This window comes from Kitasatospora sp. NPDC093550, from assembly GCF_044764985.1.
In the GTDB taxonomy this organism is placed as follows: domain Bacteria; phylum Actinomycetota; class Actinomycetes; order Streptomycetales; family Streptomycetaceae; genus Kitasatospora.
In genome coordinates this window covers 41,681-92,711 of sequence record NZ_JBIWJF010000030.1, presented here as the reverse complement: position 1 = coordinate 92,711, position 51,031 = coordinate 41,681, and the positions used below count along the sequence as shown (strand labels likewise).

Here is a 51,031-nt window from a genome sequence, read left to right as displayed (position 1 = left end):
AAGGAACGGACGCTTCCTTCGGACCGCCTTCCAGCGGGCCCTCCGGGCTTCGTTCTTTCGTGTTTCCAGCTTATCAGATGTTTTCCGCTCCGTTTACCGGGGCTTTTCGCATCTGAAACCTGGTGTTAACCGCCGAGTTGCGGCGACTCGACCAACCATAGCGGGTCGGTGGCCGGAGTGCGAATCGAGCCGCGCCCGGTGTCGCTCGGTCGGCGGCATGATTTGTTGCTCTCGCGAGCATATACAGCAATGGTCCCGGTTCGCCAAGATGCCTGTAGAGTGCGGCGAACCGGCCGAGAGGACTAGACCACTCGCGGGCCGGTGGGACGCCGGCCGGCAGGTGGGCGCGGGCCGGGGATTCGCCCGGGAATGTCGACAGATGTCCGAAGTTGACATGATTTAGGCTTCAGCTGATTGTCGTGCCGCTCCTCGCGGCCGCTCGCTGTACTGCGCACTTGGGAGGCACAACCATGACCACTGTGACGTCGCCGCTGACCGGCAAGGTCGTCGGGCTCGCCGGCGTGCCGGACCCGGTGTTCTCGGGCGCGATGGTCGGCCCCGGCACCGCGATCGACCCGGTGCGTCGGCCCACCGAGGCGGTCGCTCCGGTGGACGGCGTCGTGGTCTCCATGCACCCGCACGCGTTCGTCGTCGTGGACGACGAGGGTCACGGTGTCCTGACCCACCTCGGGATCGACACCGTCCAGCTCAACGGCGAGGGCTTCGAGCTGCTCGTCAACAAGGGCGACAAGGTGACCCGCGGCCAGGCCGTCATCAAGTGGGACCCGGCCGCCGTCGAGGCCGCCGGCAAGTCGCCGATCTCGCCGATCGTGGCGCTGGAGGCCAACGCCGACTCGCTCGGCGACCTCCGGGAGGACGGCGAGGCGGTCTCCGGCGAGCCGCTGTTCAGCTGGAGCTGACCCCCTCTCTATCCCCCACACAGACAGACTCAGCGGAGACAGGTACATGGAGAAGACACTGCGCGGCGTGGGTGTCAGCCACGGGGTCGCGATCGGCCAGGTCCGGCACATGGGCACGGCGGTGCTGGAGCCGCCGGCCACCCGGATCCCGACCGAGGACGCCCCGCGGGAGCAGGCGCGTGCCCAGGCCGCCGTCGAGGCGGTCGCCGCGGACCTGATCGCGCGCGGCAACCTGGCGGGCGGCGAGGCGCAGGCCGTCCTGGAGGCCCAGGCGCTGATGGCGCAGGACCCGGAGCTGATGGCCGACGTGTCCCGCCGGATCGCCGTCGGGAGCAGCGCCGAGCGCGGTGTGTACGACGCCTTCGCCGCGTACCGTGCGCTGCTGGCCTCCGCCGGGGACTACCTGGCCGGGCGGGTCGCCGACCTGGACGACGTGCGGAACCGCATCGTGGCCCGGCTGCTCGGGGTGCCGATGCCGGGTGTGCCGGACAGCGACGAGCCGTACGTGCTGTTCGCGCGTGACCTGGCGCCGGCGGACACCGCGCTGCTCGACCCGACGCTGGTGCTCGGCTTCGTGACCGAGGAGGGCGGGCCGACCAGCCACAGCGCCATTCTGGCGCGGGCGCTGGGCGTGCCCGCCGTGGTGGCGCTGCCCGGGGCGACCGACGTCGCCGAGGGCACCGTCGTCGCGGTGGACGGCAGCTCGGGCGACGTGCTGCTGGAGCCGTCGCAGCAGAAGCAGGAGGAGCTGCGGGCGGTCGCCGCCGAGCGCAAGGCCGCGCTGGCCGCCTCCTCCGGCCCGGGACAGACCTCGGACGGGCACCGCGTGCCGCTGCTGGCCAACGTGGGTGGTCCGGCGGACGTGCCGGCGGCGCTGGAGAACGGTGCCGAGGGCGTCGGCCTGTTCCGTACCGAGTTCCTGTTCCTGGACGACTCGGCGAAGGCGCCGAGTGAGGAGAAGCAGGTCGAGGCGTACCGCAAGGTGCTGGAGGCCTTCCCGGAGGGCCGGGTCGTGGTGCGCGTGCTCGACGCGGGCGCGGACAAGCCGCTGGACTTCCTGACGCCGGCCGACGAGCCGAACCCGGCGCTCGGTGTGCGGGGTCTGCGCACCCTGCTGGAGCACCCCGAGGTGCTGCGCACCCAGCTGCGGGCGCTGGCCACGGCGGCCGAGGGCCTGCCGGTGCACCTCGAGGTGATGGCCCCGATGGTGGCCGACCGCAAGGACGCCAAGGACTTCGCGACCGCGTGCCGCGAGGCCGGGCTGGACGCCAAGTTCGGTGCGATGGTGGAGATCCCCTCGGCCGCGCTGCGGGCCAGGGCGATCCTGCAGGAGGTCGAGTTCCTGTCGCTGGGGACCAACGACCTCGCGCAGTACGCCTTCGCGGCCGACCGGCAGGTCGGTGCGCTGGCGCGGCTGCAGGACCCGTGGCAGCCGGCGCTGCTGGACCTGATCGCCGCGGCGGCCGACGCCGCGCGGGTGACCGGCAAGAGCTGCGGCGTCTGCGGCGAGGCGGCCTCCGACCCGCTGCTGGCCGTGGTGCTGACCGGTCTGGGCGTCACCAGCCTGTCGATGGGCTCGGCGTCGATCCCGTACGTGCGGTCCACGCTGGCCAAGTACACGCTGGCGCAGTGCCGGCGGGCGGCCGAGGCGGCCCGGGCGGCGGACAGTGCCGAGGAGGCGCGGGCCGCGGCGCAGCAGGTGCTGTCCGGCGAGTAGCGCCGGAGAACGACGGGAAGGGGCGCCCCCCACCACGGCGGTGGGGGGCGCCCCTTTCGCGTGTGCCGGCCGGTCAGGCCCGGCGGTCGACCCGGAGCCGCTCGAAGAAGCGCAGGTGGTCGATGTCGTCGACGGAGCCGGGGTTGACGGCCTGCTCCAGCGGGGTGCCGGAGAGGATGCGCTTGACCGGGACCTCGATCCGCTTGCCGGTGAGGGTGTGCGGGAGGCCGCGGACGGCGATGACCTCGTCGGGGACGTGGCGCGGGGAGAGTTCGGTGCGCAGCGAGGTGCGGATGCGGCCGATCAGGTCGTCGTCCAGTTCGGCGCCGGGGGCGAGGACGACGAACAGCGGCATCCAGTAGCCGCCGTCGGGCTCCTCCAGGCCGATGACCAGGGACTCGGCGATCTCGGGGAGGCGCTCGACCACCTCGTAGATGTCCGAGGAGCCCATCCGGACGCCCTGGCGGTTGAGGGTGGAGTCGGAGCGGCCGTGGATCACGACGGTGCCGCGGGAGGTGACGGTGATCCAGTCGCCGTGGCGCCAGACGCCGGGGTACGTGTCGAAGTAGCTGTCGTGGTACCGGGTGCCCTCGGGGTCGTTCCAGAAGCCGGTGGGCATCGACGGGAGGGGCTTGGTGACGACGAGTTCGCCGACCGCGTCGGTGAGCGGCTTGCCCTGGACGTCCCAGGACTCGACGGCGGCGCCGAGGCAGGGGGCCTGGATCTCACCGAGGTACACCGGGAGGGTGGGGACGCCGCCGACGAAGCAGGAGCAGACGTCGGTGCCGCCGCTGACGGAGGCGAGCCAGACGTCCTGCTTGACCTCGTCGTAGATCCAGCGGAAGCCGTCGGGCGGCAGCGGGGAGCCGGTGGTGCCGATGCAGCGCACGGCGGAGAGGTCGAGGTCGCGGCCGGGGTGGAGCTCGGCCTTGCGGCTGGCGATCACGTAGGCGGCGGAGGTGCCGAGGACGGTGGCGCCGGTGCGGGCGGCGACCGACCAGAGGGCGCCGGTGTCGGGGTGTCCGGGGCTGCCGTCGTAGGTGACGATCGTGGACCCGACGAGGAGGCCGGCCAGCAGGAAGTTCCACATCATCCAGCCGGTGGAGGTGTACCAGAGGAAGCGGTCCTGCGGGCCGAGGTCGAGGTGGAGGCCGGCCTGCTTGAGGTGTTCGAGCAGGATGCCGCCCTGGCTCTGGACGATGGCCTTCGGCAGGCCGGTGGTGCCGGAGGAGTAGAGGACCCAGAGCGGGTGGTCGAAGGGGACCGGTTCGAAGACCGGGTCCACGTCGTCGGCGACCAGGTCGTCCCAGGTCAGGGCGCCCTCGGGGGCGGAGCCGCCGAGCAGCGGGACGTGCACGACGGTGCGCAGGCTCGGGAGCTCGCGGCGCAGCTCGGCGACGACCTCGGTGCGGTCGTGGTCCTTGCCGCCGTAGTGGTAGCCGTCGACGGCGAAGAGGACGGCGGGTTCGATCTGCTGGAGGCGGTCGAGGACGCTGCGGGCGCCGAAGTCGGGGGCGCAGCTGGTCCAGATCGCGCCGACGGCGGCGGTGGCGAGCAGGGCGACGGCGGCCTGCGGGATGTTGGGCAGGTACGCGCTGACGCGGTCGCCGGGGCCGATGCCGCGGGCGCGCAGGGCGGCGGCCAGTGAGCCCACCTGGCGGCGGAGTTCGGCCCAGGTGAGGACGGCGGGCTGCTCGGTGGTCTCGTCGAGGTGGAGGATCGCCGGGCGGTCGGCGTTCGCGGGATCGTCGGCGGCGCGCAGGGCGTGCTCGGCGTAGTTGAGGCGGGCACCGGGGAACCAGCGGGCGCCGGGCATGGCCTGGTCGGCGAGGACGGCCTCGGGGGCCTGGGTGAACCGGACGTCGAACCAGCGGGTGACGGCGGTCCAGAAGCGGTCGAGGTCCTCGGTGGACCAGGCGTGCAGGTCGGCGTAGCGCTCGGCGGCCTGCTGGTCGTCGGCGGCCGGGGCGAGCGGGGCGGCCGGGGCGCCGTGGTGTTCGGCGGCCCAGGCCTGGAAGGCCACCAGGCTGGTGGCGGCGGCGCGAGCGGGGTTGGGGCGCCAGAGCGGCTGGTCCTGGGGTGGGGTGCTCACGGTGGTGGTCTCCCGGCCGGGGGTCGGGACGGGACGGCTTGTGGCAGGCCCGTCCGGTTGGGCTGTCGGTGCAGACCATGCCATGCGAGCGGCCGTCGCGCCAGGGTCGACTTCCGGGTGGCCGGGCGGTCAGCGGGAGGTGAACTCTCCGCTGAACCAGCGGTTCAGGACGCCGTTGTGGAAGTCCCAGACGAGCGCGGTGTCGGCGGTGGCGAGGTACCAGCCGTCGGTCTCGTCGGTGGGGCGCGAGGGCGGGAGCTCGGCGAGCGGACGGGCCGGGAGCAGGCCGCAGAGCATGACGAAGCGGCCGTTGGGGTCGGACGCGGTGTGGATCAGGGTGACCTCGGAGGCCTCGGCGGTGATGCCGGTCTCCTCGCGCAGCTCCCGGACGCAGGCCCCCTGCCAGGTCTCGCCGTAGTCCATGTAGCCGCCGGGGAAGGCGAGTTCACCGTAGCCGGGTTCGATGGTGCGGCGGATGACGACCAGGGCGGGGTCGTCGTCGGGCCTGGTGACGGGGAGGACGGTGACCACGACGGGCAGCGGGTTGCGGTAGCTGATCTCGGCGCAGCCGGGGCAGGTGCGGGGCCAGGCGCGGGTGCCGGGCGGGTAGGGCGTGCCGCAGAAGTGGCAGTGCGAGAACGGCTGGTGGGTGGTCTGGGTCGCTTCGTCAGTGGTCATGGCCGGATGGTAGCCCCGTGGGTCGACGGTGGTGCCTGGTCCGCGGTGATCACCGGGCGTCGCCCGGCGGGCTGTCGGCGGGCTGGTCCTCGCGGGTGGGGCGGAGCAGGGCGGGGTGAAGCCGGCGGGCGCCGCCGGCGCGGTACGTGCGGGCGCGGGGGCCGCCGCGGGCGCCGCCGCGCTGGGTGGTGCTGCCGGTGCTCTCGACGAAGCCGGCGACGGAGAGGACCTTGCGGTGGAAGTTGCCGGGGTGGAGCTTCTCGCCCCAGACCGCCTCGTAGACGGCGCGGAGGTCGGGGATGGTGAAGTCGTTCGGCAGGAAGGCGGTGGCCAGCGGGCTGTACTCCAGCTTGGCGCGGACCCGGTCGAGTCCGTCGGCGAGGATCCGGGCGTGGTCGAAGGCCAGCGTGAGCGGTGCGGGGCCGGTGCCCCCGTCGACACCACCCCCGTGGGTGTCGACGGGCGCACCGGCGGCTCGGGACCGGCCGTGGGGCCGGAGGTCCAGGTCGCGGACGGGGTGCCAGGCGGCGGCCGCGGCGTCCGTCCCGGCCTGCGGGTCGGGGAGGTCCGGGGCGAAGGCGAGGTAGGCGACGGAGACGACGTGCATCCGCGGATCCCGGTCGGGGGCGCCGTAGGTGCCGAGCTGCTCCAGGTGGAGGCGGCAGAGCGTGGCCTCGGCCTCGGCGACGCCCTGCAGGCCCGTCTCCTCGGCGAGTTCGCGGACGGCGGCCTCGGCCAGGTTCTCCTCGCCGGCCCGCAGGAAGCCGCCGGGCAGCGCCCAGCAGCCCTGGTAGGGCGGGGCGCCGCGCTCGACGAGCAGGACGTGCAGGCTGCCCCGGCGCAGGGTCAGGGCGACCACGTCGACCGTGACGGCGATCGGGGTGTAGGCGCGTGGGTCGTACGCGGCGAGCCACTCCTGCTCGGCTTCGGGCCCGGTGCCGGGCCGGTCGTCCGCCGCCATCGCCGGTTCCTCTCCGCGCTCGTCGTACTCGTCGTACTCGTCGTACTCGGTGCTGTCGTTCGCTCGGTGTTGTCGTTCGCTCGGTGTTGCCGTTCGCCGCTGCGGCTGTCTTCGGCTGTCTCCGGTGCCGCCCAGTGCTGTCGTTCTCCGGTTGAGCACAACGTAGCGATTGCGTTCCCCGGCGGCAAATGCTTTTCCCGGTCGGCGAGGGCGTCCGCCTCCTAGGCTGTGACCAGCAAGGACCACACCAGAGGAGGCCGCCATGCCCACTGCTCCCCCGCCGGACTTCGCCGCGGCGCTGGCCGCCGGTCCGCTGGTGCTGGACGGCGGGATGTCGAACCAGTTGGCGGCGGCGGGGCACGACCTGTCGGACGAGCTGTGGTCGGCCCGGCTGCTGGCGGACGACCCGGAGGCGGTGGTGGCGGCGCACCGGGCGTACTTCGAGGCGGGCGCCGACGTGGCCATCTCGGCGAGCTACCAGGCGAGCTTCGAGGGCTTCGCCCGGCGCGGCATCGACCGGGCGCAGGCGGCGCGGCTGCTGGCGAGCAGCGTGGACCTGGCCCGGGAGGCGGCGCGGGCGGAGCCGGGCGGCCGGCGGCGCTGGGTGGCGGCGTCGGTGGGGCCGTACGGGGCGGTGCTGGCGGACGGGTCGGAGTACCGGGGCCGGTACGGGCTCGGCGTCGCGGAGCTGGTGGCCTTCCACCGGCCGCGGCTGGAGGTGCTGGCGGCGGCCCGGCCGGACGTGCTGGCGCTGGAGACGGTGCCGGACGCGGACGAGGCGCGGGCGCTGCTGGAGCTGGTGCGCGGGCTGGGGGTGCCGGCCTGGCTGTCGTACAGCGTCGAGGGCGACCGGACCCGGGCCGGACAGCCGCTGGCGGAGGCGTTCGCGCTCGCGGCGGAGGTGGACGAGGTGCTGGCCGTGGGCGTCAACTGCTGCACGCCGGGGGACGCGGACCGGGCGGTGGCGGTGGCCGCCGAGGTGACCGGGAAGCCGGTGGTGGTCTACCCCAACAGCGGGGAGCGGTGGGACGCCGAGCGCCGGGGCTGGCGCGGGGAGCCGACCTTCCGCTCGGCCCGGGTGGGCGGCTGGCTCGCGGACGGGGCGCGGCTGGTGGGCGGCTGCTGCCGGGTCGGACCGGACGGGATCGCGGCGCTCGCGGCGGAGGTCGCGGTCCGCCGGGGGCCGTCGGGCGGCGCGGAGGGCTGACCCCCGGCGGGAGGGCGGGGATCGGCGGGAGGGCGGAGATCGGCGGCCGGTACCGGAGGTGAACGGCGGGCCGAGGGCGGGTTACCGAGGGGGAAGGTGCACGGAGTCTGTACGGCCTGGCAGACTCGTCCCGTCACCACTGCGGTCGACAATGTCGACCGCCTGTCCGCGCGGAGGTATCCATGCCCGGCCCGATCCAGTCGCTCTCCCGGGCCGCCGCGATCATGCGTCTGCTGGCCGGCGGCGAGCGCCGCCTGGGGCTGTCCGAGGTCGCGACGGCGCTGGACCTCGCCAAGGGCACCGCGCACGGCATCCTGCGCACGCTGCAGCAGGAGGGGTTCGTCGAGCAGGACCCGGAGAGCGGCAAGTACCAGTTGGGCGCGGAGCTGCTCCGGCTGGGGCAGAGCTACCTGGACGTGCACGAGCTGCGGGCACGGGCCCTGGTGTGGGCGGACGACCTCGCCCGGGCGACCGGGGAGACGGTCTACCTGGGGGTGCTGCACCAGCAGGGGGTGCTGATCGTGCACCACGTCTTCCGGCCGGACGACACCCGGCAAGTGCTGGAGGTCGGCTCGATGCAGCCGCTGCACAGCACCGCGCTGGGCAAGGTGCTACTGGCCTACGACCCGGTCGCGCGCGGGGAGTTGGGCGACGGACCGTACGAGTCCTACACCGTGCGCACGTTCACCGAGGCGGCCGACGTGGACGCCGAGTGCGCGCTGATCCGCGAGCGCGGCTGGGCGGACTCGATCGAGGAGACGTGGGAGGGCGTGGCCTCGATCGGCGCGCTGATCCAGGACCGGCGGCGCAACCCGGTGGGCGCGGTGTGCATCAGCGGGCCGGTGGAGCGGGTCTGCGAGGACGGCTTCGTGAAGCCCTCGCTGGTGGCCTCCGTGCGCAGCGCGGCGCGCGCGATCTCCCGCGATCTGGGCGCCGGCCGGTTCTGAGCGGCGCACTCATTTCGTCACGCTGAGGCGCGGACAGGCGGTGGGCCTGTCCGCGCCTTGGCGTTTTGTCCTGTTTCGGAGCGCTCCGCTGGGTAACTTCGGTGGACCGGTCGAGGCGAGGGTCACAGCTGCGTAACCCCGCCTTGACGCGAGGCCGACCTGGGGAGGAAGCTTCCGCATGACGGTCGACATTGTCGAACGATGGCCGGAGAGATCACTCCCCCAGTGCGCTCACCCGCACAGGGATCGACCGGCCGCCTGCCCCCACCCGCACCTCCGGGCCATATGGACAAGGGAGTCTTTGTGTCCGCGTTCTCCAACGGCGACGTCTTCGTCGGCGAAACCCTCGGCACCGCCGCCCTGATACTCCTCGGCGGTGGCGTCTGCGCCGCCGTGACCCTCAAGAAGTCGAAGGCCGTCAACGCCGGCTGGCTGGCGATCACCTTCGGCTGGGGATTCGCGGTCCTCATCGCCGCCTACATGTCGGCTCCGAAGTCCGGCGCGCACCTCAACCCGGCAGTCACCATCGCGCTCGCGGTCAAGAGCGGCGAATGGAGCCAGGTGCCGCTCTACCTCGGCTCGCAGCTGCTCGGCGCGATCATCGGCGCCGTGCTCGTCTGGGCGACCTACCTCGGCCAGTTCAACGCCAACGAGGAGCCCACCCTCGGCATCTTCTCGACCGGGCCCGAGATCCGGAACCCGTTCCAGAACGTGCTCACGGAGGTCATCGGCACCTTCGTGCTCTGCTTCGCGATCCTCACCATCGGCACCAACGCCGGCCTCTCCCAGTCCGGCACCGGCACCCTGATGGTCGCCTTCACCGTCGTCGGCATCGGCCTCTCGCTGGGCGGCCCGACCGGCTACGCGATCAACCCGGCCCGTGACCTCGGCCCGCGCATCGCGCACGCCATCCTGCCGATCCCCAACAAGGGCGGCTCCGACTGGTCGTACGCCTGGATCCCGGTCGTGGGCCCGATCATCGGCGGCCTCGCGGCCGGCGGCGTCTACAACGCCCTGTTCTAAAGGACCCCTCGTTCCGAACGATCCCTTCCCCAGGGGCGTCGAACCCGCCGAACACGGGGACTGACCGAGAAGCGCGTCAGGCCCACCCACCCCGTCATCCCGACCCGAGCCGAGGACCCACCCCTATGACCTCCACCGGTAACTACATCGCCGCGATCGACCAGGGCACGACCTCCAGCCGCTGCATCATCTTCGGCGCCGACGGCCGCATCGTCTCCGTCGACCAGCAGGAGCACCGCCAGATCTTCCCCCAGCCCGGCTACGTCGAGCACGACGCCACCGAGATCTGGACCCGGGTCCAGTCGGTCGTCCGCGGCGCGCTGGAGAAGGCCGGTCTGACCAAGGACGACATCCGCGCCATCGGCATCACCAACCAGCGCGAGACCACCGTCCTGTGGGACAAGAACACCGGCGAGCCGGTGCACAACGCGCTGGTGTGGCAGGACACCCGCACCGAGGCGCTCTGCCGCGAGCTCGGCCGCAACGTCGGCCAGGACCGCTTCCGCCGCGAGACCGGCCTCCCGCTGGCCAGCTACTTCGCCGGCCCGAAGATCCGCTGGCTGCTGGACAACGTCGAGGGCCTGCGCGAGCGCGCCGAGGCCGGCGACATCCTGTTCGGCACCATGGACACCTGGGTGATCTGGAACCTCACCGGCGGTGTGAACGGCGGCAAGCACGTCACCGACGTGACCAACGCCAGCCGCACCATGCTGATGAACCTGAAGACCCTGGCCTGGGACGAGGACATCGCCGAGTCGATGGGCGTGCCGCTGGCCGTCCTGCCGGAGATCCGCTCCTCCGCCGAGGTGTACGGCGAGGCCGTCGGCGACCTGGCCGGCGTCCCGGTCGCCTCCGCGCTCGGCGACCAGCAGGCCGCGCTGTTCGGCCAGACCTGCTTCGACGAGGGCGAGGCCAAGTCCACCTACGGGACCGGCACCTTCCTGCTGCTGAACACCGGCGAGAAGATCGTCAACTCGTACCACGGCCTGCTGACCACCGTCGGCTACCGGATCGGCGACCAGGCCCCGGTGTACGCCCTGGAAGGCTCGATCGCCGTCACCGGCTCGCTCGTCCAGTGGCTGCGCGACCAGCTCGGCATCATCTCCACCGCCGCCGAGATCGAGACCCTCGCCAACACGGTCGAGGACAACGGCGGCGCCTACTTCGTCCCGGCCTTCTCCGGCCTGTTCGCCCCGTACTGGCGCTCCGACGCCCGCGGTGTGATCGCCGGTCTCACCCGGTACGTCACCAAGGGCCACCTGGCCCGGGCCGTCCTGGAGGCCACCGCCTGGCAGACCCGCGAGGTCGTCGACGCCATGCAGAAGGACTCCGGCGTCGAGCTCACCGCCCTCAAGGTCGACGGCGGCATGACCAGCAACAACCTGCTCATGCAGAACATCGCCGACGTCCTGGACGCCCCGGTCGAGCGCCCGTACGTGGCCGAGACCACCGCCCTCGGCGCCGCCTACGCGGCCGGTCTCGCCGTCGGCTTCTGGAACGACCTCGACACCCTGCGGGCCAACTGGCACCGCGCCGCCGAGTGGACGCCCCGCATGGACGAGGCCACCCGGGAGCGTGAGTACAAGAAGTGGCTCAAGGCCGTGGAGCGCACCATGGGCTGGGTGGAGGAAGAAGAGAACAACTGACCGACAAGCCGGTCGGGGCCCCGTGCCCCGGCCGGCTGCCCGCTGTTCCGGCAGCGGGTGTCACCGAGTTCCACCGGCCCGCCGCACCGGGCCGACCGGCCCCTCCCGGAGGGACCGCACCGCACACGAGAGGAGTAACGGCGCCGCCCGACCCGCGCGCCGTACACAACCACCATGGCAACCATCCCGACCCTGGGCGCCGAGCGCACCGCCGGCCGCACCGCCTCCCGCGCCGAGACCCGCGAGCTGCTCGGCAAGGCCACCTACGACCTGCTGGTGATCGGGGGCGGCATCCTCGGCACGGCCGTCGCCTGGACCGCGTCCCAGGCCGGCCTGAAGGTCGCCATGGTCGACGCCGGCGACTTCGCCGGTGCCACCTCCAGCGCCTCCTCCAAGCTCGTCCACGGCGGTCTGCGCTACCTGCAGACCGGCGCGGTCAAGCTGGTCGCGGAGAACCACAAGGAGCGCCGCGCGCTCTCCACCGACGTGGCCCCGCACCTGGTCAACCCGCTGACCTTCTTCGTCCCCGTCTACAAGGGCGGCCCGCACGGTGCCGCCAAGCTCGGCGCCGGCGTCTTCCTGTACTCGGCGCTGTCCGCGTTCCGCGACGGCATGGGCCGGGTCTCCACCGCCGCGCACGCCGCCCAGCAGGTGCCCGCGCTGCGCACCGAGGGCCTGCGCTCGGTGGCCGTCTACGGCGACCACCAGATGAACGACTCCCGCGTCGCCGTGATGACCGTGCGCGCCGCCGTCGACGCCGGCGCCGTGGTGCTCAACCACGCCGAGGTCACCGGCCTGCGCTTCACCGGCGGCCGGGTCACCGGCGCCGAGCTCCGCGACCGCCTGGACGGCGCCGAGTTCGGCATCAACGCCCGCCTGGTGCTCAACGCCACCGGCCCGTGGGTCGACCACCTGCGCCGGATGGAGGACGCCGGCGCCGCGCCGTCGATCCGCCTCTCCAAGGGTGCCCACGTCGTGGTCAAGCGCCGCTCGCCGTGGCGCGCCGCGCTGACCATCCCGATCGACAAGTACCGCGTCTCCTTCGCCATCCCGTGGGAGGACCACGTCCTGCTCGGCACCACCGACGAGGAGTACACCGGCGACCCGAAGGACGTCCGGGCGACCGACGCGGACATCGACCAGATCATGGGCGAGGCCGCGCACGCGATCCGCGACGAGCACCTCGACCGCGACCTGATCACCTACTCCTTCGCCGGCCTGCGCGTGCTGCCGGGCGGCCCGGGCGACACCGCCGCCGCCAAGCGCGAGACCGTCGTCACCGAGGGCAAGGGCGGCATGCTGTCGGTCTCCGGCGGCAAGTGGACCACCTACCGCCACATCGGCCGCACCGTGCTGGAGAAGCTGGCCCACGTGCCCGGCACCAGCATCGGCGAGGACATGTCCCCGATCGCCCCGACCGTCCCGCTGCCGGGCGTCGGCGCGCCGAACGCGGTGGCGCACCGCCTGCTGATCGACCGTGAGCCCGGCTCGCGGATGGAGCCGCTGGTCGCCAAGCACCTGGCCAGCCACTACGGCACCCTCTCCTTCGAGATCGCCCGCCTGATCGACGAGAACCCGGAGCTCGGCCGGCCGATCCACGAGGACGGCCCGGACGTCTGGGCGCAGGTCGCGTACGCGGCCGACAACGAGTGGGCGTACACCACCGACGACGTGCTGCGCCGCCGCACCACGATGACGGTGCGCGGGCTGGACACGCCGGAGATCCGGGCCGAGGTCGAGGCCTTCCTGGCGAAGCGTGGGGCCAAGTAAGCACAGCCTCGCGAAGCGTGGGGCCGGGTAAGCAGCTTGCTGCCGGCGGGCGGGCGTTCCGGGATGACCCGGAACGCCCGCCCGCTTCTTCACACGACGACGCCGGCCTTGACCACGTGCTTCAGGTGCCGCTCCGGGCGGGTGAGGACGGTCAGGTCGGTCAGCGGGTCGCCGTCGACGACCAGCAGATCGGCGTGCGCGCCCGGGGCGAGGGTCCCGATCTCCCCCGCCATGCCGAGCAGCCGGGCCGCCGTGGTGGTGGCCGAGCGGAGCACGTCCGCGATCGGCTGGACCTGGGCGCGGAGGGTGAACTCCTCCAGCTGGGCCGGGTGCAGCGGGCCGAGCAGGTCGCTGCCGTAGACCAGGTCGACGCCCGCGTGGTGGGCGCGCTCCAGCGCCTCCAGGCCCCGGTCGCGGACCTCGGCGAGCTTGCCGACGGAGGCGGGCGGCAGGCCGGAGGCGGCGCCGAGCCGGGCGGTCTGCTCGTAGGCGACCAGGGTGGGGACCAGGAAGGCGCCCTTCTCCCGCAGCAGGGCGATGGTGCCGTCGTCCAGCAGGTTGCCGTGCTCGACGCAGCGCACCCCGGCCCGCAGGGCGCGGTCGATCGCGCGCGGGTGGTAGGCGTGCACGGTGACGTAGCGGTTGTGGTTCTCCGCCTCCTCGACCGCCGCGCGGATCTCCTCCTCGCTGTACTGGACGGCGGCGATCTCGTCGTGCGGGGAGGCGACGCCACCGGAGAGCAGCACCTTGAGGTGGCGCGCGCCCTTGCGGAACTCGTCCCGGGCGGCGGCCCGTACGGCGTCCACGCCGTCGGCGATCCGGCCGAAGTGGGGCCGGGCCTCGCAGCAGGGCAGGGCGTCGTCGCCGAGCGGGCGGAGGTCTCCGTGGCCGCCGGTCTGGGACAGCGCCTTGCCGCCGTGCAGCAGGCGGGGGCCGAGGGCCAGGCCCTCGGCCAGGGCGCGGGCCATGCCGTGGTCCGCGCCGCCGACGTCGCGAACCGTGGTGAAGCCGCGGCGCAGCATCCGCTCGGCCTCGGCGAGGGCGCGGACGGTCGCGTAGCCGGGGGTCCAGTTGGCGACGTCGGGCAGGTCGAGGCTGGTGACCAGCAGGTGGACGTGGGCGTCGATCAGGCCGGGAAGCACGGTGCCGCCGGCCGCGTCGACCACCCGGACGCCGTCGGTCGCGGCGGGTGGCCGGCCGGTGCCGGTGGCGGCGATCCGGCCGTCGGCGGCCTCCAGCCAGCCGAGGTCGGTGCGGGTGCCGTCCTCGGGGTGGAGCAGGTGGGCGTCGGTGATGAGCAGTCGGGTCATGCCGGGTCCCCTCCGGTTCAGTACGGGCCGTATTGAATACGACCTGTACTGAATACACCATGTATCGTTCTCCTGTGAACCCGTCCCCCACCGATTCCGCCGCGCCCCGGCCGCCCCGCCGCCGGGTCCACACCCGGGCCCGGCTGCTCGCCGCGGCGAGCGAGCTGTTCCTCACCGTCGGCTTCGCGCGGACGAGCATCGAGGACGTCTGCGCCGCCGCCGGGTACACCCGTGGCGCCTTCTACTCGAACTTCGGCAGCAAGGAGGACCTGCTGCTGGCGCTCTTCGACGACCGGGCCGCCGAGCGGATGGCCGAGCTGGAGCGGCTCGCCGCCGCCTGCGAGGGGCTGGCGCCGCGGGAACGGGCCCGGCTGCTGGTCGAGGCACTGCTGCGGGTCGAGCCGGCGGAGAGCGGATGGATCCTGCTGTTCCTGGAGTTCCGGCTGGTCGCGGCCCGGTCCGCGGCCCTGGCCGAGCAGGTCGCCGCGCACGACCGGGCGCTGGCGCTGGCAGCGGCGGACGTCCTGGAACGGGCACTGCCCGAGCTGGTGCCGGCAGGCGCGGACGCGCGCCAGGCGGCGGCGGTGATCCTGGCGGCTCGCGAGGGGCTGCTGGCCCGCACGGCGGCGGGCGGCGCGGTGGCCGAGGAGCTGATGGCGGCGACGGCGGCGGTACTGTCGGGCCTGCTGGGGGACTGAGGCGAACGCCGAAGGGGCGGCACCCGTGACCGTACGGGTGCCGCCCCTTCACGCGGGTACGGCGGCTAGACGATCAGGCTGAGCGGCAGGATCAGGGCGATCGCGACGACCGAGATCACCGTCTCCATCACCGACCAGGACTTCAGCGTCTGCCCGACGCTCATCCCGAAGTACTCCTTGACCAGCCAGAAACCGGCGTCGTTGACGTGTGAGAAGAACAGCGAGCCGGCGCCGATCGCGAGCACCAGCAGGGCCGCGTGGGTCGAGGACATGGTCGTGGCGAGCGGGGAGACGATGCCGGCCGCGGTGATCGTCGCGACCGTCGCCGAGCCGGTGGCCAGGCGGATCAGCACGGCGATCAGCCAGCCCAGCAGCAGGGCGGAGATGTGCCACTTGCCGGACCACTCGCTGACGGCGTTGCCGACGCCCACGTCGATCAGGGTCTGCTTGAAGCCGCCGCCCGCGCCGACGATGAACACGATGCCCGCGATCGGGCCGAGCGACCTGCCGACGGTGTCGGAGATCCGGGCCTTGTCGAAGCCGGCCGCCCTGCCGAGGGTCACCATGCCGAGCAGGGTCGCGGCGAGCAGGGCGATCAGCGGGGAGCCGATGAAGTCGAACACCCGCTGGGCCAACGCCTTCGGGTCGTCGATCACCACGTCGGCCAGCGCCTTGCCGAGCATCAGCACGACCGGCAGCAGGATCGTCGCCAGCACCGCGCCGAAGGACGGGGTGCGCTCGCGCTCGGCCGGCCGCTCGGGGGCGACGGCCGCGGGGATCTCCAGCGGGCCGACCCAGCGCTCGGCGAGCCGCGCGAACAGCGGGCCGGCGATGACCAGGGTCGGGACGGCGATCAGCAGGCCGAGCGCCAGGGTGACGCCGAGGTCGGCCTTCAGCGCGTCGACGGCGACCAGCGGGCCGGGGTGCGGGGGCACCAGGCCGTGCAGCACCGACAGGCCGGCCAGGGCCGGGATGCCGACCCGCATCAGCGGCACGTTGCCGCGGCGGGCGACCAGCAGCACGATCGGGATCAGCAGGACGACGCCCACCTCGAAGAACAGCGGCAGGCCGAGCACGGCCGCGATCAGCGCCATCGCCCAGGGCAGCGCCTTGTCGCCGGTCCGGGAGAGCACGGTGTCCGCGATGGTGTTGGCGCCGCCGGAGTCGGCGAGCAGCTTGCCGAGCATCGCGCCGAGACCGATCAGCAGGCCGACGCCGGCCACGGTGGAGCCGAAACCGGTGGAGAAGCTGCTGAGCAGCTTGTCGAAGGGAGCGCCCGCGACGGCGGCCAGCAGGCCGGAGCCGAGCGTGAGGGCGAGGAACGGGTGCAGCTTCAGCTTGGTGATCAGTACGACGATCGCGCCGATGCTGAGCAGCACCGCGATGAGCAGCTGGGAGTTGCTGCCGGTGTGCGGCAGGGCCGGTGGGGCGGCCGCCAGCAGGGTGGGGGACAGGCTCACGCGAGGTCTCCATTGACGGGCCGCAGCAGTGCCGCGGCCATCTCGACGAGTTCTTCGGGGGACGGGCCCACGTCCAGGACGGCACCGCGCTCGTCCGCCTCCAGGGGTTCCAGGGCGGCGTACTGCGAGTCGAGCAGCGACGGCGGCATGAAGTGGCCGGTGCGGTGGCTGAGCCGGTCCTCGACCAGCTCGTGGCCACCGCTGAGGTGCAGGAAGAAGGCACCCGGGCAGGCCGCGCGCAGGGTGTCGCGATAGCGGCGCTTCAGCGCCGAGCAGGTGACCACGCCTCCGACGCCGTCCTCGGTGCGCTCCCGGAGCCAGGCGCCGATGGCGCGCAGCCAGGGGGCGCGGTCCTCGTCGTCCAGCGGGGTGCCGGCCGACATCTTGGCGATGTTGGCCGCCGGGTGGAAGTCGTCCGCCTCGGCGAAGGGGAGGCCGAGGCGGTCCGCCAGCAGGCGGGCCAGGGTGGTCTTGCCGACGCCCGAGACACCCATCACCACGATGGTGAGGGGGGCCTGCGGGAGGTCGTGGTTCTCGACGCTGAGAGCCATGGGGTGCTGCTCCTTCGTTGCCTGGCCGCCACTATCGCCTCAAAGATATGACGTATTCAAGTGCCGGAAACCAAATCGTCATACTTTTAAGGTGTGCGCTGGATCGCAGGGCGACGAGAGCGCTCACGAACCCGACGACTACGCTTGGGCGGATGGAGATCCAGGGGCTGCCCAGGCGGCTGCTTGACGAGCTCGGGCCGGCGATCGCGTCCGGGGAGATCCCCGAGGGCGCGGTCCTGCGCGGGGAGGAGCTGGAAGAGCGGTTCGGGGTGTCCCGGACGGTGGTCCGCGAGGCCGTGCGGATCCTGGAGGGGATGCGCCTGGTGGCCTCCCGGCGGCGGGTCGGGATCACCGTGCAGCCGAAGTCGCTCTGGGACGTCTTCGACCCGATGGTGATCCGCTGGCGCCTGGCCGGCACGGACCGGCCCGCCCAGCTGCGCTCGCTCGGCTCACTGCGGGTGGCCGTCGAACCGGCCGCGGCGGCGCTCGCCGCGGTCCACGCCAGCGACGACGAGCGGCGCGAACTCAGTGCGCTCGCCGTGGAGTTGACCGTCGCCGCGCGCGACGCCGACCTGACCACGTTCCTCCGGCACGACATCGCCTTCCACGCCCTGGTGCTGCGCGCCTCCGGGAACGAGATGTTCGCCCACCTCGGGGACACCGTGGGGGCGGTGCTCACCGGGCGGACCGAGTACCATCTGATGCCCCATCAGCCGGAGCCGTACGCGATCCGGCTGCACCGCGAGGTCGCCGACGCGATCTGCTCGGGCCGCGGCGAGGAGGCCGAGCAGGCGATGCGGACGATCGTCACGGGCGCCCTCGCGGAGCTCAACCAGCAGTTGGGCTGACCACCGGCCGGTCGCGGGCCGACTGCGAGTCGCCCGTGAGCCGACTGCTGCCCGGTTGGCGTGTTTTGGCGGTAGTTCGGTGGATTCGGACGCATACTCCCGGTTCGGCGGGGCAGAGTGTGCCGAGGGGGCGCGCAATGCGAGCGCCCGTTCCGTGTCCGCCGCCGAATCCGCGCCCGGGGGTTGCTCGATGTCCGTGCCACGCCGCCGTCGCCGCCTGCCCGACGAGGTGCGCGCCGCCGCAGTCCGGGCGGTGCTCTCCCTCGCCTTCACCCTGGTCGGCGTGGTCGTCGCGACCCTGGCCTCGTACGCGGGCAGTTCGATGCTGGCCCCCGCGCTGATGGCGATGGGCCTCGGGGTGTTCGCCACCATGTGGTGCCTGCTGGAGATCCTGGTCTCCCGCCAGGTCGCCGCCCAGCGGATGCGGGCGCCCGGCTCGGCGCACCCGATGTCGGGCAGCCGGGCGCCCTCCGAGCCGCTCGCGGCCCGGCCGTTCCCGCGGCCGGGGGCGGGTGGCGGCCGGGGTGGTGGCGGCGCGGGCGGGGGCGGCGGCGGGGGCGGGGGCGGCTCGGTGTACCAGCAGCCGTACCAGTCGGTCTACCACGAGCCGTCCCCGCGGCCGTACGGATCGCCGCAGCAGCCGCCGCACCAGCCACGGGTGTCGACCACCCCGCCCTGACACCGGGGGACGCGTCGTCAGAGCGCTCGCCTAGAGTCGGATCATGAAGTTCTTCCGTTCCAAGCCCGAGCTCCAGTACGACCCCGACCTCGTCAACCTGACGGTCGACCAGGCCGATCACCTGCGTGAACTGGTGCGCCGGTACCACGCCGACACCGGGGTGCAGGTGACGGTCTCCGGGCAGACCCTGCGGCGGGCCGAGGGCACCAACAACCTGTACAACCTCGCCGAGTTCTGCCGCGGCACCGACCGGAGCGACTGGCCCGGGATCGTCGCGCGGCACTTCGGCTCCCTCCTCGGCGCCGCCAGGACGATGCCCGGTGGCGCCGACGAGACCCTGAGCCGCGTCTACCTCCGGCTCGTCGCCGACGACGCGTTCCCCGCCGAGATCGCCTCCGCGTTCAGCTACACCCGGCCGGTCGCGACCGGCCTGCTGGAGGCGCTCTCGGTCGACCTGCCCGACACCGTACGGACCTTGGACGACAAGGCCGTCGCCGAGGTCGGACTGGAGCGGCTGCGGGCCGCCGGGCGGGCCAATCTGATCGCCGACCCCGTCGAGTACGAGGCCCTCCAGGGCCCGACCGAGGACTCCACCCTGTACGCCGTGCACGGCGACTCGATGTTCGTGGCCAGCAAGGCGCTGGTGCTGGACGAGCTGGCCCGCGCGGTGACCGGGCGCGAACTCCCGGAGGAGGGCGCCCTGTTCATCGTGCCGAGCCGGGAGTACCTGTTCTTCCACCCGCTGGTGGAGCCGCAGGTCGCCGGTGCGGTCAACGACCTGGCCGACATCGCCCTGCGCGTCCACTCGGAGAACCCGGGCCCGCTGTCGCCCCGGCTCTACTGGTGGCACCGCGGCACGGTGACCAACCTGACCCGCATCGACGAGGCCGAGCGCTCGTTCTCGATCCAGCCGCCCGCCGAACTCATGGCGATCCTGCGCCGGTTGAACGGCTAGCGGATCCGGTCGGCGGCCGGCGGCCCGGGGGTCAGTCGACCGGGACGACCCGGTAGTGGGTGGTGATCCGGCGGTCGCCGTCCAGGACGTGGAAGGCGAGCATCGGCGGGTGGTCGAAGGTGATGCCGCGCCCGCCCTCGCAGGGCAGCGTGACGGTGGAGACCACCCCGGGCGCGACCAGCAGCGGCAGGCCGGCGAAGGTGGTCGCGGCGGGGGTGTGGGAGTGACCGCAGAGCAGGCCGGCCACCCGGGGGTGGGCCCGCAGCACCCGCGCCAGGCGCACCTCGCCGAACTGGCGGATCCCGTCGACGGCGGGCAGGTGCAGCTCGACCGGCGGGTGGTGGAAGGCCACCAGGGCGGGCAACTCGGTGCGCCCCGCGGCGAGTCGGCCGTCCAGCCAGTCCAGGGTCTCGTCGTCCAGCAGGCCGTCGGGCCGTCCCGGTACGGACGAGTCCAGCATCAGCACGTCGGCGCCGGGGAGTTCGTGCAGGCGGTTGACCGGGCCGGGCTCGCGCCCCTCCCCCGGTGACTCGCCGAGCAGCACCTCCCGGTACGGCGCCCGGGCGTCGTGGTTGCCGGGGCAGGTGAGCACCGGGTGCCGCGAGGTCAGCACCTTGGCCACCTGCCGGTACTCCTCGGGCAGGCCGTGGTCGGCGAGGTCGCCGGTGACCAGCACGCCGTCCAGCGGTCCCGGCAGGGCGTCGAGGTACGCCATCACCTGCTCGGCCCGCCGCCGGGCGCGCTTGCCACCGTCCCGGCGGCGGACCTGGCCGAGGTGGATGTCACTGAGGTGCGCGATCGTCAGCATGCCGGTCACGCTAATCAGTTCACGCGTGGACGGGAACCTCCCGAGAGCGGGCGGGAGCCTCCCCAGAGCGTGCGGGAAACCCGTGAGAGCGGGCGGGAACTCCCGGGACGGTCCGGGAGACTCCCGGGGCCGTCCGGGAGCCCCCTCCGGGCACGGCTCACGCCTGGGCGGGCGCCTCCGCGGGCCGCTTGAACATCCGGGTGGCGGTGATCTCGCCGTGGATGGCCGGGCCGTCCGGGTCCGGCGCGGCGGGCAGGCCGGGGCGCAGGTGCTCCTCCACCGAGATGTACTTCAGGCCGGCCCGCAGGTCGGCGTCGTTGCGCAGACGGATCACCAGCGGGAACTCGGCGAGCGCCGTGGTGTCGAACAGGCCGGTGGTGTAGATCAGCTGGACGCCGAGCGCGTCGGCGACGGCGCGCTGGAGCTCCAGCAGGTAGGTCGCGTTGGCGCGGCCGATCGGGTTGTCCAGGAACAGCGTGCCGGCGTGCCGCAGCTGGGACTGGCCCCGGTCGTTGGCGCGCAGCGCGGCCATCGTGCAGTAGAGCGCGATGGCGGCGGTGAGCAGCTGGCCGCCGGAGAAGACGTCGGACATCTGGCCGACGCTCACCCGCTCGGCGCGCAGCACCGCGTCCGGCTTGAGGATCTCGACGCTGACGCCCTTGGGGCCGATCGCGGCGGCGACTCCGCGCAGCAGCAGGGACATGCCGTCGCGGCGCAGGTCGCTGTTCTTCCGGACGGCGGCGCGGGTGGCCTCGTCGATCACCTCCCCGAGGCGCTCGACCAGGGTGGCGTGGTCCGGGTCCTCGAAGCGGATCCGGAGGAACTCCTGGCCGGACCACTCGCCCAGGCCCTCGGGCAGCCGGGAGAGGCGCTGGGCGGCGCGCAGGGTGGTGAGCGAGGACTCGACCAGGCCGCGCAGGCGGTCCACGATCGAGCCGCGGTTCTTCTCCAGCTGGGCCAGCTCGTCGGTGAGCACCCGCAGCCGGGGCGCGAAGGCGGCGGCCCACGCGGCGGCGTGCTCGGGCAGCGCCGAGGCGGGCAGTTCGCGGATCTGCTGACGGGCGGGGGTGCGGACGGCCTCGTAGCGGGCCGCGTTGGCGTGCCGGACGAGGGCGTCGGCGGCGTCGCGGACGGCGAGTTCGGCGCTGGACAGCTCGCCGGCGGCGGTGCGCAGGCCGCGGCGGGCCTCGGTGGCGCCGGTGCGGGCCTCGGCGAGGGAGCCGAGGTACGGCTCGACCGGGTCCTCCGGGTCCTCCTGGTGGTCGCGCAGGCCGTCGCGGAGCTGGCCGGCCAGTTCGTCGAAGTCGGCGGCGGCGGCCTGGGCGGTGTCGAAGGTGCGCTGCAGGTCGGCGTGCGCGGTGCGGGCGGCGTCCAGGGCCTCGCGGCGTTCGGCGAGGCGGCTGGTGGCGGTGCGCAGCAGGGCCTGGGCGTGCTCCGGGTCGGTGGGGACGAGGTCCTCGGGCAGCTCGGTGTGCGCCTCGCCGTCGGCGGGGGCGGAGCGCTCGGCGTCGCCGCGCAGGCGGCCGAGGTGCTCGCTGGCGGCGGCGGAGCGGGCCTCGATGGTGGCGACCAGTTCCTCGGCGCGGGCGGCGGCGGCCTGGCGGGCCGGGCCGTCGGCGCCGTCGGGGCTGCCGAGGAGTTCCTCGGCGCGGGTGCGCACCTTGTTGGTGAGGCGGTCGAGTTCGGCCGCGGCGGCGGCCTCGTCGCCCTCGGCGCGGGCCTGTTCGGCGCGCAGGTCGGCGCCGACGCCGACCTTCTCGTACAGCTGGGAGGCGGCGCGGTAGGCCTCGCGCAGGGCGGGCAGCGCGGCGGGGGCGGCCTCGGCGGGCTCGTCGGTCTGCTCGGAGGCCGGGATCTCGGCGCGTTCGCCCCGCAGCGCGCGGGCGGTGCGGCGGGCGTCGTCGGCGGCGCGCTGGGCGGCGCGGCGGTCCTCGTCGCAGGTGCGGGCGCGTTCGGCGCACAGGGCCTGGCGGCGGTCGCACTCGGCGGCGTCCTCGGCGAGTTCGCGCTGGCGGCGCGCCCAGTTGGCGCGCTCGCGCAGGCGGAAGGCGAGGCCGGAGAGGGCGTCGGCGCGGCGGCGGGCGCGCTGGGCGGTCTCGCGGTGCTCCTCGTGGGCGGAGGCGGCGGCGGCGTGGTCGGTCTCGGCCTCGTCGTGGTCGGCGCGCAGGGTGGCCAGGGCGGCGGCGGCCTGCTCGGCGTGCTCGCGGGCGGCCTCGGCGGCGGCGGCGAGTTCGGCGAGGGTGCCGGGCGGGCAGCTGGCGTGCCAGGAGGCGAGGCGGGCGGCGAGGGCGCGGTCGGCGCCGAGGCGGCCGGCGAGTTCGCGGATGTGCTCCTCGCGGGCGCTCGCCCGGGCGCGCAGCTCGCGGCGCTCGCCGTCGGCGGCGGACTCGTCGTGCATGGCCGGGTTCGGCGGCACCAGGAAGAACGCCGGCTCGTCGGTGATCGGGGCGATCAGCGAGGCGGCGGCGCCGACGGCCACGGTGGAGCGCGGCAGCAGCGCGGCGGCCTGCAGGGCCTCGCGGGCGCGCTCCAGCGAGGACGGGTCGGTGACGACGACGCCGTCGACCAGTTCGGGGCGGGCGGCGAGGATGGCGTCGTGGTCGGCCGGGTCGACGGACTGGGCGAGGTAGCGCCAGCCGGGCAGCGCCGGGATGCCGTGCTCGGCGAGGTACTCGACGGTGGCGAGCACGTCCGGGCCGGGCGGCAGCAGGCCGCCGTCGCCGAGGGCGGCGAGGATGCGGGCGTCGTCGGCGGCGGCCGTGCGGAGGTCGAACAGGGTGCGTTCGGCGGTGGCGATGGCCTCGTCGAGGAGCTCGCGCAGGTACTCGGCGTTGCGGTCGAGCACGGCGGGGGTGAGGAAGCCCGCGTCCTCCTCGGCGCCGTCCTGGTACGGCGTCAGGGAGAGCAGGTCGGCCAGGCGCTGCTCGGTGGCGAGCAGCGCGGCGGTGCGCTGCTCGCCGGCCAGCGCGCGGGCGGCGTCCTTGCGGGCGTCGCCGGCGCGCTCGGCGGCGAGTTCGGCGCGCGAGGTGGCGGCGGCGGCCTCGCGCAGCCGGCCGGCGGCGGCCTCGGCGGCCGTACGGGCCTGGGCGAGCGCGGCGGCGGCGGCCTTCTCGACGTCGGCGGCGTGCAGCGCGGCGCGGGCCGGGTCCACGTCGCCGTCGGCGTCGATGAAGCCGGCCTCGACGGCGGCTTCGGTCTCCTGCTCGACCTCGGCGAGGCGCTGGCGCAGGTGCTCGGCCTCGCTGCGGGCCTTCTGGGCGGCGGTGGCGGCCTCGGTGGCGTCGGACTGCGCCTTGGCGCCGTCCTCCTGGAGCTCGCCGGCCCGCTGCTCCTCGGTGTCGGCGCGGGACTCGGCGGCCGCGGCGGCGGCTTCCAGGGCGCGGGCGAGGGCGGTCGCGGCGCGGGCGCGGGCGGCGAGCGCGGGGGCGGCGTCCAGCTCGGCCTCGCGGATGGCGGCGGCGACCCGGCTGACCCGGTCGGCGGCGGCGCGCTGGCGCAGCACGGCCTCGGCGGCCTGCCAGGCGGAGTGCAGGGTGCGGGCGTCGATCAGCTCGCGGCGCAGCGCGGCGGCCTCGGCGGTGGCCGCGGCGAGGCTCAGCGTGGCGTGCCGGTAGGTGAGTTCGTCGGTGATGAGGCTGTGCCGGGTGCGGTCGGACTCGGCGGCGGTGACGGCGCTCGCGGCGGCGGCGACCTCGATGGCGAGGTCCTGGGCGCGGTCGCGTTCGGCGGCGGCCCGGGAGGCGAGGGCGTGGGCGAGGCGGCGGGTGCGGCGCTCGGCGGTGCGGTGGGCCTCGCGGACGGTCTCGCGGGCGGTGGTGGCCTCGGCGATGCGCTCCAGGAGGTCCAGCGAGCCGGCGGTGAAGTCGCGTTCGGCGGTGAGTTCGGCGCGGCGGCCGAGCTTGGCGGCGAAGCCGTGGACGAGGTCGGCGAGGCCGTCGGTGTCCCGGGTGTCGGTGACGGCGCGCAGCAGCAGGTCGGTGAAGTCGCTGTCGTGCTTGACCGCGAAGAGGCCGGCCGCCTCGCCCTCGTCGGCGTTCATCTCGCGCTGGTAGCGGAAGAGTTCGGGGTCGAGGCCGAGTTCGCCGAGGTGCTCGGTCCAGCGGTCGTGGCCGTCCTCGAAGACCAGGTCGAGGTACGGGTGGGCCTTGCCGGCCTCGGTGAGGGCGTCGCGGAAGCCCTTCATGGTGCGGCGGCGGCCGCGGGCCTTCTGGTCGCCGGCCAGGCTGACCCGCTCGGCGACCGGCAGGGAGTCCAGGGTGAGGCCGGGGCCGGGGCGGAAGGAGTACCAGGTCTCGGCGAACTTGCGCGGGTCGGAGGAGACCTGGCGGCCGCGCCACTCGCTGACCTTGCCGACCACGATCAGCTCGCCGGTGACGGTGTGCTGCCACTCCAGGGCGACGTGGCCGCAGTCGTCGGCGAGCAGGAACTTGCGCAGCACGCCGGAGCTGGCGCCGCCGAGCGTGTTGCGGTGGCCGGGCAGCATGACCGAGAAGATCAGCTTGAGCAGGACGGACTTGCCGCCGCCGTTCTCCAGGAAGAGCACGCCGGCCGGGGCGGGGCGGCGGACCGGGCCGTCGACGTCCTCGCCGAACAGGCCGATCTGCTGGGGTGCCGGGTCGGCGACGGGCTCGCCGACGCCGCGCAGGTCGAGCACCGTGTCGGCGTAGCGGGCGCCGGCCGGTCCGATCGAGTAGAGGCGGACCCGGTTGAGCTCGTACATGTGCGGCGGTTCTCCGTGGCTTCCGTGACGGGGTTCGGTTCAGAGCGAGTGGAACGGCAGGCCGGCGTCCGCGACCAGTTCGTCGGAGGTGTCCGGCGGCAGCAGGCTGGCGGTGCCGTCGGAGACCGGGACGACGCCCAGGTCGAGCAGTTCGGCCATGGCCGCGCTGCCGGCCAGGTCGCGGACCTGGAGCTGGTAGCGGGCGGTGGTGCGGTAGGTGCCGCCGGAGTCGTCGGAGACCTTCTGCAGGAAGCCGGAGTCGACCAGGAACATCACCGCCTTGGCGACGATGCCGATGGTGGAGCCGGAGAGCCGGCGGGCGTCCTTGGTGGCGCCGGTGGCGGTGCGCCGGGCCCAGACCCGCCAGGCGGCCTCCAGGCCGGGAGCGTCGGACTGCGGATCGGTGTTGGCGCCCTCCGCGTCGGCCTGCTCCTCCAGGCGGCGGCACGCCTGGCGGACGAAGGCGTCGACGCCGTTGACGGTGATCCGGCCGAGGTAGGTGTCGTCGGCGAGGTCCTCGGGGCGGGGGAAGGCCATCGCGGCGACGGCCAGGTGGGCCAGTCCGTGCAGGAAGCGGTCGGTGGACTCGGAGGCGGCACGGCGCGAGTAGTCGCCCATCCGGACGGCGAACAGCGAGTCCTCGGCGGCGGCCACGGCCATGCCGGCGCGCGGCGAGACCTCCAGGACGACCAGGCCCATCCCGGTGGCGATGGCGTCGGCGAGCCGGGCGAACGGCGGGTCCTCGCGGTGGCGGCGCACGAGCTCGGCGTACTCGACGTCCCGGGCGGGCAGCAGCTTGGCCTGGAGGCCGAAGGAGACCAGCCGGGCGGCGTCGGCGACGTCGGCCGGGGTGATCGGCGCGGGGGCCGCCGGTTCGGTCTCGGTCGCCCAGGACGCGTCGTGGTGGGTCGTCACGGGCGGTGCTCCTCGGGGATGGCGGTGGTACGGGTGTTCGGGTGCGTCACGGCCGGTCGGCCGTTCTCGTGCGTCACGGCCGGTCAGCCGGCGTCCTTGCGGTCGGCGGCCATGCCGACGGCGTCGAGCAGGGCGCTGCCGACGATCAGGTCGGCGCCGCCGAACTCCGGGTCGCGCAGCGGAGTGCCGTCGTCCACGGCGAACAGCAGCCGCTCCTCGCCCTGGCGGTAGGCGGTGCCGACCGGCGGGCTGGCGGCGTGCACGGACAGCAGGGCGACCAGGTACGGCAGGTCCGGGTCCTGCTTGCGGGCGTCGGCGAGCAGTCCGGAGAGCCGGCGGGGGGCGTCCGGGGGCAGGTCGAGCAGGACCAGCGCGGCCTCCAGCTGGGCTTCGGAGAACCGGCTGTCGTCCGGGGTGGCCACCAGGTCCGGGTCGGGCAGCTCGGCGCCGAGGTGCTCGCGCTCGACCGGCGGGGTGAGCAGCAGGTCGACCAGGTCGGCGACCCGGACCGAGACCGGGGTGCGCAGGCCGGTGCCGCGGGCGAAGAAGGCGCCGGTGGGGCGGACGGCCTGCTCCACCGGCAGCCGCAGCACGGGCGCGAGCAGCTGCCCGTACAGGTCGATGCCGCTGCGGGCGCCGGGGGTGGCGAAGGCCTGCCGGTCCTGCTCGGCGCGGAACAGCGGGCCGGCCTCCAGCAGGCGGGTCTGCAGCTGGGTGTGGCGGCGGATGCAGTCCTTGACGATGTCGACCAGCTCGGCGGCGCGGCGCTTGTGCTCCGGCTCCTCGGCCTCGTCGCGGGCCTTGCGGATGTTGGTGAGAATCGCGTTCTCGTGCCGGTAGCGGTCGGCGATGTGGTCCAGCGCCTCCTCGATGAGGTCCGGGACGGCGCGCATCCAGTCGACCGCCCGGACGTTGCGGCGGGTGGCGTCGAGGGCGCGGCGCAGCGTCTCGGCGTACTGGACGGTGCGGTAGCGGGCCTGCTCGGCGGCGAGCTGGGCGTCGGCCAGGCGGCCGCGGCGGATCAGCACCTCCAGCTTGACCTCGGCGGCGATCTGGGCCGAGGTGACGTCGGTGTCGAGCGCGCCGACCAGGACGTTGACCGCCTCGTCGGTGGTGCGCAGGTAGACGCCGCCGTCGGGGCCGGGGACCTCCTCGATCAGCTTGAAGTCGTAGTCGCGGCGGACGTACTCGCCGTCCGCTCCGAAGGTGCCGTAGACGGCGCGGAAGCCGCGGTCCACGCTGCCGACGTTGATCAGCGACTCCAGCACCCAGCGGGCGACCCGCTCGTGCTCGACGGCGGGGCGGCCGACCGCCTGGGCGGCGACCCGGGGCAGCAGGCGGGCGAGGACTATGTCGCGGTCGGCCCCGGTGTCGAAGTCCATGTTCAGGGTGACCAGGTCGATCGCGGCGAGGCCGACCTCGGCCATCGCGTAGCCGCCGTACTCGCCGGCCAGGTTGACCTTGCGGTTGTCCAGGTCGTGCAGCGGGGCGGTGCAGGCCAGCGCCTTCAGCCGGCGGGCCAGGCCCTCGTCGGCGGCGGGGCCGGGCGCGGGGCGCGCGACGACCGGGCCGGCGGACGGTCGGGTGCCGGGCTCGGTGGGCGGGTCTGCGATGGCGGTCACGGGGGACAAGATTAGAGGTTCGCACCGACATCGACCGAAACGGACCTTGCGGGCGGGCGGAGCGGCAGGTGGGCGGCCGTCCGGGGATCGTTTTCAGAACGGGGTTTCGACGATATCCCGCCATTCTCGAACCGACATTCGAGAAAGCCGTGAGGGCGGCGCAATGGTTCGGTGATGATCGACCTATGATCACCCGACTGGCCAAAGCGGGCCTTGCCGCCGCGCTGTCCGTGACCACCCTCACCACCGGCGCCGTGCTCACCGCCGGCACCGCCGCGGCCGCGACGGCCGCCTCCAAGGGCGCCGCGACGGCTACCTCGAAGGCCGCCCCCAAGGGCGCCACCAAGGGCACCACGACGGCCACCTCGCCGGCCACCCAGAAGGCCGCCACGGTGTCGTCCTCGGCCCAGCACGTGACCGTGTCGCAGAGCGGGAACTACCCCGGCGGCTTCTTCACCTCCGGCACCATGTCGGCGAGCTGGGTGTCCGCCGGCACCGCGGACCTCACCGGCCCGACCCACTTCACCGTCGACCTGCCGCCGGGCGTCACCACCGACGGCGCCATGTTCTACTCCACGCCGTACGACTACACCTTCACCGAGACGCTCTCCCCCGACGGCCGCCACCTGGAGGCCGTCCTCACCGGCACCCGGGTGGTCGGGAAGAGCGAGTTCATGAAGCTCAACCTGCGCACCACGCCCGGTGTCCCGATCACCGGCGTGATCACCGTGACGGCCGGCAACCCGAACGACACCGACCCGACCGGCCACATCTCCCGCTACGACCTCGGCAGCGGCGGCTACCTGCCGGCCACCGTCCAGGCCGCCCCGAGCGTCACCGGCCTCGGCACCACCACCGGTCCGGGCACCGGCGGCACCGCGGTGACCGTCAGCGGCAGCAACCTGGCCCACGGCATGGTGCTGGTCGGCGGCGTCCCGGCGGCCGGCAGCTGCACCGACACCGCCTGCACGGTGACCACGCCGGGCGGCTCGGGCAGCGCCCCGGTCCGCGTGGTGACCCCCGGCGGCACCGCCACCGCGGCGGCCGGCTTCGACTACACCGGCGCCGCTCCCCCGGCCCCGGCCGCGCCCGCGGTCAGCAGCCTGTCCCCGAGCAGCGGCCCGGTCGCCGGCGGGACCAGGGTCAACGTGATCGGCAGCAACCTGACGTACGGGACGGTCGCGTTCGGCGGCGTGCCGGCCACCCACGTCTCCTGCGGCCCGTCCTTCTGCACGGCCACCGCGCCGGCGGGTACCCAGCCCGGGCCGGTGAACGTCACGGTCACCACGGCGGGCGGGACCAGCACGTCGGTGGCGACGTACACGTACACGGCGTAGCGGACGCCACGCACACGGCGCGGCGGACGCGCGCGGTGGAGCGGGCTCCAGCGGTGCCCGGGCGCTTCGGCGGCCGGGCACCTTCGTGCTTTCCGGGGCCGGTTCGTCGGCGTCGCTTCCGCGGCTCCGCGCCCCGGGAGGCAGAGTTGAACATGTTCAAAAGGAGGGTCTAGAGTCGCTTCCGCGCAGGCGGGACAAGGCTCCGCCCGCTCTTCGGCACGCTTCGGCGCGGATGCGCCGGCCTGCCCCGCATGGAGGTGCACGACATGGACGGCGACCCCGCGGTCATCCTTCGCAAGGTCCGGCGCTGGCTGTGGTTCTTCCTGGTCGCTCTGGTGCTCAGCGGACTGACCGCCTTCCCGCTGGAGACCGAGACCCGCTGGCTGGTCGACTTCGCGACCGGCCCGGCCGCACCGCTGACCGACCACTTCCCCGCCGCGACGGCCTGGTTCGAGCGGGTCCACACCGGCATCGCCGAGACCGGCGAGCGCTACCCCTTCCTGGCCTACGGCACCGACTGGCTGGCCTTCGCCCACCTGGTGATCGCCGCCGCCTTCTGGGGGCCGCTCAAGGACCCGCTCCGCAACATCTGGGTGATCCGCTGGGCCGTGCTCGCCTGCGGGGCCGTCATCCCGCTGGCCCTGATCTGCGGGCCGCTGCGCGGGATCCCGCTGGTGTGGCGATTCATCGACATGTCGTTCGGAGTCTTCGGCGTCATCCCGCTGCTGATCGTGCTCCGGGCCTTGCGCCCGCTGGAACGTTCCTTCCCGGAAGCGGCGCCCGCCCGCTGAGCCGAGGCGGTCCGCACGCCCCCGGTGGCGGCGCCCGGGGGCGTGCGGACCGGGTCGCGCGCGGTGGGCCGCCGGGCGGTCCGGCCGGATCACCCGCGGTGGCCTCCGGGGCCCCGGGTCACGGGCAACGGCCTTCATCCGCAGGCCCTACCATCTGGCTCAACAGCTGCTGGGAGGCGGACGGGCGTGGCCGATGCGGTGATCGATCTCAATGCGGACCTCGGCGAGGGGTTCGGGCGCTGGACGCTGACCGACGACGAGGCCCTGCTGTCCGTGGTGACCAGCGCCAACGTCGCCTGCGGCTTCCACGCCGGCGACCCGTCCACGATGCGCCGGGTCTGCGCGCTGGCCGCCGAGCGCGGCGTCCGGATCGGCGCCCAGGTCTCCTACCGCGACCTGGCCGGCTTCGGCCGCCGCGCCATGGACGTCCCCCCGGAGGAGCTCGCCGACGAGATCGCGTACCAGATCGGCGCCCTCCAGGTCTTCGCCCGCGCCGCCGGCTCGAAGGTCTCCTACGTCAAGCCGCACGGCGCGCTGTACAACCGGGTGGTCACGGACTCCGACCAGGCCGAGGCGGTGGTGGCCGGCGTGCTGCGGGCGGGCGCGGTCTGCGACGGACCGCTGCCCGTCCTCGGACTGCCCGGCTCCCGGCTGCTCGAGGTCGCCGAGGGCGTCGGACTGCCGGTGGTCGCCGAGGCCTTCGCCGACCGGGCTTACACCCGCACCGGCATCCTCGTCCCGCGCCGCGAGCCCGGCGCGGTGGTGCACGACCCCGAGACGGTGATCACCCGCGCGGTCGACATCGCCCGGGACGGCTCGGTGGAGTCCGTCGGCGGTGAGCGGATCAGCGTCGAGGCCCGCTCGCTCTGCGTCCACGGCGACACCCCCGGCGCCGCTCAGCTCGCCTGGCGGGTGCGCGGCGCCCTGGCCTCGGCCGGGGTCCGGGTGGAGGCGTTCACGTGACGGCGGGCGCCGGAGCGCGGTCGGGCGGCGGAGGACGGTCGGGCCCCGCAAGGCGGTCGGGCTCCGGAGAGCAGTCGGGCCCCGGAGCGCGATCGGGCGCCGGAGCGCGGTCGGGCGGCGAGGGGGCGGAGGCCGCCGTGGTGCGGCGGGTCGGCGAGCGGGCGCTGCTGGTGGAGCTGCCCGGGACGGCCGAGGTCGCGGCGCTGTACGGATGGCTGCGCGAGCGGCGGCAGGCGGGGGCGCTCGGCGAGGTCGGCGAACTGGTGCCGGCCGCCCGCACCGTGCTGCTGGACGGCGTCGCGGACGTCGACGCGGTGGCGCGGCTGCTGCGCACGGCCCGTCCGGCGGCCGCGGAGACCGCCCACGGCCCGCTGCTGGAGGTCCCGACCGTGTACGACGGCGCCGACCTGGCCGAGGTCGCCGCGCTCTGGGGGGTGTCCGAGGAGGCGGCCGTGCGGATCCACACCGAGCCCGAGTACGTCGTCGCGTTCTGCGGCTTCGCCCCCGGCTTCGGCTACCTCACCGGCCTGCCCGCCCGGTACGAGGTCCCGCGCCGGGACACCCCGCGCAGCTCCGTCCCGGCCGGCTCGGTCGCGCTGGCCGGCCCGTACACCGGTGTCTATCCGCACCCCTCCCCCGGCGGCTGGCAGCTCATCGGCCGGACGGCGCTCCCGCTGTGGGACGTCGACCGGGAGCCTCCGGCCCTGCTGGCCCCGGGCGTCCGGGTGCGGTTCACGGCGCGGCGGGCCTGAGGAGAAGGCGGCGATGAGCGAGCTGGGGACGAGCGAGCCGGCGACGGGCGAACCGGCGACGAGCGGGCTGGTGGTGGTGCGCCCCGGGCCGCTGACCACGGTCCAGGACCTCGGGCGGCGCGGGGTCGCGCACCTCGGGGTGCCCAGGGCCGGGGCGCTGGACGAGCCCGCGCTGCGGGCGGCGAACCGGCTGGTCGGCAACGAGCCCGGCGCCGCCGGTCTGGAGACCACGCTCGGCGGGGTCGCGCTGCGCGCCGTCGGGACGGTGGTGGTCGCGGTCACCGGCGCGCCCGCGCCCGTACGGGTGGCCGGACGGGCCGCGGCGTGGGGCGCGCCCGTCGTGGTACCGGACGGGGCGGTGGTCGAGGTGGGCGCGGCGACGGACGGAGTGCGCGGCTACCTGGCGGTGGCGGGCGGGATCGCCGTCCCGCCGGTGCTGGGCAGTCGCTCGACGGACCTGCTCTCCGGCCTCGGCCCGGCGCCGCTGCGCGCCGGGGACCGGCTGCCGGTCGGCACCCCGCCACCGCCCCGGGACCGGCCCGAGCTGGTGCCGCTGCCCGCTCCCCCGGCCGAGCTGGTGCTGCGGCTGCGGCTCGGCCCGCGCGCCGACTGGTTCACGGCGGACGCGGTGGGCCGGCTGGGGCGCGACGGGTACCGGGTGTCCAGCACGAGCAACCGGGTCGGGCTGCGCACCGAGGGACCGGCGGTCGCACGCGCCCGGGAGGGCGAACTCCCCAGCGAGGGCATGGTGTTGGGCGCGGTGCAGATCCCGCCGGACGGGCAGCCGGTGGTCTTCCTGGCCGACCACCCGACCACCGGCGGCTACCCGGTGATCGGCGTCGTCCCGGCCGCCGACCTGGCGGCCGCCGCTCAGGCGCGGCCGGGAACACCCGTGCGGTTCGCGCCGCTGCGGGAGCGCTGACGGCGACGGGGGCGAGGGGCCGGCCTCAGCCCCCCAACAGCGCTTCGGCGACGGCCCGTTGGGCCGGGTCCAGCTCCGTCCCGCCCTCCTCGGCCGCCCAGACCGCGTTCTGCAGCACCCGGGCGAGCGTCCAGGCCGCCGCGACCTCCCGGTCCAGCTCCAGCGCCTCCGTCAGCAGGTCGAAGCGCCGCCGCACCGCCCGGGCGGGGACGCCGGCGGCCACCACGTCCTCCCAGCGGTTGCGCAGCGCCGGGAGCAGCTCGAAACCGGGGTGCCCGGCGAGCGGTTTGGGGTCGATGGCCAGCCAGGGCCCCCGGTCGCTTCCCGGGAGCGGGGCGAGGACGTTGCCGTAGTGGAGGTCCCAGTGGAGCAGCCGGTCACCGGCCTCGGCGCGCACCTCGCGGAGGGCGGCGGCGCAGTCATCGAGCAGGCCGCGCTCCTCCGGGTCGACGAACGCGGCGAGGGCGGCCGGGGCACGGCTCGACAGTCTCGCGGCGACGGCCGCCAATGTCCGCATGCCGGTCGGTGCTTGATGCCGCGTCAAATGCCTAAGCAGCTCGGCGATCACCCGCAGCGCCGCGAGGTCGTCCGGCACGGCGTGGAGCGAGCGCGTCGCATCCAAACGCTCCAACAGCAGCGAGCCCGAGGCGGGTTCGTGGTCCAGCAGCCGGACGGCGCCGCGCCCGCCCCAGGTCCGCAGGGCGAGCGGTTCACCCGCCGTCTCCTCGTCCACGGGTTGCAGCTTCAGGACGGCGGGCGTGCCGTCGACGCGCAGCACCGGCAGCACCAGCCCGACGACGCCGTGCGCGACCGGCCCGTCCGGGCGCAGCTCCCAGCGGTCGAGCAACTCGCCCGCCAGGGCAGGCAGTCGGGCGGCCCAGGCGCGGCCTTCGGGGCCGCGGAACTCCTCCAGCGACGCGGCCAGCGCGGGCGGGACGGCTACGGGCATCGGTCGGGCTCCTCTCGGGTGCTCCCCGCCCAGCCTAGGCGCTGCCCTGCGACGCGCCCGGCCCTGCGTGAGCTGACCGCGGTCGGCCCAGGGCCCCCGATCAGCCCGCGGCGAGCGCCTCCGCCGCGACGGCCGCGAAGCCGTCCGGGTTGTCGAGCATGATGTTGTGCCCGCAGTCCGGCACGGCGACCACCCGGACGCCCGCCGCACGGAGTCCGGCCGCACCCGTCAACTCACCGTCCGCTGCCGGGTGGAGGAAGGTGCGCGGGAGGTCGAGGCCGAGCAGCAGCTCGCGCATGGTCGGGTCCCCCGCCCGGGCGAGGTGGTGGGCACTGCGGTAGAGCGCCTCAGGACCGGCCAGCCGCATGGTGGACCACCAGAACGGGCCGACCCGCTCGGCGACCTCCGCGCGGCCGCCGGACAGGAACTCCGCCTCCGTGTAGCCCGCGATGCCACTACTGCCGGGGCGCCGCCGGTCGGGCCCGACCGGGTCCAGGTTGGCGTCCACCAGGACCAGCCGCGCGACCAGCCCGGGGTGCCGGTGGGCGAGGACGATCGCGATCGCCCCGCCCATGCTGTGGCCCACCACCTCGACCCGGCTCAGCCCGGCCGCGCGCACCGCCGCGGCGACCGCGTCGGCGTGCTCCTCCAGGGTGTAGCCGAAGTCCGCCGGCCGGTCGCTGACGCCGAAGCCGAGCAGGTCCATCAGCAACGAGCGGCGCCCGGCGAGCAGCGGGTGGGCGGCGGCCGCCGCGAAGTAGACCGGCGAGGTGGCGCCCAGCCCGTGCAGGTAGAGCCGGGCGGGCTCGACGCCGGGCAGTTCGACCCAGCGGATCAGGTCGCCGTTCGGCGTGACGGGGGCGTGGCGCATCGCGAGGACTCCTCTACCGGAGGGACACCGGGGGCTCCCGGTTCCCGGGAGCAGCGAGACCATACCTCGGTATCGAGGTATCTCGCATCCGAGATACCCGTGAACCGAGGGACGGCCATGAGAGGGTGGCCCCATGCTCAAGCTCGCGATCCTCGGGTTCCTGTACGACCGGCCCCTGCACGGCTACGAGCTGCGCCGCCACCTCTCCGCACTCGCCGGGCACGTCCAGCCGATCAGCGACGGCACGCTCTACCCCGCGATCAAGCGCCTGGAGACCGCCGGGCTGCTGGTCCGCCGGACCGAGCCCGGCAGCGCCGCGGCGCCCCGGCACACCCTGCACCTCACCGAGGCCGGCCGCGCCGCGCTGCTCGACCGGCTGCGCGCGCCCGAGCCGCTGGACCTCAGTGACGAGAACCGCTGGTTCACCCTGCTCGCCTTCCTGCGCCACCTCGACGACCCCGCCGCGCAGGCCGCCGTGCTCCGCCGCCGCCTGGCCTTCCTCTCCGAACCCGCGAGCTTCTACTACGACGGCGACCGCCCGATGGGCGCCGAGGAGTTCACCGACCCGTTCCGGCGCGGCCAGCTGCTGATCGCCCGCGCCACCACCGAGGCCGAACTCGGCTGGCTGCACGCGACCTTGGCCGAGCTGGAGGACGTCGCACGGTAGCGGGCACCGCCGGAACGCGCCGCGGCCCGTACCGACCGGGCGACGGTCGGCACGGGCCGCAGGCGAGGGGTTCCGGCTCCTCGGGGTGGCGTCAGTGCCGGTGGTAGGCGTGCACCACCGCGTGGCCGCGCCCCCGGCCGATCATCCAGCGGTTGACCGGGACAGTCAGCGCGAACGCCAGGGCCAGCGAGCCGGCCAGCGAGACCCAGAACAGCAGGTCCCCGAGGCCGGCGTCCATCGCCCCGGGAACGGTGACCATCACGGTGTTGTCGATCAGCTCCATCACCAGGATCGACACGGTGTCCGCGGCCAGCGCGACCTTCACCGCGGCACCCACGTCCAGACCGGCCTTCAGCACGCCGCGCATGGTCAGCGCGTAGCCGAAGACGAAGGCCAGGATGATCGAGACCACCACGGTCGCACCGTTGTGCAGGCCGAAGGCGGTGCCCAGCACCATGCCGAGGATCTCGCCGACGGCGCAGCCGGTGAGGCAGTGCAGGGTCGCCTGCGCGGCCGCCCCCCAGGTCGTTCCGCCCCCGTGGGCCTGGTGATGGCCGTGGCCGCCGTGGCCGGCCTGCCCGTGGTGCTCGCGACCCCCATGCCCTTCGTGCTCGTGGCCTTCGTGCCGATGGTGGTCGTGCCCCTGGTGCTCGTGCTGTGCGGGGTGTGCCATGTCGTCCTCCGCGTGCTCCGACGCCCGTCCGGCGCCGCTTCCCTCGCTCCGTCGATGATCGAAGTTATACCCCCATGGGGTATGTGGCAAGCCCCTTTCCGAGGCCGTCTTTCCAGTCGCGCCCATCCGTGCTCGGATGAAGGACATGGCTGACGACCGACGCAAGGGCTACGACGGGACCGGCGAGGGCGCGATCACCCCGGACGGCTGCGCCGTCGAAGTGTGGAGCCGCCTCCCCGTGGGCAACGCCCCGGAGGTGATCGGGGCCGCGGTGCCGCCCGGCGCGAGCATCCTCGAACTCGGCTGCGGCGTCGGCCGGATGACGCACCCGCTGACCGACCGCGGCTTCACCGTCACGGCCGTGGACGAGTCCGCCGAGATGCTGGCCCGGGTCCGCGAGGGCATCCGTACGGTGCGGTGCCCGATCGAGGAGCTGGACCTCGACGAGCGCTTCGACGTCGTCCTGCTCGCCTCCTTCCTGGTGCACACCGGTGATGTGACGGTCCGTCGGAGACTGCTGGAGGCGTGCCGCCGCCACGTCGCCGAGGACGGCTGCGTGCTGCTGCAGCGCGAGGGCGAGGACTGGCACCTGAACCTGCCGCGCGAGACCGCGATCGGCCCCGGCGCGCGGTCCCGGATCGTCTCGGCCACGCCGGTCGGCGACGGCGTGAACTCCGTCCGCTGCGAGTACGAGTTCCCGGACGGCGTCTGGACGCAGACCTTCCTGTCCCGCCCGCTCGGCACCGCGGAGTTCGAGGGGGCGCTGGCCGGCGCCGGTCTGACGGTGGAGCGGTACCTGACGGAGGACCGCACCTGGGTCCGGGCCCGGCCCGCGCGGTAGGCCGCTCACTCCGGAACGGGCGCTCCGCCCCGGGTCGGCGGCCGGGAAGGGCCCGTACGCAAAGGGCACACCAAGGGTGAACAAAGAACTGTCACCTTCACCCCGTACCATCGGCCGCGCGCCGGGCCCGCGCGCGGCCCGTGGGGCCGGGCGGGGTCGCGGTTGTCCGCATGCCCGTTCCGACCCGCGAGGACCCGCCCATGCCGCCCCAGCCCACCGCCCGACGGATACCCCCGGCGGGTGTCCGGTGACCGAATGGCTCCACGGGGCCGTTCTCGGCCTGATCCAGGGGCTCACCGAGTTCCTGCCGATCTCCTCCAGCGCCCATCTGCGGGTCTTCTCCGCGCTGCTGGGCTGGGACGACCCGGGTGCGGCCTTCACGGCCGTCACCCAGCTCGGCACCGAGACGGCGGTGTTGATCTACTTCCGCAAGGACATCGTCTCGATCGTGAAGACCTGGGCGCAGTCGCTGGTCCGCCCGGCGCTGCGCTCGGACCCGGACGCCCGGATGGGCTGGTTCGTGATCATCGGCACTCTGCCGATCGGCGTCCTCGGCAAGCTGTTCCAGGACACCATCGAGACCCACCTGCGCGACCTGCGGATCATCGGCACCACGCTGATCGTCTTCGGCCTGATCCTGGCCTTCGCCGACCGCACCCGCGCCGTCCGCCACGCCCGTCCGATCACGGACCTCACGCTGCCGCACGCGGGCGTCTACGGCTTCGCGCAGGCGCTGGCGCTGATCCCGGGCGTCTCCCGCTCCGGCGGCACGATCAGCGCGGGCCTGCTGCTCGGCTACAGCCGGGAGGCGGCCGCCCGCTACTCGTTCCTGCTGGCGATCCCGGCGGTGCTCGCCTCGGGGACGCTGGAACTGTTCAAGATCGGCGAGGGCCCGGCGCCGGCCTGGGGGCCGACCGTCCTGGCCACCCTGATCGCCTTCGCGGTCGGCTACGCGGCGATCGCCTGGTTCCTGAAGTACATCTCCAGCCACAGCTTCCTGCCGTTCGTGGTCTACCGGGTGCTGCTCGGCATCCTGATCATCGGACTGGTCGCCGGCGGCGTCCTGACGCCGGACGCGGGCTCGGTCAAGTAGAACCACGTTTCACACGTCGGCCTTCAGGGCCGCCCGGACGCAGCGGGCCCGGACACCGACGCGGTGTCCGGGCCCACGCAGCGTGGGGTGCCCGTCGTTCGAGGACGGACCCTAGCGCCCGGACTCCCGGGCGGCGGTCAGCCGGCCGCGTACGGCGGCGTGGACCTCGGCCTCCTCGGCCGGGTCGGCGGCGAGTCGGCGCAACCGCTCCAGCACACGCGCGTCGCCGGTGGTGGCGACGTGGCGCGCGGCGAGCTCACGCGTGGACTCCTCGCAGTCCCAGAGGCACTCGACGGCCGGCCCCTCGGGAAAGTGCACGTCGGTGGCGGCGAGCGCCCTGGCGGCGCGGCCGCGCAGCTCGGAGGAGGCGGCCTCCCCGTAGATGTGGCGCAGGACCGGGACGGCGTCGGCGGCGGCCAGCCGCCCCGCACCGTCCACCAGGGACCCGAGCCCGGTACCGGCGACCCCGCGCACGGAGACCCAGCGGCGCAGCCCGGCGACCACCAGCGGCGCGTCCTGCGGCTCCCCGGCGTCGGCGAGCAGCTGGACGGCGGCCTCGCCGAGCGCGCTGTCCGCACCCCCGGTGGCCGGGTCGGCCCAGCGGCGGGCCTGGGCCAGCACCTCGGGGCCGCGCATCCGGCCGAGCAGCTCCAGGGCGGCCCGGACGATCCGGTCGTCCACGTCGGCGGCGGCGACCTCGATCAGCTCGACGGCGGCCGGATCACGCTGGTCCACCAGGTAGCGCAGGGCCGCTCGGCGGGCGCCGGGCAGGCCGCTGCGGGCGGCTTCCAGCAGCGCGGGACGGTCCTCGGGGCGGACGACGGCGGTCAGGCAGCGGGCGGCCGCGGCGGCGCGGCGGTCCACCGCGTCGGGGCCGCTCGGGGATGCGGCGTCCCGCGCGGGCTCCGGTCGCTCCGGGCGGGCGTCGGGCCGGCCGAGGAAGGCGCCGACACCGACGCCGGCCAGATCGCCCTGGTCGGCCCAGGCCAGCACGTCGGCGGTGGACCAGCCGGGGGTGACGCCGCTGCGGTTGACCTGGCGTTGCCAGAGGTCGAAGGGTGACTGCTCGGTCGCCGCCGCCACTCTCGGGTGGTAGGCGGCCCACAGCCGCCAGGGCCGGGGCTCGTACGCGTTGCGGATGAACTCGCGCAGCTCGGCGTCGCCCTCGGGGCCCGGCGGGAAGTGGTCCAGCACGGCGGTGCCGAGCAGCAGCAGGCCGCGGTCGTCGTCGCGCAGGGCGAGTTCGTCGAGGGCCCAGGCCCAGTTGGCACCGGTGGCGGCGTACTCGCGCAGCATCAGCAGCGCGTCGCGCCGGCCGTACGCGGCGAGGTGGCCCAGGACGGAGAGGGCGAGGCCGGTGCGGCTCTCGTCGTCGGTGACGAGGTCCTCGGCGGAGTGGAGGTGGTCCTCGATGCCGTCGAGGGGGGCCTCCAGCTCCATGTAGAGGCGGGCGTAGTAGAGGGAGCGGCTCTCGACCTGCCAGTCGGCTCGCGGATCCCTGGTGACGCACTCCTCCAGCGCGGCGATGGCCTCGGCACGGTCGGCGGCCAGCGCATGGAGCTGCCCGTCACCACGGCCTCGCTGCAGGAGGCCTAGGAGGCTGGCACTGGGTGCTATCACTGGCTCGAACATGAGGTCAGCATCCGTTGCGGCGGTCGTAGTGGCAACGGGATTTCCGTCGCCGGGGGTCTCTGGTGGGTACTGCGGTGGGCGCCCGGGCGCCGGAATCACCGAAGGTTACCGCCTCGGGACCCCTTCCGCACACAGGGCGACGGGGCCCACTGCCACAGTGGCATATGCCAGGGGAATTTTGCCTGCGATCTGTCCAAATCGCCCACGAGGGTGAGGACGCTGTGCGACAGTCTTCTCACAACCCGAACGACCCGCACAAAGCGGGCCGAACCCGAGCGATGGACCCGCCATGAACATGCCCTTAGGTGCCGCCCGCCCGCCGGGCACCGCCACGGTGGACGGTGCCCCGGCGGGCGCGAAAGGCTCCGGCGCGAACGCCTCGGGCGCGAACGGCTCGGGCCGCGGCGCGGCGGGCAGGACGGGCCTCGCCCACGACGGCGGCGGCGGGGACGACGGCTCCGGCGGGGACGCCGACGGCGGGACGGACGACAGAGTGGACGGCACGGCGCAGGAGCCGTCCGGCCCCTACCTCGGCGACGGCGACGGGGACGGCGGCGCACTCGACGGTGACACCGTCCTCGGCTCCGCCGAATGGGACCTGCTCACCGACGGCATCCGCTGGAACGCGGAGACCTACCTCCTCCTCGGGTGCGACCCGGACCACGGCCCGCTCAGCCTCGACCGACTGCCCGACCGCCTCCCGGAGGCGGACCGGCCACTGCTGCGCCGGATGATGACCGACGCCCTGGTGCACGGCCGCGCCGCGGTCGGCACCCTCCGGTTCCGCCGGCCCTGCGGGCGGCAGGACACCGTCGAGTGCGCGGGCGAACCCGTCCTCGGAGCGGACGGCACCGTCACCGCGCTGCGCATGCTGCTCCGACCGGCTCCCCCGGCCTGATCCCGGGCATCGTGGGCCCGGCCCACGACGTCGCCGACCCGGCCCACGACGTCGCCGACCCGGCCCACGACGTCGCCGACCCGGCCCACGACGTCGCCGACCCGGCCGACGGCGTCACCAAACCGGCCCACGACGTCGCCGACCCGACCTGCGAGGGTTCCGGGCCGACCTGCGAGGGTTCCGGGCCGACCGGTTTCGCTCCGGGGCTTCCGGACGACAGCCCCGCCCCTCACGTCAGCCGCGGCCGGTTCTTGGCGTCCGCCGCCCGCAGCTCCCGCCCCAGCTCGGCCCGCAGCTCGTCCACCACCGGCAGCCCCCGGTACGCCGCGGTCAGCCGGTACATCTCGCGCAGCCGGTCCCAGGTCCGGTGCGAGGAGTTCTGGCCGATCAGGTTCATCGCCATCTTGGCCTGGGTCTCCGCCGCGTCCGGCTCACCGGTGATCAGGTGCACCGAGGCGAGCGTGATCCGGTCGAAGAGCGCCGAGCGCAGCTGCCCGGTACCCTCCCGCAGGGCGATCACCTGCTCCGCGCGCTTGCGGGCCGTGGGCGCCGCCCCCGGGTCGTGCTCGGAGAGCGTGCGCAGCACCAGGGCCTGCATCCCGCGCAGCTCGGCCTCGTCGAAGACCTGCATCCAGGACGGCGGCGGCTCCGGCGACTCCTCGGCGAACAGGTCCTCGGCCTCGCCGAGCAGCCGGTAGGTGTCCTGGGAGTGCCCGATCGAGGCGTGCGCCCAGGCCTCGACGGTGTTCAGCATGGCGCGCGTTCTGGGCATCAGCCGCCCACCCGCGGCCTTGGCCGCCGACATCAGGTCCAGCGCGTCGTCGGCCCGGCCCAGGTGGACCATCTGCCGCGCGGCCCGGGAGATCGCCTCGCCGGCCCGCGGCCGGTCACCGGCCTCCTTGGCCGCCTCGGCCGCGATCATGAAGTACCGCTGGGCGGTGGGCTCCAGGCCCACGTCGTGCGACATCCAGCCCGCCAGCACCGCGAGGTTGGCCGCGACCAGCCACAACCGCTGCTCCACGGCGGCCGGGTGGCGGTGCGTCAACAAACCACCGACCTCGTTGAGTTGACCGACCACCGCCTTGCGCTGCAGCCCGCCACCGCGGGCCGCGTCCCAGGCCCGGAACACCTGCACCGAGCGTTCCAGCGACTCCACCTCGTCGAGCCCCACCGGGCCCGCGTCGTACACGTCCACCACCGGGCGCGCCACGCTCCCGGTGACCACCTGCCGGGGCCCGGGGACGGAGGCCGCGTACGCGACCGCGTCCCCGCCCAGCCAGCCCTTCAGCGAGTCGGCGATGACCGCCCCGGCCGTGAGCGCGGCTCCGGCGCCCACCAATCCACGTCGGTTCAGCATGAGGTCCATTCCCGTGAACTCGGTGAGGACCGCGGCTGTTCGATCCGGCGACCATGGCACTGCTGCGGACGGCTCCGCTCCGGACCTGGTGGGCCGGTGTCGTTCCAGACCGAGGTCCTCAGTGGTGACGACACGGCCGAGCCGCTCCGTGAACACGGCTGCCAGCACCCTGGGCACCGGATCGCGCGGGATCTCCCCCTGCTCGATCCAACGCCGTACCCTCGAGGTGTCGGTGGACAGGTGCATCTGCCCCATCGCGGCACCCCGACGGTTGACCAGCCGCGCGAGTTCGCCCTTGGACCATCCGGTCAGGACGAACAGGTCGGCGAGTCGGGTGTTGGGTCCCCTGCTCAATGAAGCCCCCAGGTTCCTCGGCTCCTTCGAGGCTAGAGGCTCCGGCAAGTGCCAGGCGAGCATTCGCCACCGTTCGCCAGGGCCCGCCAGACTACTAAGCCAGTGCCCGACGGGTGTGTTGTAGGGGTGCGCCACCTCGCCCCCGGTCCGGGCGGCGTCCCACCAGCGTCAGGGCAGTCCCCCGACGGTGTCACGGGACGCGACCGGTTCTCACCCGAGGGGGTGGCGCGGCCGGGTGGCGCGGGGGCGCCGGGCACGGCCACGGCAGTCCGGCCGACCGCATTCCCCAGGGTGCGGACGGCCGGAGCACCGCCGACCAGGGGTTCCTGACCCCGCGTCCGTGCCCGGCGCCCGCGCACCACCCGCCGCCCGACCCCGCACCACGCCCGACCCCGCACCACCCGCAACCCGCAGGGCCGCCGTCACGCCAGGAAGCACACGGCACCGGCCCTCCCCGCCCCCGCGGGGCCGCACCCGCCGACGGACCGGAAGGGACCACCCTCAGCCCATGTACTCCTCAGCGACGACCCCCACACCGACCGCGACCCGCACCGCGCTGCGCCCCCCCACCGCAGCCACCGGTCGGACCGGCCCCCGGCAGATGCCCCCGGCCAGCCGTCCGGTGGCTCCGCGCGGGGTCGAGGGCCGGGCCACGGACACCCGGGTCGTCCCGGCCGGCCGTACGGCCTCCGGACCGGTCGGCCGTACCGCGCTTGGGCTGCGCGGCCCCGAGACCGCCCCGCCGACGGGCGCCCGCATCCCGCTCGCCCGGCAGGCCGACGGCCAGGTGCTGCGCGCCCGGCGGCCCGGCCAGCCCGGCGGCCCGGAGCGGATCGATCCGTCCGCGCTGCAGACCCCGTCGGTCCGGGCGGCGCTGGCGAGCGTCGCGCGGATATGTCCCGCGTTCACCCCGCGCCAGGTCCTGCGCGAGGGCAGCCGCCACATCCTGGTGGCGGGCACCATCGGGCGGGCTCCGGTGGTCGCCAAGTGCCTGGCGCCGCAGGCGGTGCGGAGTGAGTACTTCGAGCAGCTGGTGGCCGACTTCCACCACGAGGTCGCGGTCTACCGGGCGTTCGTCCGGCACCGCCCGCCGGTGCGGCTGCCCCGGCTGGTCGCGGCCGACCACGACCGCTGCGTGCTGGTCATGGAGCGCATCCCCGGCCGCCCGGCCGCCCGCGAGCGCCACCCCGTCAACGCGCCCACCCCGGGCGAGGTGCGGGCGCTGCTCACCGCCGTCCGGACGCTGAACCTGTGGCGGCCGCCGACCGACGTGTTCCAGCCGCGCATGGACTACCAGTTGGAGATCGCCCGCTACCACTCGGTGGGCCAGCTCACCGACCGGGACGCCGGCGACCTGCGCGGCCTGCTGCACGGCCTCGGCCACACCCCGATGCAGCTCTGCCACGGCGACGCCCTGCTCAGCAACATGCTGCTGGCGCCGTCCGGCCCGGTGCTGGTCGACTGGGAGCAGGCCGGCTGGTACCTGCCCGGGTACGACCTGGCGGTGCTGTGGAGCGTGCTCTCCGGGGACACGGCGGCGCGTCGGCAGATCAGCCAACTCGCCCAGAGCGGCGGCACGCTGGCCCGGGACGCGTTCCTGGTGAACCTGGTGCTGGTGCTGATGCGGGAGATCCGGCTGTACGACGTGCCGGGCGCCGGCGAGGAGCAGCGGATCATGATCCGGCGGCTCTACGACGACGCCGCGCTCGCCCGCCGGGCCGTCCGCGCGGCGGTCGGGACGCGCTGAACCGCCGCGTCCGGGCCGCCGCCCCGGCCACCCGAGCGACCCCGGCCACCCGAGCCGTACGGCCGGGTCACCGACGGATCACGGCCGCGTGCCGCGCTCCAGGGCGGCCCGGCCGGCGGCCTCCAGGACGGTCTCGTCCGAGGCCAGGTGCACCCGGCTGCTGAGCACGTCCCGCAGGTAGCGCTCCAGCGGGTGACGCCGGCTCAGGCCGGGATTGCCGGTGAGCGCGACGGCCTGCTGGACCGCCGTCGTCGCGGCCCGGGTCGCCAGCAGGTGGGCCGGGCCGGTCCGGGCGACGGCGTCCGGCTCGCCCCGGTCCACCCGGGGCGCGAGGCCCTCGACCAGCTCCTCGGCACCGATCAGCTGCGCCTCGATCTCGCCGAGGGCGCAGCGGTAGCGGGGCAGGGTGCCGAGCGGCTCGGTCAGGTTCGCCGGGGTGCGCTGGTTGAGGAAGCGCACCAGCCAGGACTCGGCGGCCCGGGCGACGCCGATCGCCACCGCGGAGAGGGCCAGGTCGTGCCAGGCGCGGGAGAGTTCGGCTTCGCCCGTCCCGGCGGCGTCGTCCTCGGGCCCGCGGGATCCCAGGCCGAGCGCGAGGTCGGCCGGCACCCGGACCCGGTCGAGCACCACGTCGTGGCTGGCGCTGGCCCGCAGGCCGAGCTGGTCCCAGGTCGGGTCGATCTCCAGGCCGTCGCTCTCGCCGCGGACCAGGAAGGTCCCGGTCCTCGGTTCCTCCTCGTCGGTCCGCGCGGTCACCGCCATCCAGGCCAGCGCCTCGGCGCCGGTGCAGTACGTCTTCCGTCCGGTCAGCAGCCAGTCATCGCCGTCCCGCCGGGCGACCGTCTCGGGCAGTCCGCCCGGCTGCCCGCCGGCCTCCGCCCACAGCGTGTTGACCAGCACCGGACCGCGCCGGGACTCGGTGAGCAGCCGCCGGTACCCGGCCGTCGGCCAGTCCGCGTGACGGGCCTGCTCGGCGTGCCGGAGCAGGGTGAACGCGGTGACCACGGCCACCGAGGCGTCCCCACGCCCGAGTTGGGACAGCACCCGGACGGTGTCGGCCAGCGTGCCGCCCGGTCCGCCGTACTTCCGGGAGACGGTGAGGGTGAGCAGCCCGGCCTCGTGGACCGCCTCGATGCCCTGGTACGGGAAGGTCGCGTCGCGGTCGTGCTCCTCGGCCCGGGCGGCCAGCAGGTCGACCACCCGGGGCAGCCCGGCCAGCGCGGCCTCGACCGCCGCGCGCTCGGACGCGTGGCCGGACTCCGACGGGCCGGATCCGGCCTGGCCGGAAGTCGACGGCGGCGCCGCGGCCCGGGACCGCCCGCCGGCGGAGCGCTCGGAGGTGGAGCGCTCGGAGGTGGAGCGCTCGGAGGAGGCACGATCGCCGGACGAGTGGTCGGCGGACGGTCGCTCCTCGGACGAGCGGGCGTCGGACGAACGGTTGGCGGCGCGGGTCGTCATGATGCGGTGCCTCCGGGCGGCAGCGTGGGCTCGACGGATGCGGGCGGCACGCCGTACGGGCGCGCGGTACCGACTGGCGGCCCCGGAGGTCAGGTCACGGCCCGCCCCCCGGGTTCGGCGCCGACCGGATCCGGCCGACCCCACGCCGCCGGGGGACGGAGATCCCCCTCAGCAGCCCGGACATGCCGCGCTGGCGGTGCGCCCCAGGTCCAGATGCCTGCGGCGGGTCAACAGCGGGAGACGGCACGGCATGTTCGCGACTGTACGAACCGTTGATCGATACCGTCAAGCGGCGTCCGGCCCCGGTCGGCGCCCGTCCGGGGCCGGAGGCGGCCCGACGCCGGGATCAGCCCTGTCCGAGTCGGTCCTGGCGGGATCAGCCCTGCTGGAACATGTCCGCCGGGAGCGGCTTCAGCAGCTGATACAGGTCGTCCGAAATCGGTCGGTCCCAGGACGCGATGGTGACCAGGACGCCGTCGCTGCGGCCGAACTGGGCGCAGAACACGCGCTCCTCGCTGACCTTGACCTTCTTCACGATCAGCAGGTCGTCGCCGAGCATGACCGGGAAGTCCTCGGCCGAGACGAACTCGACCGGCTCGTCGTTCTCCAGCGCCGCGAGCAGCTGACGCACCTCGAAGGGCACCTCGTCGCCGGTCTCCCGGGCGGGCGAACCCTCGGGGAGGTTGCCGATGAACATCGCCGGGCCTCTGCCGCCGAACAGGTCGTAGCGCAGGAAAATCCCCTGGCAGGAGCCGTCCGGGCCGGTCATCATGGCCGCACCGAAGTCACCGGGCCAGTCGCCCGGGTCCATCGCGAGCACGTCGAAGTCCGGGCCGGCGGGCTGTCCGGAGCGACGGCGGAGAAAAGACATGGGAACATCGTACGTGTCCGGCACACCACGCTCGCGAGGTGGGTCGGGCACCGTCGGGGGTCGGGCGGGAGATCGACGCTCAGAGACCAATGTTGACTCTGAGCAACCGTCCGGGCTACGTTCGGTTCAGCACGACAGCCGTTCTGGGTTTCACCCTCCGGGGGGACGGCACGTCGCAACGCGGCCCTACACGCGTATCCCTCACTGTGCACTTGTCGTGCCGAACCGCCGAGCACCCAGCTTCGTCGTCACACACAGCACTACACACAAGCCAACAGTTCCATGCATCACAAGCCAGATCCGCGGGGCCCCGGCCCGTCGCTCCCGTGGATCTGCTCGGGACGCCGCCGCGTGGGGGCGTGCGGGTCCCGAGCATCGGTGCCGTCTCCCGAGTCGCTCTCGGTTCTCGGCGCCAGCCTCCCGGCGACTGCCGGCCCCTCGCGGGGCCGGGACCGGCCGACGCACCCCGGTGCGCAGGGGATGACTGGGAGGATGGCCTGGCAACGCTGCCGGGCCGCACAGCAGGCGCCGTGTCTGGCCGCGTGGGGGCGGTGGGCACGGCGTCTGCCTGTGCTCATACTCTGAGCTGCGTTTGTCTAACAGTCAACAGAAATTCTGACGGGGCACGCTCAATAGATCATCAGTTGTGATGTTCCGCCCGGAAAACCGCCCGCGGAGCGGACCCCCGGTCGGTTCCGTGGGTCCGCTCCGCGCGGCTCGGGGCAAGCGATCGGGGCGAGTCCCTCAGGCCCTCAGTCCCTCAGGCCCTGGGCGAACCCCTCGGACGAGGCCCTCAGGTGAGGTCGAACTCGCCGTCCCGGGCGCCGAGCACGAAGGCCCGCCACTCCGCCGGCGTGAAGACCAGGACCGGACCGTCCTCCTGACGGCCGTCCCGCATCCCGATGTACCCGTCCACGAAGGCGATCTGGACGTCCCCGACCCCCTGGCTGCTGCACAGCCACTCCGCACCGGTGAAGTCCACCCGGGGCTTCCCGCTCGGCGCCAGCTCAGACTGCGCGCCACCGACCTCCGTGTCCGTCCCACTGTTGAGTGCCACTGATCGATCTCCTCCCGACGGCGTTCCGGGGCCAGCCTAGCCACACCGCCCTTGCCGGGTCAGCGGGTTGACGAGGACTCCCGCCGCCGGGGACGGGCGCCGCCGGAGAACGGGTCGAGGAGCGGCGGAAAGGTCGAGGCGTGTCCCGACCGGCGGGGGCGCCGGGCAGCTGCCACAGTGCTGACAGGGCGCCGCCCCGGCCCGGGAGGCACCTCCGGGGCCGTACGGGCCCCGCGAGGCCCGCACGGGGCCGGACCGCACCCCCGGGCGACCCCGTCCACCGCCGGGCGAGCCCGCCCGCCCCGTCCCACCGATCCGCCCAAGGGAGCAGCCGATGAGCCGCCGGGAGGCCACCCGCGCCGACGTCATCCCCATCTCCGACGCCCCCTCGGCCCATCCCCCGGCGCCCCGTACGCCCCCCTCGGCCACGCCGCTGCCCCGGCCGACGCCGGCCCGGCCACCGACGCACGGCCGGGTCGGGATCGTCCTGGTCTCGCACAGCCAGGAACTGGCCACCGCCGTACGCGATCTCGCGCTAGCGTTGACCGGATCCGACTCCCCCGCCCCGGTCTCCGCGACCGGCGGGGACCCGTCGGACGGTCCCGGCATCAGCGCCGTCCTGGTCGCCGCCGCCACCCGCCGGGTGGACCAGGGCCACGGCGTGGTGGTGCTGGCCGACCTGGGCGGCGCCGTCACCACCGTCCTCGCCCTGCTGTCCCAGGCCGACGAGCACGGCCTGCCGTTCCCGGTCCGGTTCGCCGACGCCCCGTTCGTCGAGGGCGCGGTGGCCGCCGCCGCGACCGCCACGGCGGGCGGCGACCTGGCGGCGGTGCTGGACGCGGCGGAGGAGGCCTACCGGCAGCACAAGGGCTGACCGGGGACGGCCCGGACCGGGGCCCGGTCAGCGGTGCCGGGTCAGGGCCGCTCCTTGCCCTCCCAGGTGAAGACGGCCGGGCCCTCGCACTCCAGCGCGTGGCGCAGCCGCTCGTGCTCGGACTCGATCATCGGCGGCAACTCGTCCAGCGCGAACCAGCCGACCTCCAGCGACTCGTCGTCGTTCACCCGCGCCTCGCCGCCGACCGCGCGGCAGCGGAACGTCAGCACCAGGTACTGGGTCACGTCACCGTTCGGGTACGTCACCCGCGGCGAGACGGTGACCGAGGCGAGCAGCTCGGGCACCGCCACCACGCCGGTCTCCTCCTCGCACTCGCGCACCACGCCGTCGGCGGGCTGCTCACCGGGGTCGAGGATGCCGCCGATCGGCGCCCAGCGGCCGTCGTCGGACCGCCGGGCGAGCAGCACGCGGTCACGGTCGTCCAGCACGACGGCGACGACGGCGCTCAGCCAGAGCGGGCGGTGCCCGACGACGGAGCGGAGTTCGGCGAGGAAGGGGGGAATGGCCATGGGGCGCAGCCTATCCGGGCAGGTCAGCCCGATCGGTTCCCGGTCGCCCGCAGCCGGTCGGTGGCGGGGCACAGCAGGGCCAGGACGGTGAGGCCGAGGATGTGCAGGTCGAGCCGGAGCGAGCGGTGCTCGACGTACCAGAGGTCGAGCTCGGCGCACCAGAGGTCGCGCTCGGCGTACCAGAGGTCGCGCTCGGCGGCGTGACCGTGGAGCTGGGCCCAGCCCGTCAGTCCGGGGCGTACGGCGAGCCTGGCGCGTTCGCGGCGGGAGTAGCGCCCCACCTGGTCGGGCCGGGCCGGCCGGGGGCCGATCACCCCCATGTCGCCGCGGACGACGTTCCACAGCCGCGGCAGTTCCTCCAGGCCGGTACGGCGCAGCAGGGTGTCGAGCCGGCCGCCCCCGCCGGTCCGGAAGCGCAGGACCTGGAACTCCCGGCCGTGCCGTCCGGCCCGGGTCTGCCGTTGGAGCACCGGGCCGCCGGTCGTGCAGCGCAACAGGACGGCGATCAGCAGGGCCAGCGGCAGCGCCACGATCGCCGCCAGGGCGGCGACGGCGAGATCGCCACCGCGTTTCATGAGGCGGACACGGCACTACCCGGTCTGCCGCTCATCGCTCCCCCTCCACGGCGCTTCGAGCCGGAAGAACGCATTCACAGTAGAGGCGCGATGAAGTGGTTGTCCGGGAATGGTGAAAGAAGGGCGTCCGAGATTGTCAGACAGGACGATATTCAGTCGGTCTGACTAATTTCGCTCGCTCGGTCTTCGGAATGCCGAAGGCGATCGACGCAAGGGCGTCCCTTCGGCGTCGTCCGGCGTCGTCCGGCGTCGTCCGGATCTTGTCCGGGTGCCGGGCGGGTCCCGGGCGGGTGCCGTCCGGATCTTGTCCGGATCCCGTCCCCGTGCCCGGCTGGACGGTACTTCCGGCAGGGCCCGGCCCGCGTGTCAGACCGCGGTGCGCCGCCGGTCGCGGAAGAGCCCGAAGGCGATCCGGCCGAGCAGCAGGACACCCGCCGCCAGGCAGCCGGCCACCGCCATGGCCCACGCCGGGCCGCCGTTGTCCGGGACGAGCACCGCCACGAGGATGCCCGCCGCCAGGCAGGCCAGGCCCACCACGGCCAGCGGGAGCTGGTGGGTGACCAGGGCTCCGCCACTGCACGCGCGCGCCATCCGGGACGCGCCGTGCAAGTGGAAGGGGTCACGGTCCGCATCTGCCATGAGCCCAAGGTACCCCGGGCCGAAGCGGTAGGCAGCCCGCAGGGAGTCCGGGGTCGGACACTCTGCGCAACCGGCGAGCGGGAGTGTCCGGCGGGTCGGGACGGGGGCGTCCTGCAGGTCGGGACGGGGGCCGCCGGGCGGTAGGACGGGGGTGGATCCGGAGCCGGTCCCGGGCCTCCTCCGGTACTTCCTCCGGGACTTCCTCCGGGACCTCCCCCGGCCCTCGTCCGAGGCTTCCGGATGCGCATTCCGGCTCCACAATCAGTCCACGAAAAATCCTCGTCCCCCCGGTACAACCATCCCCCTGGTGCAACGGTCTCAATGGCATTGAGTGATCCAGGAGCCGTTCGCGGGCGGGTGTGAACCCCCACCGGGAACAGGAAAGTCCAGGGGCCGGAGCCGCCGCCCCCTGGAGTCGGAGGCCGGCTCCGTCCTCCGGCGGTACCGCCACGCCGCTCGGCGAACGAGGGGGAACCGTGCCGCAGTCCCAGTCCACAACATCGATCTCCATCGCCCGCGCCAGGCCGACACCCGGCGTGCGGGCACTGCCGCCACCCGCCGGGTACCCGGCGGGCCGGCGTGACGGGAGCCGGCAGGGCGGGGGCCCTCGCCGTCTCCCCGTAGACCCGGAACACCAGCACCAGGACGCGCGGGGCGAATGGCTGCGGTTCGCCCCCGTCCAGCCGCTGTTCCGGGCCCGGGCCGCCCAGCGCCTGGCCGTGCTCGCCTACCACGGGGTGACCGACCACCGGTCGTTCGGCGCCCAGCTCGACCGGCTCCAGCGGCTCGCCACCCCCGTGCCGCTCAGCGCCGTCCTCCAGGCCGTGACCGAGCGGCGGCCTCTGCCACCCCGCAGCGTCCTGGTCACCTTCGACGACGCCGACCGGAGCGTCCTCACCCACGCCCTGCCCGCCCTCGACGCCCGCGGCATTCCGGCCACCGCCTTCGTCATCTCGGAGCTCATCGGCACCGAGCGGCCGTTCTGGTGGCACGAGGCCGACTTCCTCGCCCGGCACGGCGGCCGCGCCCGCTCGCTCGACTGCGGCCACCCCTCCCAGCTGCTCCACCGGCTCAAGGCGATGCCCGACCCGGACCGGCGGCGCAGCCTGCACGAGCTGAGGGCCAGCGCCGACCGCCGGCCGCCCCGTCAGGAACAGCTCACCCCCGCCGACCTCCTCGCCCTCCGGGACGGGGGCGTCGCGATCGGCAACCACACCCAGGGGCACCCGTGCCTCGGCCGCTGCGACGACGACACCGTCCGCGCCGAGATCACCGGCGCCCACGAGGCCCTCACCCGCTGGCTCGGCGAACCCCCGACGGCCTTCGCCTACCCGGACGGCGGCCACGACCCCCGGGCCGAAACCGTCCTGCAGGAACTCGGCTACCGCCTCGGCTTCCTCTCCGACCACCGCCTGGGCCCCCGCCTCCCCTCCCACCCCCTCCAGATCAGCCGCCTCCAGGTCGACTCCACCACCAGCACCCGCCGCTTCGACACCATCCTCTCGGGCCTCGAACCCGCCTACCGCCGCTGGCGCCGCCAGGCCGTCGCCTGACCCGCATCGGCGTGGGGGGGGGGGGCGGGCCCCGCCCCCCCCCCCCCACCGCCCGGCCCCCCCGCCCCCCCCCCCGGCGGACGCCCCCAAAAAGCCACCC

Annotated in this window: 45 protein-coding genes; 23 read left to right on the top strand and 22 right to left on the bottom strand. The window is 74.5% G+C overall.

The features are described from left to right. Nucleotides 1–470 precede the first annotated feature (470 nt). A complete protein-coding gene (locus tag ACIRD3_RS33680) occupies nt 471–920 on the top strand; it encodes a PTS glucose transporter subunit IIA (RefSeq protein WP_402224141.1) in 450 nt (149 codons plus the stop codon). Between the two features lie 46 nt (nt 921–966). Beyond that, on the top strand, nt 967–2,637 hold the full coding sequence (gene ptsP / locus ACIRD3_RS33675) for a phosphoenolpyruvate--protein phosphotransferase (RefSeq protein ID WP_402224139.1): 1,671 nt from the start codon (nt 967–969) through the stop codon (nt 2,635–2,637). Between the two features lie 73 nt (nt 2,638–2,710). Here the strand turns inward: ptsP and ACIRD3_RS33670 are convergent, their stop codons facing one another. Genes ACIRD3_RS33670 through ACIRD3_RS33660 form a run of 3 tightly spaced genes read right to left on the bottom strand, consistent with a single transcriptional unit; the run spans nt 2,711 to nt 6,368 of the window. Then, nucleotides 2,711–4,813, bottom strand: a complete 2,103-nt coding sequence (locus ACIRD3_RS33670) for an acetoacetate--CoA ligase (RefSeq protein ID WP_402224137.1) — start codon at nt 4,811–4,813, stop codon at nt 2,711–2,713. Nucleotides 4,814–4,858: 45 nt separating this feature from the next. After that, the gene (locus ACIRD3_RS33665) at nt 4,859–5,407 is read right to left on the bottom strand and encodes an NUDIX domain-containing protein (protein ID WP_402224135.1); all 549 of its coding nucleotides are present in this window, start codon (nt 5,405–5,407) and stop codon (nt 4,859–4,861) included. A gap of 49 nt (nt 5,408–5,456) precedes the next feature. After that, nucleotides 5,457–6,368: an NUDIX hydrolase gene (locus ACIRD3_RS33660; RefSeq protein ID WP_402224133.1), complete on the bottom strand. Its 912-nt coding sequence runs from the start codon at nt 6,366–6,368 to the stop codon at nt 5,457–5,459. Nucleotides 6,369–6,630: 262 nt separating this feature from the next. On the opposite strand from ACIRD3_RS33660, the gene mmuM reads away from it, so the two are divergent. From mmuM to ACIRD3_RS33635, 5 genes are all read left to right on the top strand, one after another. Continuing rightward, nucleotides 6,631–7,575 carry a homocysteine S-methyltransferase gene (gene mmuM / locus ACIRD3_RS33655; RefSeq protein ID WP_402224131.1) on the top strand — a complete coding sequence of 315 codons (945 nt, stop codon included), beginning with the start codon at nt 6,631–6,633 and terminating at the stop codon, nt 7,573–7,575. Between the two features lie 182 nt (nt 7,576–7,757). Continuing rightward, entirely contained in the window at nt 7,758–8,522 is a 765-nt protein-coding gene (locus tag ACIRD3_RS33650; RefSeq protein WP_402224130.1) for an IclR family transcriptional regulator, read from the top strand. A 285-nt stretch (nt 8,523–8,807) separates the two neighbouring features. Further along, complete coding sequence (locus ACIRD3_RS33645) at nt 8,808–9,545, top strand: MIP/aquaporin family protein (protein ID WP_402224128.1); 738 nt, start codon at nt 8,808–8,810, stop codon at nt 9,543–9,545. Between the two features lie 125 nt (nt 9,546–9,670). Further along, entirely contained in the window at nt 9,671–11,191 is a 1,521-nt protein-coding gene (gene glpK, locus ACIRD3_RS33640) for a glycerol kinase GlpK (protein ID WP_402224127.1), read from the top strand. A 174-nt stretch (nt 11,192–11,365) separates the two neighbouring features. Then, the gene (locus ACIRD3_RS33635) at nt 11,366–12,961 is read left to right on the top strand and encodes an FAD-dependent oxidoreductase (RefSeq protein WP_402224126.1); all 1,596 of its coding nucleotides are present in this window, start codon (nt 11,366–11,368) and stop codon (nt 12,959–12,961) included. Between the two features lie 89 nt (nt 12,962–13,050). On the opposite strand, the gene ACIRD3_RS33630 is transcribed toward ACIRD3_RS33635, so the two are convergent. Then, nucleotides 13,051–14,271, bottom strand: a complete 1,221-nt coding sequence (locus ACIRD3_RS33630) for an amidohydrolase family protein (protein WP_402224125.1) — start codon at nt 14,269–14,271, stop codon at nt 13,051–13,053. A gap of 74 nt (nt 14,272–14,345) precedes the next feature. On the opposite strand from ACIRD3_RS33630, the gene ACIRD3_RS33625 reads away from it, so the two are divergent. Beyond that, a complete protein-coding gene (locus ACIRD3_RS33625; protein WP_402224124.1) occupies nt 14,346–14,969 on the top strand; it encodes a TetR/AcrR family transcriptional regulator in 624 nt (207 codons plus the stop codon). A gap of 65 nt (nt 14,970–15,034) precedes the next feature. On the opposite strand, the gene ACIRD3_RS33620 is transcribed toward ACIRD3_RS33625, so the two are convergent. Further along, nucleotides 15,035–16,423 (bottom strand): gluconate:H+ symporter, encoded by a 1,389-nt coding sequence (locus tag ACIRD3_RS33620; protein WP_402224147.1) that lies wholly within the window; start codon nt 16,421–16,423, stop codon nt 15,035–15,037. A gap of 2 nt (nt 16,424–16,425) precedes the next feature. Then, complete coding sequence (locus ACIRD3_RS33615; RefSeq protein WP_402224122.1) at nt 16,426–16,980, bottom strand: gluconokinase; 555 nt, start codon at nt 16,978–16,980, stop codon at nt 16,426–16,428. A 152-nt stretch (nt 16,981–17,132) separates the two neighbouring features. On the opposite strand from ACIRD3_RS33615, the gene ACIRD3_RS33610 reads away from it, so the two are divergent. The 3 genes from ACIRD3_RS33610 (at nt 17,133) to ACIRD3_RS33600 (ending at nt 19,462) form a co-directional block, all read left to right on the top strand. After that, complete coding sequence (locus ACIRD3_RS33610) at nt 17,133–17,828, top strand: FadR/GntR family transcriptional regulator (protein ID WP_402224120.1); 696 nt, start codon at nt 17,133–17,135, stop codon at nt 17,826–17,828. A gap of 190 nt (nt 17,829–18,018) precedes the next feature. After that, complete coding sequence (locus tag ACIRD3_RS33605) at nt 18,019–18,507, top strand: hypothetical protein (protein WP_402224118.1); 489 nt, start codon at nt 18,019–18,021, stop codon at nt 18,505–18,507. A 43-nt stretch (nt 18,508–18,550) separates the two neighbouring features. Next, on the top strand, nt 18,551–19,462 hold the full coding sequence (locus ACIRD3_RS33600) for a hypothetical protein (RefSeq protein ID WP_402224117.1): 912 nt from the start codon (nt 18,551–18,553) through the stop codon (nt 19,460–19,462). 31 nt (nt 19,463–19,493) lie between these two features. On the opposite strand, the gene ACIRD3_RS33595 is transcribed toward ACIRD3_RS33600, so the two are convergent. The 4 genes from ACIRD3_RS33595 to ACIRD3_RS33580 form a co-directional block, all read right to left on the bottom strand. After that, complete coding sequence (locus ACIRD3_RS33595) at nt 19,494–20,270, bottom strand: metallophosphoesterase (RefSeq protein WP_402224115.1); 777 nt, start codon at nt 20,268–20,270, stop codon at nt 19,494–19,496. A gap of 157 nt (nt 20,271–20,427) precedes the next feature. After that, nucleotides 20,428–24,990: a hypothetical protein gene (locus ACIRD3_RS33590; RefSeq protein WP_402224114.1), complete on the bottom strand. Its 4,563-nt coding sequence runs from the start codon at nt 24,988–24,990 to the stop codon at nt 20,428–20,430. A gap of 39 nt (nt 24,991–25,029) precedes the next feature. After that, nucleotides 25,030–25,905, bottom strand: a complete 876-nt coding sequence (locus ACIRD3_RS33585; protein WP_402224113.1) for a hypothetical protein — start codon at nt 25,903–25,905, stop codon at nt 25,030–25,032. Between the two features lie 83 nt (nt 25,906–25,988). After that, entirely contained in the window at nt 25,989–27,527 is a 1,539-nt protein-coding gene (locus ACIRD3_RS33580; protein ID WP_402224112.1) for a hypothetical protein, read from the bottom strand. Between the two features lie 185 nt (nt 27,528–27,712). Between ACIRD3_RS33580 and ACIRD3_RS33575 the strand changes: the two genes are divergently transcribed. From ACIRD3_RS33575 to ACIRD3_RS33555, 5 genes are all read left to right on the top strand, one after another. After that, a complete protein-coding gene (locus tag ACIRD3_RS33575) occupies nt 27,713–28,864 on the top strand; it encodes an IPT/TIG domain-containing protein (RefSeq protein ID WP_402224110.1) in 1,152 nt (383 codons plus the stop codon). Between the two features lie 266 nt (nt 28,865–29,130). Beyond that, nucleotides 29,131–29,655 (top strand): hypothetical protein, encoded by a 525-nt coding sequence (locus ACIRD3_RS33570; protein WP_402224108.1) that lies wholly within the window; start codon nt 29,131–29,133, stop codon nt 29,653–29,655. 186 nt (nt 29,656–29,841) lie between these two features. Further along, the gene (locus ACIRD3_RS33565; protein WP_402224106.1) at nt 29,842–30,618 is read left to right on the top strand and encodes a LamB/YcsF family protein; all 777 of its coding nucleotides are present in this window, start codon (nt 29,842–29,844) and stop codon (nt 30,616–30,618) included. A gap of 137 nt (nt 30,619–30,755) precedes the next feature. Beyond that, a complete protein-coding gene (gene pxpB / locus ACIRD3_RS33560) occupies nt 30,756–31,370 on the top strand; it encodes a 5-oxoprolinase subunit PxpB (RefSeq protein ID WP_402224105.1) in 615 nt (204 codons plus the stop codon). 13 nt (nt 31,371–31,383) lie between these two features. Beyond that, nucleotides 31,384–32,292, top strand: a complete 909-nt coding sequence (locus ACIRD3_RS33555; RefSeq protein WP_402224103.1) for a biotin-dependent carboxyltransferase family protein — start codon at nt 31,384–31,386, stop codon at nt 32,290–32,292. A 25-nt stretch (nt 32,293–32,317) separates the two neighbouring features. Here the strand turns inward: ACIRD3_RS33555 and ACIRD3_RS33550 are convergent, their stop codons facing one another. Then, on the bottom strand, nt 32,318–33,241 hold the full coding sequence (locus tag ACIRD3_RS33550; RefSeq protein WP_402224101.1) for an aminoglycoside phosphotransferase family protein: 924 nt from the start codon (nt 33,239–33,241) through the stop codon (nt 32,318–32,320). A gap of 100 nt (nt 33,242–33,341) precedes the next feature. Continuing rightward, nucleotides 33,342–34,112 carry an alpha/beta fold hydrolase gene (locus tag ACIRD3_RS33545; RefSeq protein WP_402224099.1) on the bottom strand — a complete coding sequence of 257 codons (771 nt, stop codon included), beginning with the start codon at nt 34,110–34,112 and terminating at the stop codon, nt 33,342–33,344. Nucleotides 34,113–34,245: 133 nt separating this feature from the next. Here ACIRD3_RS33545 and ACIRD3_RS33540 point away from each other — a divergent pair, with 133 nt between their 5' ends. Beyond that, complete coding sequence (locus ACIRD3_RS33540; protein ID WP_402224097.1) at nt 34,246–34,779, top strand: PadR family transcriptional regulator; 534 nt, start codon at nt 34,246–34,248, stop codon at nt 34,777–34,779. Nucleotides 34,780–34,870: 91 nt separating this feature from the next. On the opposite strand, the gene ACIRD3_RS33535 is transcribed toward ACIRD3_RS33540, so the two are convergent. Further along, nucleotides 34,871–35,452 carry a DUF4396 domain-containing protein gene (locus tag ACIRD3_RS33535; RefSeq protein ID WP_402224095.1) on the bottom strand — a complete coding sequence of 194 codons (582 nt, stop codon included), beginning with the start codon at nt 35,450–35,452 and terminating at the stop codon, nt 34,871–34,873. Between the two features lie 145 nt (nt 35,453–35,597). On the opposite strand from ACIRD3_RS33535, the gene ACIRD3_RS33530 reads away from it, so the two are divergent. Next, complete coding sequence (locus ACIRD3_RS33530; protein WP_402224093.1) at nt 35,598–36,293, top strand: class I SAM-dependent methyltransferase; 696 nt, start codon at nt 35,598–35,600, stop codon at nt 36,291–36,293. Nucleotides 36,294–36,540: 247 nt separating this feature from the next. Continuing rightward, complete coding sequence (locus tag ACIRD3_RS33525) at nt 36,541–37,386, top strand: undecaprenyl-diphosphate phosphatase (RefSeq protein WP_402224091.1); 846 nt, start codon at nt 36,541–36,543, stop codon at nt 37,384–37,386. A 111-nt stretch (nt 37,387–37,497) separates the two neighbouring features. Here ACIRD3_RS33525 and ACIRD3_RS33520 read toward each other — a convergent pair whose 3' ends face one another. Continuing rightward, on the bottom strand, nt 37,498–39,018 hold the full coding sequence (locus ACIRD3_RS33520) for a HEAT repeat domain-containing protein (RefSeq protein ID WP_402224089.1): 1,521 nt from the start codon (nt 39,016–39,018) through the stop codon (nt 37,498–37,500). Between the two features lie 289 nt (nt 39,019–39,307). Here ACIRD3_RS33520 and ACIRD3_RS33515 point away from each other — a divergent pair, with 289 nt between their 5' ends. Beyond that, the gene (locus ACIRD3_RS33515; protein WP_402224087.1) at nt 39,308–39,916 is read left to right on the top strand and encodes a hypothetical protein; all 609 of its coding nucleotides are present in this window, start codon (nt 39,308–39,310) and stop codon (nt 39,914–39,916) included. A 229-nt stretch (nt 39,917–40,145) separates the two neighbouring features. On the opposite strand, the gene ACIRD3_RS33510 is transcribed toward ACIRD3_RS33515, so the two are convergent. Next, nucleotides 40,146–41,627, bottom strand: a complete 1,482-nt coding sequence (locus tag ACIRD3_RS33510; protein ID WP_402224085.1) for a hypothetical protein — start codon at nt 41,625–41,627, stop codon at nt 40,146–40,148. Nucleotides 41,628–42,135: 508 nt separating this feature from the next. On the opposite strand from ACIRD3_RS33510, the gene ACIRD3_RS33505 reads away from it, so the two are divergent. Then, nucleotides 42,136–43,374, top strand: coding sequence for an aminoglycoside phosphotransferase family protein (locus ACIRD3_RS33505; protein WP_402224084.1), 1,239 nt, complete (start codon nt 42,136–42,138; stop codon nt 43,372–43,374). A gap of 78 nt (nt 43,375–43,452) precedes the next feature. Here ACIRD3_RS33505 and ACIRD3_RS33500 read toward each other — a convergent pair whose 3' ends face one another. The 4 genes from ACIRD3_RS33500 to ACIRD3_RS33485 all read right to left on the bottom strand — a co-directional run bounded on the left by ACIRD3_RS33500 (nt 43,453) and on the right by ACIRD3_RS33485 (nt 46,709). Continuing rightward, on the bottom strand, nt 43,453–44,832 hold the full coding sequence (locus ACIRD3_RS33500) for an acyl-CoA dehydrogenase family protein (protein WP_402224082.1): 1,380 nt from the start codon (nt 44,830–44,832) through the stop codon (nt 43,453–43,455). A 168-nt stretch (nt 44,833–45,000) separates the two neighbouring features. Continuing rightward, on the bottom strand, nt 45,001–45,084 hold the full coding sequence (locus ACIRD3_RS33495) for a putative leader peptide (RefSeq protein ID WP_402224145.1): 84 nt from the start codon (nt 45,082–45,084) through the stop codon (nt 45,001–45,003). A 124-nt stretch (nt 45,085–45,208) separates the two neighbouring features. After that, the gene (locus tag ACIRD3_RS33490) at nt 45,209–45,703 is read right to left on the bottom strand and encodes a hypothetical protein (protein WP_030288620.1); all 495 of its coding nucleotides are present in this window, start codon (nt 45,701–45,703) and stop codon (nt 45,209–45,211) included. 793 nt (nt 45,704–46,496) lie between these two features. Continuing rightward, nucleotides 46,497–46,709, bottom strand: coding sequence for a DUF397 domain-containing protein (locus ACIRD3_RS33485; RefSeq protein ID WP_097239819.1), 213 nt, complete (start codon nt 46,707–46,709; stop codon nt 46,497–46,499). Nucleotides 46,710–47,094: 385 nt separating this feature from the next. On the opposite strand from ACIRD3_RS33485, the gene ACIRD3_RS33480 reads away from it, so the two are divergent. After that, complete coding sequence (locus ACIRD3_RS33480; protein ID WP_402224080.1) at nt 47,095–47,634, top strand: PTS-dependent dihydroxyacetone kinase phosphotransferase subunit DhaM; 540 nt, start codon at nt 47,095–47,097, stop codon at nt 47,632–47,634. Between the two features lie 41 nt (nt 47,635–47,675). Here ACIRD3_RS33480 and ACIRD3_RS33475 read toward each other — a convergent pair whose 3' ends face one another. The 3 genes from ACIRD3_RS33475 to ACIRD3_RS33465 all read right to left on the bottom strand — a co-directional run bounded on the left by ACIRD3_RS33475 (nt 47,676) and on the right by ACIRD3_RS33465 (nt 49,378). Further along, nucleotides 47,676–48,164: an NUDIX hydrolase gene (locus tag ACIRD3_RS33475; protein WP_402224078.1), complete on the bottom strand. Its 489-nt coding sequence runs from the start codon at nt 48,162–48,164 to the stop codon at nt 47,676–47,678. Between the two features lie 23 nt (nt 48,165–48,187). Further along, nucleotides 48,188–48,739 carry a sugar transferase gene (locus ACIRD3_RS33470; protein ID WP_402224076.1) on the bottom strand — a complete coding sequence of 184 codons (552 nt, stop codon included), beginning with the start codon at nt 48,737–48,739 and terminating at the stop codon, nt 48,188–48,190. 366 nt (nt 48,740–49,105) lie between these two features. Further along, entirely contained in the window at nt 49,106–49,378 is a 273-nt protein-coding gene (locus tag ACIRD3_RS33465) for a hypothetical protein (RefSeq protein ID WP_402224074.1), read from the bottom strand. 476 nt (nt 49,379–49,854) lie between these two features. On the opposite strand from ACIRD3_RS33465, the gene ACIRD3_RS33460 reads away from it, so the two are divergent. Beyond that, a complete protein-coding gene (locus ACIRD3_RS33460) occupies nt 49,855–50,931 on the top strand; it encodes a polysaccharide deacetylase family protein (RefSeq protein ID WP_402224072.1) in 1,077 nt (358 codons plus the stop codon). Nucleotides 50,932–51,031: the final 100 nt, after the last annotated feature.

Bases quoted from the DNA above. Each gene is read 5' to 3' on its own strand.
- ACIRD3_RS33515 (WP_402224087.1), top strand. From the start codon at position 39,308: ATGAACATGCCCTTAGGTGCCGCCCGCCCGCCGGGCACCGCCACGGTG.
- ACIRD3_RS33550 (WP_402224101.1), bottom strand. From the start codon at position 33,241: ATGCCCGTAGCCGTCCCGCCCGCGCTGGCCGCGTCGCTGGAGGAGTTC.
- ACIRD3_RS33635 (WP_402224126.1), top strand. From the start codon at position 11,366: ATGGCAACCATCCCGACCCTGGGCGCCGAGCGCACCGCCGGCCGCACC.
- ACIRD3_RS33680 (WP_402224141.1), top strand. From the start codon at position 471: ATGACCACTGTGACGTCGCCGCTGACCGGCAAGGTCGTCGGGCTCGCC.
- ACIRD3_RS33615 (WP_402224122.1), bottom strand. From the start codon at position 16,980: ATGGCTCTCAGCGTCGAGAACCACGACCTCCCGCAGGCCCCCCTCACC.
- ACIRD3_RS33495 (WP_402224145.1), bottom strand. From the start codon at position 45,084: ATGCCGTGCCGTCTCCCGCTGTTGACCCGCCGCAGGCATCTGGACCTG.
- ACIRD3_RS33630 (WP_402224125.1), bottom strand. From the start codon at position 14,271: ATGACCCGACTGCTCATCACCGACGCCCACCTGCTCCACCCCGAGGAC.
- ACIRD3_RS33540 (WP_402224097.1), top strand. From the start codon at position 34,246: ATGCTCAAGCTCGCGATCCTCGGGTTCCTGTACGACCGGCCCCTGCAC.
- ACIRD3_RS33670 (WP_402224137.1), bottom strand. From the start codon at position 4,813: ATGGCATGGTCTGCACCGACAGCCCAACCGGACGGGCCTGCCACAAGC.
- ACIRD3_RS33480 (WP_402224080.1), top strand. From the start codon at position 47,095: ATGAGCCGCCGGGAGGCCACCCGCGCCGACGTCATCCCCATCTCCGAC.
- ACIRD3_RS33470 (WP_402224076.1), bottom strand. From the start codon at position 48,739: ATGAAACGCGGTGGCGATCTCGCCGTCGCCGCCCTGGCGGCGATCGTG.
- ACIRD3_RS33535 (WP_402224095.1), bottom strand. From the start codon at position 35,452: ATGGCACACCCCGCACAGCACGAGCACCAGGGGCACGACCACCATCGG.
- ACIRD3_RS33545 (WP_402224099.1), bottom strand. From the start codon at position 34,112: ATGCGCCACGCCCCCGTCACGCCGAACGGCGACCTGATCCGCTGGGTC.
- ACIRD3_RS33645 (WP_402224128.1), top strand. From the start codon at position 8,808: ATGGACAAGGGAGTCTTTGTGTCCGCGTTCTCCAACGGCGACGTCTTC.
- mmuM (WP_402224131.1), top strand. From the start codon at position 6,631: ATGCCCACTGCTCCCCCGCCGGACTTCGCCGCGGCGCTGGCCGCCGGT.
- ACIRD3_RS33650 (WP_402224130.1), top strand. From the start codon at position 7,758: ATGCCCGGCCCGATCCAGTCGCTCTCCCGGGCCGCCGCGATCATGCGT.
- ACIRD3_RS33505 (WP_402224084.1), top strand. From the start codon at position 42,136: ATGTACTCCTCAGCGACGACCCCCACACCGACCGCGACCCGCACCGCG.
- ACIRD3_RS33590 (WP_402224114.1), bottom strand. From the start codon at position 24,990: ATGTACGAGCTCAACCGGGTCCGCCTCTACTCGATCGGACCGGCCGGC.
- ACIRD3_RS33575 (WP_402224110.1), top strand. From the start codon at position 27,713: ATGATCACCCGACTGGCCAAAGCGGGCCTTGCCGCCGCGCTGTCCGTG.
- ACIRD3_RS33660 (WP_402224133.1), bottom strand. From the start codon at position 6,368: ATGGCGGCGGACGACCGGCCCGGCACCGGGCCCGAAGCCGAGCAGGAG.
- ACIRD3_RS33665 (WP_402224135.1), bottom strand. From the start codon at position 5,407: ATGACCACTGACGAAGCGACCCAGACCACCCACCAGCCGTTCTCGCAC.
- ptsP (WP_402224139.1), top strand. From the start codon at position 967: ATGGAGAAGACACTGCGCGGCGTGGGTGTCAGCCACGGGGTCGCGATC.
- ACIRD3_RS33530 (WP_402224093.1), top strand. From the start codon at position 35,598: ATGGCTGACGACCGACGCAAGGGCTACGACGGGACCGGCGAGGGCGCG.
- ACIRD3_RS33610 (WP_402224120.1), top strand. From the start codon at position 17,133: ATGGAGATCCAGGGGCTGCCCAGGCGGCTGCTTGACGAGCTCGGGCCG.
- ACIRD3_RS33500 (WP_402224082.1), bottom strand. From the start codon at position 44,832: ATGACGACCCGCGCCGCCAACCGTTCGTCCGACGCCCGCTCGTCCGAG.
- glpK (WP_402224127.1), top strand. From the start codon at position 9,671: ATGACCTCCACCGGTAACTACATCGCCGCGATCGACCAGGGCACGACC.
- ACIRD3_RS33475 (WP_402224078.1), bottom strand. From the start codon at position 48,164: ATGGCCATTCCCCCCTTCCTCGCCGAACTCCGCTCCGTCGTCGGGCAC.
- ACIRD3_RS33600 (WP_402224117.1), top strand. From the start codon at position 18,551: ATGAAGTTCTTCCGTTCCAAGCCCGAGCTCCAGTACGACCCCGACCTC.
- ACIRD3_RS33595 (WP_402224115.1), bottom strand. From the start codon at position 20,270: ATGCTGACGATCGCGCACCTCAGTGACATCCACCTCGGCCAGGTCCGC.
- ACIRD3_RS33605 (WP_402224118.1), top strand. From the start codon at position 18,019: ATGTCCGTGCCACGCCGCCGTCGCCGCCTGCCCGACGAGGTGCGCGCC.
- ACIRD3_RS33555 (WP_402224103.1), top strand. From the start codon at position 31,384: ATGAGCGAGCTGGGGACGAGCGAGCCGGCGACGGGCGAACCGGCGACG.
- ACIRD3_RS33490 (WP_030288620.1), bottom strand. From the start codon at position 45,703: ATGTCTTTTCTCCGCCGTCGCTCCGGACAGCCCGCCGGCCCGGACTTC.
- ACIRD3_RS33465 (WP_402224074.1), bottom strand. From the start codon at position 49,378: ATGGCAGATGCGGACCGTGACCCCTTCCACTTGCACGGCGCGTCCCGG.
- ACIRD3_RS33570 (WP_402224108.1), top strand. From the start codon at position 29,131: ATGGACGGCGACCCCGCGGTCATCCTTCGCAAGGTCCGGCGCTGGCTG.
- ACIRD3_RS33520 (WP_402224089.1), bottom strand. From the start codon at position 39,018: ATGTTCGAGCCAGTGATAGCACCCAGTGCCAGCCTCCTAGGCCTCCTG.